The following is a 57,671-nucleotide window of genomic DNA, read 5'->3' as shown; positions in this document are numbered from 1 at the left end:
GATTGTCGTGGACACCTTCTTGAACACAACGCACCGGCCTTTGGCATTGTCTGATGGATGCAGCTGACGCAGTCGCCACTCACCGTTGACCTCGACTCACGATGATCCGACCCTGGAAGCAGGCCGTGCGATCACTCGTCCGCCGCCCCGGATTCGCCATCGCGGCCATCGTCGTCCTTGGCGCCGGGATCGCAGCGACGACCGGCGTATTCTCCATCGTCGACGCGACGGTCCTCAAGCCCCTTCCCTACCCCGAGCCCGACCGTCTCGTCCTCGTCATGGAGGCCAATTCCGCCAAGAGCGAGGCAACTGGCCTGCTCGCTCCGGGCCGCCTCGAGGATTGGAACCGCCGTAATCGAACCTTCGTGTCAATCTCCGGGAGCTACGCCGAGAACGTCACCGAGACGAGCGGCGACGTTCCGGAGCGACTCGCCTCGCGGCGGACGTCGGCCCGATTCTTCGCGGTGTACGGCGTGCGCCCTACAGTCGGCCGGACCTTCACGCCCAACGAGGAGGTCGCCGGCGGCCCGGCAGCTGCGGTCATCAGTGATCATCTCTGGGAGCGCCGGTATCAGCGTCGCCAGGACGTGCTCGGCCGACGTCTCCTCCTCGCGGGTCAGAGCTATCCGATCGTCGGCGTGATGCCTCGGGACTTCGCGCCTAACGGGATCGACCTCTGGATCCCGGCGCAGCCCTGGCCCCGCATGCTCGCCACGCGCGACGCGCGCTTTCTCACCGGCGTCGGACGCATGAAGCCCGGCGTCACCATCGCCGCTGCCCAGCGGGACCTCGCGCGTGTGCAGGCGGAGCTCGGGGAGGAGTTCCCCGCCACGGACAAGAATTGGTCCGCGCAGGTGACCGACCTCGCGAGCTCGCGCGTCGGCGACGTCCGCCAGCCGCTCCTCTTCGTCCTCGGCTCCGTGGCGATGCTGCTGCTGATCGCCGTCGCCAATACGGCCGGCCTGATGCTCGCCCAGCTCCAGCAGCGAGAGCACGAGCTGGCGATCCGGGGCTTCCTCGGCGCGACGCGCGGTCAGGTCGTCGCGGGGATCGTTCAGGAAGTTTTAATCATTGCCGCCATGGCGATCGTGCTCGCGGTCGCCGCGGACGTCGTGCTCCTGCGCGTGGGGTCGGCGCGGCTCGCATCGCTCCCACGGTCGACCGGCATCGGTGTCGACTGGCGAGCGCTCGCGATCGCGTCGCTGTGCGGAGTCGGGGCAGCGCTGGCCTGCGGTGCGCTCCCGGCGTGGCGTGCGACACGCGGCGCCATCGCGGCGGCGATTTCGCGAGCGGGCCGCGGAACATCGTCAGCGTGGCGCGGACAGGGTGTGCTCGTCGCCGGCCAGATTGCCATAGCGACGCTGCTCTTGTGCAGTACCGCGCTGATGCTTCGGAGCTACTACAACCTCACGCACGAGAATCCGGGGTTCGACGCGTCGCACAGCGTCACCTTCCACGTCGGCGCCGCATGGGACGAGGACCGTGCCGCGGTTGGACGAATGCAGCGTGATCTCCTCGGCGCGCTGGCGAATCTTCCGGGCGTCACCGGCGTCGGTTTCGCGAACTTCCTTCCTGCGTCGAACGCGACGATCCGCTACCGCGTCCACCTCCAGGACCTCACCACCACTGGGACCGGTGATGAGAGTTTGCTCACCATCGGCGAGCGGAGTGTCACCAGTGGCTACTTCTCCGCGCTCGCTGCGCCGCTCGTCGCCGGCACGACCTGCCCCGACCTCGCCGTCGTGCGCAACGGCGGCCCCAAGGTGCTGGTCAACCGGCGCTTCGTCACCACCTACGCCGATGGCCGCGGTGTCGTCGGTCGCTTTCTGCGCTGGGAGCAGGATCGCCCGGACGCGCCGAATACGGAGATCATCGGGGTCGTCGACGACATTCGCGAGGACAACCTGCGCGCGCCTGCGGTGCCGTACGTCTACATGTGTCTCGGGCCGGGCGACTGGCCGGATCCGGAGTACGTCGTTCGCAGCGGCGGCGATCCGCGCGCGCTCGTCGGCGCGATCCGCGCCACCGTTAGGCGACTGGAACCGACGCGCGCGCTGTTCGGGCTCATGACGCTCGACGACAATCTCGACGCGACGATCGACGAGACGCGGCTCCAGACCAGCCTCATCTCCGCGTTCGGCCTCGCGGCGGTGATACTGGCGGTGATCGGCCTGTACGGTCTCGTCGCCCTCGCGGTGACGACGCGCCGGCGCGAGATCGGGATCCGCATCGCGCTCGGCGCCGAGCCGAGTCGCGTCGTGTGGGAGTTGGCGACGCGCGTCGCCTGGTTGCTCGCCGGCGGCGCCGCCGGCGGACTGCTCATGGCGGTCATTGCGCAGCGCCAGCTGCGGGCGATGGTCTTCGGTGTCGCGCCGCTCGATCCGGCGACGCTGGCTGGTGCGGTCCTCGGCGTGGCAGTGGCGGCCGGCATCGCGACCTTCCTGCCGGCCTGGCGCGCGGCGCGAATCGATCCCGTTGGTGCGATGCGCGACGGCGGATAGCCGCGCTCGAGGTTTGCGCCTAACGCGCCCGAGTGACAGAACGGGGCACGAGCTCGACTTCAGGAGCCACGAAAGTCTTACGCCCGCTCGAAGACGAGGATGTTTGGTTTGCTTCGACCCACGGGAGACACCGTCATCGTTAGTGTCTTATGATCGGCAGAGAGCGTGATCCGCCGCGTGTCGCTGACCTTGCCTTGGATCTTCTCTGTAATTTCCAACGTTCGCTCGTCGAGCCGGCGTCCCGACGACACTGTACCTGCCATCAGATTTGGACCCGTGAGCGGATAATCGTTGCCATCGAATCTGAGTCTTTGCGTCCGGTGCGCGTCGCCAATGTTTACAAGTGCAAGCCCGTCACGCTTCCACGGTCCGATCTGGAGTTCGAAGACTCCTATTTTCAGGCTCGTTTCCCAGCTTCCCGTGAAGCCTGAAGTCCCCGCGGCCCGCTCATACACGTCGTCGGTGCTAGAGGGCGCACCAGCGGTGGAATATTGTGTGAAGTGATCGCGGAGAGTCTTGCCATCCGCGGAAAGCTTCCACATGCCGATGACGAGCAGGCGACCATTGAGCCTGCGAACGATCTTCCAGCTGTCTGGCGCGTCGATGGTGATGGAGACGGTTGTTCCATCGAGGCCCGGTTGATCCGTGCCGTCCGCGACGACGTTCTCCACGCCACCGCCGAAGTTGAGCGAGTACTTATTCGGCCCAGCCAGCTCGACTCGCATCTGATCGATGAGGGTGCTTTTGTCCGGACTGAACTTCCATTTGCCGACGAAAGGATCACCGGTCGCCGACAGCGTGCTCGCGATCAGAGACGACATGAGCAATAGCCGGCGCACACTTCACCTCACGGCGTGAAGGTCAGACGAACTCCGGCCACCGTGGCCGCTGACATCGTCGCCGTTCGGTGCGAAATGACTGTACCAGCTGTGTCGGCGCCAGCGTCCATCGTGAATGAGGCGCTCAGGCTCGCATCGCTGCACTGGACACCAGTCGCCTGGAAATGAGCGCATGCTCCACTCGTCCCCGCTGACGCTAACGTGGCGGAGCCAGCGGACGAATGCCACGTCGTTACCTGATTACCCGAAAGGTGAAAGGCGTACCCGGACAGTTCCTGGTTTACTGCAGCGGTGAAGTTCCCGCTCACTGACTCGGGCGGCACTGTCGTCGCCGACGGCGCGTAGCCATTAACAAAGATGAAATTGGTGGGATTGTCCGGACTATCGAAGGCAATGAATGTCAGGGTGGTGAAGCTGATACCCGATCCCACGAAGCGGCGCTCGAGGCCCACCGCGTAGAACGGATCGCTGGTGAGCGTCGTCTCGACACTCACGGAACTCGCCGCCGCGCCAGCACCAAGAATCACATTGACGGAGTCGGTGAGCCACCCGAGCTCCGGTGTGGCCGTGACCACCTGGCCGATCCGACTGACCAGGAGGTCGGCCTGCGCCGCCGTCAATCGAATCGTGTTGCCTCCCGGCGACGTTGGCTCGGATGAACAACTGGCGAGCATCGCGGCAAGTCCGAAGAGTGCCAAACGCGAGCGAGAGCGTTGCATTGTCACCGGTCCTCTCTGTCGATGGGATGTTTGAACGTCATTGCTGAACCGTCCGATTGCGCAAGCAGTCACCCTCGCATATCGGTTCGTCTAAAGGATCGGGTATGGAGAGCAGTCAACCCCGGCTCTCGCAGCTCGGCGATCGTCGGCCTGGTGAGAGCACGTGTCAACCTGGCACGGCGTTTTAACGTATACTCAACGCTCAGTCATAGTTCCGTCGGCGACGTCGAGTCCAGCAGTCTTGGGTGCATGAAGAAGATCGGCTTTCTATCCTTTGGTCATTGGACTGCGTCGCGCCAATCCGCCGCGCGCTCCGCGCGCGATGTTCTCCAGCAGTCGATCGAGCTGGCTGTGGCGGCCGAGGAGCTCGGTGCGGATGGCGCATACTTTCGCGTCCATCACTTTGCCCAGCAACTCGCGTCTCCCTTCCCGCTTCTTGCGGCCGTCGGCGCCAGGACCAGCCGCGTCGAGATCGGAACGGCCGTGATCGACATGCGCTACGAGAATCCGTTCTACATGGTCGAAGATGCGGGGGCGGCCGATGTGATCAGCAACGGCCGGCTCCAGCTTGGGATCAGCCGCGGCTCGCCGGAGCAGGTCATCGAAGGTTGGCGTCACTTCGGCTACGCGCCGCCAGAAGGCGGAACGGATGCGGACCTGGGCCGTCGTCATGCCGAGGTGTTTCTCGAACTGCTGAAAGGGAATGGGTTCGCCCGGCCCAACCCGAGACCGATGTTCCCGAACCCACCCGGGCTCCTTCGGCTCGAGCCGCATTCACCGGGACTGCGCGATCGCATCTGGTGGGGCTCAGCCTCCAATGCGACTGCGATTTGGGCGGCGCAGCATGGGATGAATCTGCAGAGCTCCACGCTCAAGGCGGACGAATCGGGCGAGCCCTTTCACGTCCAGCAGGCGCGTCAGATCCGCGTTTTCCGGAAAGCCTGGAGCGAGGCCGGGCATACACGCGAGCCGCGCGTCTCGGTGTCGCGATCGATCTTCGCGTTGACGAACGATCGCGACCGCGCCTACTTCGGTGGCGATGAACGCAGCGATCAGGTGGGCGTCATCGATAACATGCGGGCCGTGTTTGGTCGGTCCTATGCTGCCGAGCCAGACGTGTTGGTCGAAGAGCTGAGAGGGGATGAGGCTATCGCCGAAGCGGATACGCTCCTTCTGACGGTGCCGAACACGCTCGGCGTCGAATACAACGCGCACGTGCTCGAGTCGATCCTGACGCACGTCGCGCCCGCGCTCGGTTGGCGATAGCCGGGTGCGCGCTTCGAGGACTTCATCCGCCAATTCAGCTACACATCTTAACGTTTGTTATCCTTTGCGGATTATGTGCAGAATCATGTCTTCTGTTAGGCCATTCGTACTGCTGGGATGCGCCTGCGCGGTCGCAGTCCTCTTTGGTTCATGCACGCGGCATGCTGCCAAGCCCTCAGCCGCGCCGAAGCCGAACTACGGTCCGCCTGCGAATCTTGGCCGCACCGACTATCCCGCCTGGCCGTACCCTCGCGGGATTCCCGACACACGAAAGGAAGACGGAACGCTCTTCCACGTCCTTGGGAGCAAGCAGGCATTCACCCTCACACAAATCAATGGCAGCCCTGCCACGATCGACTGGTTTCCTGACCGGCATCCGGCGCCGCCGGCGCCGGTGATCGAGGGGAGAGCTGGCGCGTATAACGCGTGCGGCCAGTGCCACCTCATCGACGGAAGCGGCAAACCGGATACGGGCGATCTTCGTGACCTGCCTGTCGAGTACATCGTGCAACAGATCGTCGATATGAAGAACGACAAACGGCACGCGTCGATTCCGGCTGCGCCGCTTGCGCTGATGGTCGCGATCGCGAAAGGTGTGACGCTGGACGAAGCTCGTCAGGCCGCAGAGTACTTCCACTCCATCAAGCCGGTGAAGAAGCTGCGGATCGTGGAGACAGACATGGCACCGATCACTCATCCGGCTGCTCACGCCGTGCAGCAGGTCGATCCGAGCGGAGCCACGGAGCCAATTGGTATGCGCATCATCGAAGTTCCCGAAGACTTTGAACGCACCGAGCTGCGCGATCCGAGCTCCGGCTTCGTCGCATACGTGCCCACGGGCAGCATCAGGAAGGGCGAGGCGCTTGCGAAGACCGGCGGTAATGGCAAGACCACGCCATGCGCTTCATGTCACGGCGAAGGTCTGCAAGGCATGGGAGACGTGTTCCCGCGCATCGCCAGTCACTCGCCGACCGCAACAGCACGCCAGCTCTACGATTTCAAGAGCGGCACGCGCGACGGGAAGAACGCTATTGCGATGAAGGCGGTCGTGATGAAGTTGACTGATGAGGACATTGTGAACCTGGCCGCGTACGTCGCCTCGATGGAGCCATAGCAATTCTCACGTTGGAGACACTGACTTTGGCGCGCGGCGACCATAACATCGAATCATGATCCGACATGCCATCCGTCGCCTGCTGCGCGCGAAAACATTCACGCTCGCCGCCGTTGTCACGCTGATGCTCGGCATCGGCGGCACCGCGGCCGTGTTCACACTCGTTGACAGTGTGCTCCTGCGGCCGATGCCCTTTGACCACGCCGATCGTCTCGTCGATCTCTCGCACGTACTGGACGTCTCCGGCCCGCTTCACGTCGATCAGTCCGACGCGACGTACCTGTTGTATCGCCGCGAGAATCGGGTCTTCACCGATGTCGGCGCCTATCGGGCGACATCGGCGAACGTTTCGATGCCCTCGAGCGCGGAAGCCGGCAGAGCCGAGCGCGTGAATGGAGCCCTTGCGACGGCAAGTGTCTTTCGCGCGCTGCGCGCGGTTCCGGCGTTAGGCCGCGGAATGACGGAAGCGGACGTGGATCCGGGCGCGCCCAAGATCGTCGTGCTCAGCCATCGTCTTTGGAGGCGACAGTTTGGCGCCGATCCGCGCGCCATCGACGCGTCATTGCTCGTCGACGGCGTGATGCGGCAGATCGTTGGTGTGATGCCTCCCGATTTCGAGTTTCCAACCGCGGACGCGCTGTTGTGGATTCCGCTTCAGCTCGACGCCGCAAATACGAAGTCGGCTGCGTTCGATTACCGTGTCGTCGCGCGATTGCGCGACGGCGTCTCGCTCGCATCGGCGACGACGGATCTGCAGCGACTGCTGCCACGCGTGCCGGAGGTTTTCCCCGGCAGATTGACGGCGGGCGCGATCGAGGCGACGCACATGAAGGCGGTGGTGCGCCCGTTGCGCGACGTCGTCGTCGGCGACGTCGGACATGTGTTATGGATCGTGTTCGGCGCCGTCGGGCTGCTGCTCGTCATCGCGTGCGCGAACGTGTCGAATCTGTTTCTGGCGCGCGCCGAGTCGCGCGAGCGCGAGCTCGCGGTGCGCAGCGCACTGGGGGCGGCGCGTATACGATTGCTCGCGGAATTGTTGTCGGAGGCGATGGTCATCTCGGCGCTCGGGGGAATGCTCGGGCTCGGACTTGCCGTGATCGGAGTTCGCTCGCTCCAGTCGATCGACGCCGCGGCGGCGATTCCCCGATTGAGCGAAGTGCGCGTTGATGGATTCGTCATCGCGCTGACGGCCGCGGTCGCGGCGCTCGCGGCGCTCGTCGTCAGTGCATTGCCGCTGTTGCGCCTGAACGGGATGTCTCTCGCCTCGGTGCTCGCTTCGAGCGGCCGGTCCGCGACCAACGGTCGCTCCCGCAATCGGGCGCGTCGTGCGTTGGTGGTCGCGCAGGTCGCGCTGGCGATGGTGCTCGTCTTCGGTGCAGGCCTGTTCGCGCGGACCTTCGCGCGGCTCCGCGCGGTCGATTCGGGGTTCAAGGCGGAGCACGCGGTGGCGTTTCGCATCGCGCTTCCCGACGCGACCTATCCGGCGACGCGCGACGGCGCGGAGATGATCGTTCGTGCGCTCAATGCGATTGACGCGATTCCCGGGGTGAGTGCGACCGGCGTGATAACGAAACTGCCGCTCGACGCCGAGGCTGCACAGGACAGCGCGGTCTTCGTCGAGGACCACCCCCTGCGAACGGGAGAGATTCCGAGCCTGCATCAGATCAACTTCGCGACTCCCGGCTACTTCAAAGCGATGGGAATTTCCGTCGTCGCCGGCCGGCTGTTCGAGGCACCCGAGGCGAACGGTGCGCCGTCGAAAGGGCCGCCGGAGCTCGTCGTGAGCTCGGCGTTCGCCGTTCGTTTTTGGCGCAGCCCGACGACCGCGATCGGGAAGCGTATCAAGATGAACGCGCTCGATCCCTGGAAGACAATCGTCGGCGTGGTCGGCGACGTGCACGGAGCGGGACTCGATCAGCCGGCGACGGCCGAGGTGTACAGCCCACTCGTGACACTGAATGCGGCGGGAAAGCCATGGATGCCGCGCAACCTCGCCTTCGTCGTGCGATCGTCCGCTGATGCGTCGGCTATCGCGCGGCCGGTAAGAAGCGCCATCAACGCGATCGATCCCGCGCTGCCGTTGTATCGCGTGATGCCGCTGCGGGAGTTGCTAGCCGCGGCGACGGCGCGAACGTCATTCATCAGTCTGCTGCTCGCGATCGCGGCGCTCGTCGCTACGGTGATGGGCGGATTCGGAATCTACGGCGTGATCTCGTATCTCGTCGGGCTGCGTACGCGCGAGATCGGCGTGCGGCTGGCGCTCGGCGCGGATTCGCGCGACGTGCGGCTGCTCGTCACTCGGCAAGCACTGACGGACGCGTTGATCGGTGTCGTGCTCGGCGCGGCGTCGTCGTTTGTGCTCGCACGCGGTCTGCAGTCGTCGCTCGCCGATGTGAAACCGGCCGACGCCCCGGTGATGCTGGGCGCGGCGGCCGCGTTGTTTGTAGCTGCATTCGTGGCGAGCTGGGTTCCGGCGCGGCGCGCGTCGCGGCTCGACCCGTCGATCGCTCTGCGCGCCGACTAGTCAACGCGCCAAGACTTTGGCGTTTCGCGCCCTCGTATTTCCATAGGTCACCCATATAGATTGCCGATGGGACGGGCGATGTCCGTCCCACTACGTCGGGAGGACGCACGAGGATCGCGCGCGGGTTGCACACTCGGCGAACTCGATCGGAGAAACCCTTCCGAGACGCCACCGCGACTCCGCAGCCGGCCAGTTCCCGCCTCGGGGACTTCACGACCGATCTGCGGCTACTGCGTCTCACGCTCATGGCGCTCGTCGTCGGCGCTATCGGCGCTGGTGTCGCCTATACCCTCGTCTGGTTGATCGGCGCGATCACGAATCTCGTCTACTATCACCAATTCGCGGGGACGCTTGTCTCGCCTGCTCGCAACGCGCTCGGCGGCTGGGCAATCGTGGTGCCCATGGCCGGTGGCCTCGTCGTTGGACTCATGGCGCGATACGGCTCGGAGAAGATTCGCGTCCAACTGAAATCTTGTCGTTAGGCTGGCGGGCGGCACGGCGCACATGAAGAACGAAGCCTAACGAGCGGCGGAGATCATCCCGCCGCTCGTTGTTCTTTGGGCACGACGCAGGCAGGCACGCGCGTCACCGGGTGAGCAGGACGACCGCCATAAGGGCCGCGAGCAGTGCGCACAATGGAGCCCAGAGACGGCGCCCGACCCAATCCGACGTGCGGCCGTAGCTCACGGCGGCCGCGAGATCGATCACGCCGATGATCCACAGGGACGGCCCTGGCGCGAGGAGACGCGTCGGCCCCAGGAGCCCAGCGCGCGTCGCGACGAGGCCCATCACCAGCAGGCGGGCCACGGCCACCACCACCACCAGCGCGCGGCGACGCGGCGCGAGCGGTCCACCTGGCGCGCGACCACGCGCGAGCGTCGCCCACGAAACGCCGCTCGCGAGCGCCACGAGACAGGCGACGAACACGCCGCCGACGACGACGTAGAGCAGGCCCGCAATCCGCATCATCGCCCTGGCATCCGGCGCGCGGTCGGGCGGCACGCTCGCTGCCAGAGCCACGCGCTCACCTGCTCGGCTTGGGTGAATTGCGTGCGCGTCAACCGACGAAACGACGGGCGGTCGGCCCGATGCTGCCACGCGCCCGTTGAGTCTCTGGTAAAGTCGGCCGGGGTGTAGGACTGTCCGACCCCCCCGACCGCCCGCCCGCTGCTATCGAACCGCACCGCCGCTGATTCGATCATCGGCCTTTGGGCGCGCGTCGCGACGTCGAGGAGAGTTAAGGGGCGTCCCGTGCTATCAAAGGTGCCCGCTACCTTCCGTGCATCCCCCAAGGGACCAGCGTTCACGTCCAGGCTGACCGTGACCACGCCTCGGTCTACCGAGGTACTACACGTCGTCGCGCGGCCGAGGGACGGGAGCACGAGAATAATCGCACTGTCCGCTTGCGCGGCCACACGCCCGGTGCCGATGAGCAGTGCGAGGACGGCGACGATCCACGATCGGCGCCACGCGCGCGCGGCCCGCCACGCCGCGCGACTGGAACAACGAAGAGAAGCCATCATGGCATCGCCGCCGCAGTGTTTAGGTTTTGTTCAACCGTCATTCTTCAAATCGCATACTCACAATCGTACACGGTCACGGTGTAATCGGCCCCCGTGTTGTCATCGACGACCTCGTAGCTATCATTGCTGCAGGTGTAATTCCCGGCCGACGATATTTGCATCGGCCCCTGCGCGGGGGCATCCGGCCACGAGTTGTTCCAACAGCCGAAGGCCTTGTACTCCAAGGCCAGAAAGTTGAGATAAATCTGTGACCGCATCTTCGTCGCGCCGGCCTCACTGATCGCGCCGGCTGCCGCGGTCCCGCCAAGCTCCCAGCCAATCGTCACGTCGGCGGCGTCGTTCATCATTGCCACGGGTAGCGAGACGGTCGGCATGCCAAAGACGACATCGCGCAACGTATGAAAGTAGTCCGTCATGTCGCTTCGGGTCTGGTGGACCATGCGATAAAGCTCGTTTGCGATGTCTAAACAGCTTGGGTCGGGGCCTTGCATGCCATCGATAATGGACGTGATCTCGCGCGTCGGGAGCCCGGCAGGCCAGAGGCCGTCGCCCGGAGCCGGGTCGCCGAGCACGAGCGGGACAGGTTGCGCCGCAGAGAGGGCTCCCAACGTCGGGGCGCCATGCGCGAGGGACGGTGGCGACGTCCGAGAGACAGGATGATGCGCGACGCGCGTGAAGCGCCACGGCTTATGGAGGGGCGAGGGGCGGAAACCGGCCGGGCGCGCCCGCCCGGGCGGCCGGGACGTACCGAGTCCGACGCTGAAGGCGGGACGACCCGATGGGCGTGGCCCGGCTACTGGCGCGGCGAGCGCCCCAGGCGACCGCGCGAGCGACGGCGCCCCGACTGGGATGCGCGCGGTCCCGCCGCAGGATGACGGGTCCCTCCCCGCCCCGCACGTCGTGTCGGGGGGCGGATTGTTGTTGAGCATTGACTCAACGTAGGTAGCCCCATCTTCAACGACATCGTAAAAGACGTTTGCCGCATCGGCCCGCACTTGGTCGTCATCGAGCAGGATCGCGCGGAGCGTCCCGTCGCTCAGAGTCACCTTGATGCGATTATACTCTTCCTGCAAGGTGTACCACACTCCGTTCTCAGGATCGAACGCCATCGGCTCCCCATCCGGGCTCACGCTCGCGCGGATGCCCTCCCCGCTCGGGAGGAGAGTGGGACGCCGGGTAGGCCCCATCGGGCTTTCCGCCGTGCTGCACGCCATCACCGCCACGAGCACCGGCCCAGCAAGGCATGCATACCGCTTCCACATCTGCTGCATAACGAGTCCCTCCACCCCACAGTGAACCCCACCACAACCAACAACGCGCAGGCGCGGCGTCGCGCGAGACGTCGGAGGGGGTCCCGGTGTAAGTGTCATGCGCCGCTGGCGCCCGCTGCCGTTGGAAACGGGACATTTCGCAACTTCTGATCTACGAGCTTTTAGCCGAGGGCCGCGGGCCGTGTTTAATTCTTCGGAGACAAGTGTTTGAAGTGGAAATCGGGGCGACCCTGACGGTCGTGACGCGCCGAGGTGAGTTGGCACGACGGTCGATGAAGCGAGGTGAAACGTTGATGGAGTCCGGCGAGACGCATGCGTCCTGTTTTGTCGTCGTCCGCGGGCTTGTCGAGATCCTCCGTGTCGACCAGTCCGGAGAGACCCTCGTTCACGTCACGCGGTGGAGCTCCAGCCGCTCCCGGCGTTCAACAAGCTTCAGGATTCGCAGGTTCGTGGAGCGATTGTGCAGCGGAAGCTGGTTAAGACGGTCATGTGAAGAGCGTGTATCCGTTATGCAGGCGCAATCGCCAGCACGCGCAATGGACTACCGCTTCCGTCCACGATCTTGAGCGGCGCCGCGATCACCACGGCGCCGGTCGCCGGCAGCTGGTCGAGGTTGCACAGGCTGGCCAGCCCGAACTTTCCATTGCCGTGCATCGTCGCGTGGTTCGGGAACGGCGGGTCGAACCGGCCGGCCTGCCCGGCGTCGGTGCCCACCGTCTCCACGCCCACGCCGAGAATGTCGCGCTCCTTCGCCAGCAGCTCGGACGTGCTCCGGTGAAAGCCCGGGCTGTGCGGACCCTCCGGCGTCACATTGAGAAAACGCTCACGATCGGTGCGCTTGCTCCAGTCGGTACGGAGCAGCACCCACGCGTGAGGCGCGATGCGGCCGTTCTTGCGTTCCCAGGCGGTCACATGGTCCGGCATCAAGAGGAAGTCCTCGTTGCCCGCGACCTCGGCGGTCACGTCGATCACGCACGCCGGGCCGATGAACCGCCGCGGCGAGATCGTGTCACACCGGTTGTCGGGCAGGTCCTTTCCCGTGACCCAGTGCACGGGCGCGTCGAAGTGCGTGCCGGTGTGCTCGCCCATCGTTATGGTGTTCCAGTACCACGCCGGCCCCTGGTCGTCGTAGCGCGAGATGACGTCCATCGAGACGCCGGGCGATGGCGCGAACATCGGCGGCAGCCCGATCACGGGCGTGTCTGGGCCGAGCGGCTGGGTGAGATCCACGACCTTCAGCGTGCCGCGGTCGAGCGCGGCGATGAGCTCAGTGAGCACGGACATGTTGGAGAGGGGCTAGGGTCTAGGGACTAGGGGCTAGGACCAGGCGCAAAGATGGTCATCGCCGGCCCTAGCCCCTAGCCCCCTAGCCCCTACGCCCTAGGCCCTAGCCCCTAGCCCCTAGCCCCTAGCCCCTAAGCCCTTGCAGCCAGTACACGCCGACGCCCACGATGATGAGCGGTATCCCGAAGCGGATCCAGTAGAACATCCACATCGGTACCGGCGTCTCGCCGGCGCGGAACAGCTCCGCGAGCGCCGCGGCGCGGCTCAGGCACCAGCCGACGGTCACCACCGCGAGTAGCGAGCCGAGTGTCTGCATGCCGGAGCCGAACGTGAGGTCCCACGGCACGAAGATGGACATGTTGATGCTGGGCGGGATCGAGAGGATGAAGCACGCGGCCGACATCACCCACACCGCGTTCGCACGCGAGAGCCGCGTGTTGTCGGTGAGCCCGGCCACCAGCACCTCCAGCGCGCCGATGTCGGAGAGGTAGCCCGCTCCGACGAGGCTGAGGAAAAACAACGCGCCGAACAGCCAGCCTGCCGGCATCGCCGCGAACACCTTCGGCAGCGTGTCGAAGATCAACCCAGGCCCCGCGGCGGGCGAGAGCCCGAATGCGAACACGGCTGGTATAATGGCAAGGCCGGCGATGAGCGACGACCCGGTGTCGCCGATGACGGTCCACACCGCGGGACGCGCGAGCCGCTCGTCGGCGTGCAGGTACGACCCATATACGACCATGAACGTCCCGCCTAACGATAGCGCAAAGATCGCGTGCCCGATGGCCGCGGCCATCACGTTCGCCGAGAGATCATGGAAGCGGAACTCGAGCAGGTACCACTGTACGCCTCGCCACGCATTGGGCAGCGTGAGCGTTCGTACCATGACGGCGAGGGTGACGACGGTCATCGCCGGCAGCACGATAGTGCTCACGACCTCGATGCCCTTCCGCACGCCCTTCACGAGCACGGCCGCGCAAGCGAGGAGCACGACTGCGGTGCAGGAGAGCTGGAGCAGGAACGACCGGAGCACAAATCCATGGCTGGGCGGGAGAATCGCGGCGGCGTCAAAACGAACCTGTGCGAGCATCGCGATCTGACCCACCGTGTACCAGAGCACCCAGCCGATGACGGCCGAGTAGTAGCCGGTGGCCGCTGTCACCACGAAAAAGAGGAACCACCCGACATAACGTCCATATGGCAAGCCGCCGCGCTCGAACGCGCCCACGGGTCCGCGCCGCCCGCTCCGGCCGAGCGCGAATTCGGCCATCAGCGCAGGGACGCCGATGATCACCGACACGAGCACATAGAAGAGGACGAACGCGGCGCCGCCGAACTTCCCGACCATGTACGGAAAGCGCCACACGTGGCCGAGCCCTACGGACACGCCGACGATGGTCAGCAACCCACCGAGCCGGGAGGCGAACGTCTCGCGGCTCGTCGCCGCGGTGCGCTCAGCGGGCGCGGATGACGTCGGCGAGGGTGTCGAGCGCGCAGTCGACGTCATCGAGCGTGGTGTAGAAGTGGGGCGCGAGGCGAATCACCTGACCGCGCGCGGATGGCAGCACGCCGCGCGCGCGCATCGCCGCCTCGACGGCGTGCGAGTCGGGCACGACGAACGCGGTTGTCGCCGTCTTCCGACTGACGTCGTCCGTGCCATGCAGCACGAGCCCGCGAGCGCGGCCGCCATCGATCATGCGTCCGGCAAGCACTTCGTGCCACGCGCGAATGCTCGCCGGGTTCACCTCGTCGATGATCTCCATACCGGCCCGCGCAATGTACGCGTTGACCACCGCCGGCGTCCCGGCGTCGAAGCGGCTCGCGTTAGGCGACCAGTCGAGCGTTTGCGCGTCGAACGCGAACGGATCGACGCGGCCGAACCAGCCCGTTGCCGTCGGGTGTAATGACTCGACGATCTCCGGCCGCACGTAAAGAAATGCAATCCCCGATACACCCATCAGGAACTTGAGCGTGCCCGTCGCAAGGAAGTCGACGCCGAGGTCGCGGACGTTCACCGGCACTGCGCCGAGCGTCTGGTAGGCATCGACAAACGAAAGCGCGCCGGCGGCGCGGGCGCGGGCCGCGATGCGCGCCACATCCTGCACGAATCCGTTGACGTACCATCCATGGCACGCTGACACGAGCGCGGTGCGCTGGTCAATGAGTGAGTTGTAATCGTCCGGGTCGTTGTCATGCACCGGTACTCGACACAGCTGCGCGCCGCGGCGCCCCTGTGCCAGCCAGACATGAGCCACGCCTGGGAACTCCATCCCACTCACGACGATGCGTTGGCGGTCGCCGTCGAAATCGAGCGCGCTCGCGACCGCGCTTGCAGCCGCGGAGACGGAGCCGAACACCGCGACGTCTGACGGCGCGGCGCCAATGAGCTTCGCGAACGCATTCTTGGCGAGTGCCACCTCGGCCATCCATGCATCCCAGTCCATCCCGCTCCGGTTCCACGAATCGAGATAACGCTCGGCGGCGGCGCGCGTCGCGTCCGTCTGCGGCGCCTGTGAGCAGTTGTTCATCGGGATGCACGACGCGAGGAGCGGGATCCGGCGCCGCCACGCGTCAATGTCGTATGCCGGGCGTGATATCATCGTGCGCGGGTCTTCCGCGTCTGGATCCAGCGCCGGAAACGGAACGCGTTTTCAGGGAGCTCGAGGTCCATCCCGTAGTGCTCGGGGCCCACGGCGGCGACCTTCGCGACGATCACGCTCAAGTCCTCGCACTCCAGTGCGGCAAGAAACGCTTCGCCGAACTCGATCGTGGTGGACGCCGTCGCCACGTGCTCGATGCCGGCGCCACGTGCGATAGCCGCGATGTCGGTGACGCCCGTTGCGGTCTGCGATTCGAACCCGCCCGTCGAGAGCAGACTCCCGTTGTCGAAGACCACGTGGATCAGGTTCCGCGGGCGATAACGGGCCAGCGTAACGAACGTGCCGAGGTTCATCAGGACCGACCCGTCGCCGTCGAGCACGATCACGCGCTCGGCGGGGAGGTGCATCGCGAGCCCGAGGCCGATCGACGACGCCAGCCCCATTGCGTGCTGCAGATAGAAGAAGTTGTCGCGGTCGCCGAGGTTGTAGAGCTCCTGTGCGCAAGCGCCCATGATCGTGACGACGATCCTGTCGTCCAGCTCGGGATAAATCATGTGTAAGCAGCCGGCGCGCTCCATCAGTCTTCCATCAGGTCGCGCGTGAGAAGGAGCGCGACGGGAGAGAGGGAGCTCTGCGAGAACGTCCATGCCTCGCGGATCTGCTTCGCGACTTTCATCGGGTCGCGGGCGTGCTCGAACGGAACTCCGAGCGCGCGAAGCACGCCTTCGGTGACGATGCCGCCGCGCGTGTGCCACGGGTATGGCTCGCCCCAGTGGCCCCGGTACGCGATCAGCATGCAGAGCGGAATGTGATAGAGTTCCGCGAGCGAGACGATGCCGTTGACCGCGCCGAAGAAGCCGTGGTTCTGCATGAGGAGGATATGTGGTACGCCGGCGAAGTACGCTCCGGCTGCGACGCCGATCGCTTCTTCCTCCTTCGCCACCTGGACCAGCGTCATGTCCGGGTCCTCGTCGACGCGCTGGAGCAGGAGACCGAGCCACGTCTCGGGGAGTGCCGACACGGACCGAATGCCGGTGGACTTGATGCCCTCGAAGATGGTTTTGCTGTTCTCGTAGGAAACGGTCATTGCGGGATCGAACTTCGCTTGTCGCCGCTATCGACGCCAGGACGAGCCCCCTAGCTTTCGCCGATGTCATTTGGCGAATTCCAACTGCATTCGGATTTGTTGAAGGGCGTCAAGGAGCTCGGCTTCACGAGACCGACGCCGATTCAGTCCGACGCGATTCCCGCCGCGATGACAGGACGCGATGTGCTCGCCTGCGCCATGACGGGCAGCGGCAAGACTATGGCGTTCCTGTTGCCGATTTTGCATCGGCTGCTGGAGCAGCGGCGCCGTGGCACGCGCGGCCCGCGCGCGTTGATCATGACCCCCACGCGAGAGCTCGCGGCGCAGATTCTCGAGGAGCTGAACGCCGTCGCGGTTCACACGCCGATCACTGCAGCCGCGATTTTCGGCGGTGTGGGCATGGCACCGCAGGAACACGCCTTCCGGAGCGGCGTCGACATCCTCGTCGCGACGCCCGGCCGGCTGCTCGATCACCTCAAGCATCCTTACGCGAGCCTCGGCGGGATCAATGTGTTGGTGCTCGATGAAGCGGATCGCATGCTCGACATGGGCTTCCTGCCCGACATCAAGCGCGTGCTGAAGCATCTGCCGACCAAGCGGCAGACGCTCTTTTTCAGCGCGACCATGCCGCAGCCGATCCTCGAGCTGACACGCGAGATGCTGCACAATCCGGCGACGATCAATCTCGAGCGAAGGGCCGCGCCGGCGGTCGGGATCACCCAGGCCATCTATCTCGTGGGCCAGGAGCTCAAGTCCGCACTGTTGCTCGCGCTCCTCGAGCGCAATCTGATGCGTGAGGCGCTCGTGTTCACACGGACGAAGCATCGCGCGAATCGCCTCTGGACATTTCTCACGAAGCACGGCGTGGCGGCGGCGCGCATTCACGGCAACCGATCGCAGGCGCAACGTACGGACGCGCTCGCGGGCTTCAAGAGTGGCGCGTATCGCGTGCTCGTCGCGACCGACATCGCCGCGCGCGGGATCGATGTCGAGGAGCTGGGCCACGTCGTAAACTTCGATGTGCCGAGAGCACCCGAGGACTACATTCATCGGGTCGGGCGCACGGCACGCGCCGAGTCGACGGGTGAGGCGTACACCTTCGCCGCTCCCGATGAGACGGATGAGTTGCGCGCGATCGAGCGCGTCCTCGGAAAGCCGCTGCCGCGGGTGACGCTGCCGGACTTCGACTACAGCGCAAAACCGGCGGCGAAGCTCGAGAAACCAATTGTGGAGCGGTTGGCGGAACATCGCGCGCGGCAATCGACCGAACGTGCTCGGTCGGAGGAGAAGAGAATCAGAAGCACACCGGCGATGAGGCAGACGGCGCCGCAATCCGAGTCGGCGCGGAGGTCACCTCCGCTGCATCGGGACAGCGCCGCGCCATCCGGTGAAGTGCGAAAGCGCGGGCGTCGGCGACGCAGGCGATAGGATCGCCGCCCTGTCGTCGGACCTCCCTCGCTCGAAGCGGAGCACTCTGTGCACAGGCGCCATGCACCCAGCGAGCGTGCGGTTCTGTCGTGAAAAGCCGCGGTCGTGTGGAATGAAACCGCGGTCGTGTCATGAGTTGCCGCGGTCGTGTCATGCATAGCCACGACTCTCAGCGAAGGAGGAGTACGTCAGATGTTCACCGCACGTCGCGCATTGTCCCTCGCCTGTCTTCTCCTTGCCATGCCGACGGCATGGGTTGCCACTGTGCCACCGGCCAGCCTCACCAGTGCATTGCGCTGGCGCAGCGTCGGTCCTTTCACCGGCGGGCGTGCCACCGCGGTCGCCGGCATATCCGGTGAGCCCAACGTCTACTATATGGGCACCGCAGGCGGAGGCGTGTGGAAGAGCGATGATTACGGCGCGACTTGGCAGAGCATATCAGACAAGGATTTCAAGACGGCCAGCATCGGCGCCCTGGCCGTCGCGCCCTCTGACCACAATGTCATTTATGTCGGCACGGGCGACTCTGCTCCGCGAAACACCGTCCTCGCTGGCGAGGGTATGTACAAATCGACCGACGGCGGGAAGACCTGGAGCTTCGCCGGACTCGGTGACACGCACATCATCACGTGGATCCTCGTCGACCCGACCAATCCTGACGTCGTTTACGTCGCGGCGCTCGGCCACTTGTTCGCGCCCAATGCGGACCGGGGGATATTCAAGAGTTCTGATGGCGGCCGCACGTGGAAGAAGATCCTGTTCGTCGACGACGAAACGGGCGCCATCAGCATGACGATGGATCCGTCCAATCCGCAGGTGCTGTACGCGGGAATGTGGCAGATGTCCCGCAACCACTGGTCCTTCTCGAGCGGCGGACCAGGCAGCGGCATTTACAAGACAATCGATGGCGGCGCGAACTGGACCAACATCTCACATCACGCGGGACTCCCGACCGGCATCTTCGGCAGAATCGGCATCGCGGCGGCGCCGAGCGCTCCCAATACGGTGTACGCGCTGATTCAGTCGGATTACAAGGGACAGGCGGGTGGCCTGTTCCGGTCGAACGACGCGGGCCAGAGCTGGATGCTCGTCAACAATAGCATGGATATCACGCAGCGCGCCTTCTACTACGACAACGTGTACGTCGACCCGAAGGACGCGAACACGATTTACCTGCCGAACGTTGGGGTGTACGTCTCGCACGACGGCGGCAAGACGCTGCATCCCTTCCGTCCACCGCACGGCGACAATCACGTACTGTGGATCAACCCCGACAACACGCAGAATTTCATCGAAGGGAACGACGGGGGCGCGGCGGTGACGCTGAATGGCGGACGGGATTTCAGCTCCGAGGACAACCAGCCCACCGGGCAGTTCTATCACGCCAATCTCGACAACGAGTTCCCCTTCAACATCTACGGCGCGCAGCAGGATCGCAGCTCCGTGGTGGGGCCGAGCGCGACGCCGGCGCCAGTGTGGACGAACATCCGGGGCGGAGAGATGAGTTGGGTCGTACCGACCCCGGGACGTCCGTGGATCACGTACGCCAGCGGCTACTACAGCATGGAGTGGCGTCACGACCGGCGCACCGGGCTCGTGACCAACGTGGCGCCTTGGCCGGAGTACAAGTTCGGGCTTCAGGGCACCGAGATCAAATACAGATACGGCTGGAATCATCACCCAGTGGTGTTCGCCCCACACAATCGCAAGGAATTGCTGATGGGCGCTAACGTGCTCTTCGAAACCACAGATGAAGGGGTTCACTGGCACGTGATCAGCCCAGATCTCACCCGGAACGACACGACGAAGCAGCAGCGGCCGGGCGGTCCGATCAGCGCGGACGTGACCGGCGAGGAGATGTTCGGGAGGATCTCAGGGATCGCTGTTTCGCCGCTCACGGACGCCGTCATCTGGACGGGCTCCGACGACGGCCTGGTGCACGTGAGCACCGACGCGGGCGCGCACTGGAGCGAGGTGCGGCCGCCGGCGATGCCGACCTGGTCGACGATCACATGTGTCGAGCCGTCTCACACGGCGCCGGGCACAGCGTACGTCTCCGCGAGTCGGTTCGACTGGGACGACTTCCATCCTTACATATATGAGACTTCTGATTACGGCAAACACTGGACGGAGATCACGGCTGGCCTGCCCGGCGATCAATACGTCGAGAGCGTTCGCCAGGACCCGAACCGTCCCGACCTCCTGTTCGCGGGGACGAGCGCGACGGCGTACTTCAGTCTGAACGGCGGGCAGGAGTGGCAGCCGCTCGGCCTCAACCTTCCCGCGGTGCGAGTGAATGACATCGAGATTCAGCCCGCGCAGCATGCCGTCGTACTCGCCACCTTCGGCCGCGGCTTCTGGGTGCTGGACGACTTACAGTTTCTCGAGCAGTTGGGGACCGGCGAAGCCGCGCGGGTGACGACCAACTCACCATACCTCTTCAAGCCGCAGCAAGCGTGGTTGACGAGCGCTGCGGGGGGCGGGGGCTTCGGCCGGGGAGGGAGCGCGAACCTGGCCCCCGGCGTGACGGTGTTCTTCCACCTTCCCGACGACTACAACGGCAGCACGCCGGTGAAGCTCGATTTCGCGACCGCGAGCGGCGCGTTGATTCGCAGCTTCACTCTTCATCCGAGAACGAAGGCGCGAAGCGACTCAGGCGCGCAGAACCCCGAAGGCGCCCGAGGTCGACCGCAAGCACGCCAGGAGACAGCAGTTCCTGGAATGAATCGCTTCCAGTGGGATACGCGCTACGCGGAGGCGACCGAGGTGGTAGGGATCTTCCACTCCGCTTTCTCAGCCTCGACCCCGATCGGTCCGGAGGTGGTGCCGGGCACGTACAAAGTGACGCTGAGCTACGGTGCCACGAAACAGACGCAGCCAGTCGAGATCAAGCTCGATCCACGACTGCATACGATAGCAGCGGAGCTACGGGCGCGGTTCGCTCTGCTGATGCGGCTGCACGACGCAGTGAACCGCCTCGACATCAACCTGAATCAGGCCATCAGCGCGCGCGATTCGCTTCAGAAGGCGCTCGCGAACGGCGGGGCGGGCAATACGCAGTCGCGCGCGACGCTGGACAAGCTGAATCGCGACATCGACAACCTCGTGGATCTCAAGATCCAATCGAGTGAAGGCGCGCTGGTCTATCCGCCTCGACTCCGCGCTTGGCTGTCCGCCATCACAGGTCAGATCGAGATGGCACTCGTTCCGCCAACGCCGGCAATGGTGCAGGTGGCGAACGGGTACATCAGCGATGCGGCGACAGGGGTGGAGCGGCTGCAAGCTGATCTTGCGGGGGCACGGGCGGTGGTGCCGTAGCACGGCGGCAGCTATCAAAATGGCCCGGGGAGACCGCGGGCCATTTTGGTAACCGAGATATAAGAGCGTCGCCATCCGGCCCGCTCAGTCCGCGCGCAACGCGACGAGCGGGTCGGCCTTCGACGCGCGCCTCGCCGGCACATAGCACGACGCGACGGCGATCGCTCCCAGCAACACGGGGAGCGACACGAAAATCAACGGATCCGTCGGGCTCACGCCGTAGAGTAGCGTCGTCATGCCGCGTGTCGCGACGAGCGCGCCCAGGACGCCGATGCCGACGCCGAGCGCCGCGATAGCGGCGCCCTCTCGAAGTACGAGTCGCACGAGCGCCGCCGGAGCAGCGCCGACGGCCAGTCGCACGCCGAATTCGCGCTGGCGATTCGCCACCGAGAGCGACATCACGCCGTAGATACCGACGCCCGCCAACACGACGGCGATCGCGGCGAAGCTCGCGAGCAGTATTTCCGTGAGGCGCCTGGTGGCGAACGATTCACCGACGACCGACGTGAGCGCCCGCACCTGGTCGAGCGGAATCGACGGCTCTAGTGCTGCAATGACGGACCGCACCGACTTGATCGTGGGCGACGCGTTGCCACGCGCGCGGACGGCGAGCGACGGCTGTCCCGCTCCGAGCTGCGCCAGGCTCGCGTACATGTGTGGCGCAGGCAACTGCGTGGCGTCGTCGTCGTGGATGGCGCCAACGACGCCGACGATCGTCGACCACCCCGTGTCGCCCGCGACGCGAATTTGCTTGCCGAGCGCGTTCGGACCGGCCCAGAACTTCCTGGCTATCGATTCGTCGACGATCACCACGGGAGTACTGGTCGTATCATCCGCGGCGCCGAAATCGCGCCCATACAACAGTGGAATGCCTAACGTCGCGAAGTATCCAGGGGTCACCGCGATCTGATATGTCTGGCCTTCGTTGCCCGACGGCGGTTTCGGGCGGCCTTGGACCAGGTAGCCGTCCACGTTCGAGTTCCCTTCGAATGGAAGACCCCAGGCGAGCGCCGCCGACGTCACGCCCGGTGTCGCACGAACGCGCTCGAGCAACGTGGCAAAGAACGGGTTTGCCCTGCTCGCGCTGTTCTTGTACTGAGGCGGCAGCGGAAGCGAAATCGACGTCACGCCATCGGGCCGGAATCCGAGATCGAGTGTGGTCAGTCGTCGAAAGCTCTCGAGCACGAGGCCCGACGCGATCAGAAGCACGACCGACAGCGATAGCTGCGCGACGACCAATCCGTTGTTGACTCGACGCACCGAGCGGTGGGCGCTCTCCCGTGAACCCGACGTGAGATCCGACGCCAAGCGGCTACGGAGGCTGTGCATCGCCGGCAATAACCCGAATAGAACTCCACTCGTTAGGGTCACGGCGAGCGTCACCGCGAGCACGCGTGCGTCGACGCGGACCTCGTCGAGGCGCGGCAGCGCAATGAGGCTCGAATGCGTGAATGTGCGAACGGCGATGAATGCAAGCGCGACGCCAATTGCCGCTCCTCCCACGGCGAGCGCGACGCTCTCCGTCAGCAGCTGCCGAGTCACTCGCCTGCGGGTGGCGCCGAGTGCCGTGCGCAAGCCGATCTCTCGCTGTCTGACGGTCGCGCGACTCGAAAGCAGCGTCGCCACGTTCGCGATTGCGATGAGCAATATGAGTCCCACGGCCGCCAGCAGGATCTGGAGCGGGCGCTGGATGTCGCCGACCATCGCCTGCTGCAGCGGCCTAACGATCGTCGCCATCCGCGTACGTTCCGGCTGAATGGAAGCCAGGCCGATGAGCTCCGGCTCGCGACGCGCCCAATCCCACATGATTCCAGTGGTTTGTTTGTGCGCGTGTTCGATCGAAACGCCGGGTCGCAGCAGCGCGAGGCCGGCATTGAACCATGCATGTCGGTTGGTGGGATCGAGCCCCATGGGCAGCCATGCCTGAGTCTCGACACCGGGAAACTGGAAGCTTGGCGGCATGATGCCGACGATCTGCGTCGGCCGCCCATCGAGGTCCATGGTCGAGCCAATGACGTCCGTGCGTCCGCCGAAACGCGAACGCCACAGCCCGTCGCTCAGGATGATGACGTTGTTCCTGCCCTGGGTGTCTTCGTCGCGCGTGAACGCGCGGCCCCGGGCCGGCCCCACGCCGAGGACGCGAAAGAAGTCCGCGGTCACGAGAGCAACGGTTAGGCGAATGGCGCGGTCACCGCCGGTGAGCGTCACGCGCCCGCCTCGGTACGCCGCGAACACCTCGAAGTCCGACGCGCGGTCGCGGTACATCGCGATGTTCTCCTGCGAGATCCCCCAGTGGTCGAGCCCAATCTCGGGGTACGCGTGAATCAGTTGCACGATTCGGTCGGCGTGGGGATAGGGCAATGGTCGCAGCAGAATCCCGTTGACGAGCGTGAACATCGCCGTCGTCGCGCCGATCCCGACGGCCAGCGTCAGCATCGCGACGAGCGTGAATGCCGGTCTGCGCCTCAGCGTGCGAAAGGCGTAGCGCAGATCCGAGAAAACGGAGTCGAGCCATTCCATGAGACGCACCTCGCGTGCATAACGCTGGTCGATGGTGACGCACTCGTCCCGCACGAGCTCCGGGTCACCGAAGCGCGCACGGGCTGCGTCGCGGGCGGCGTTAGGCAGGACGCCCGAGCGCCGCAGCTTTTCCTCGCGCATCTCGAGATGAAATGCGATCTCGTCGTCGATGTCGCGGGCCACGCGTCGCGCGTTGTCGCGGGGCAACCGGAACAGGCGGCGCCAACCGGGACCGACGTTCACGACAGCTCGGGGGATGTGCGCGCCAGCGCAGCGACGATCGCTTTCGCGTGGCGGTGCCATACGGGCGATTCGGCGCGGAAACGCATCCGTCCGGCGTTGGTGAGTCGGTAGAATTTCGCGCGGCGGTTTTTGTCAGAGACGCCCCACTCGGCGGCGATCCATCCGCGCCGCTCGAGGCGATGCAGAGCCGGGTACAGGGTGCCTTCATCGAGCAACAGGACGGACTCGCTCGCGCCTTCGATCCATTCGCTGATCGCGTACCCGTGCATCGGGCCCCAGGTGAGGGTCTTCAGTAGGAGGAGATCGAGGCTGCTGCGGAGCAGATCCGATTGGGCGTCGGCCATGATAGCCTCCGGCTACTCTTGTGACACCAGGGAGGCTAGCGCCGTTGCCCTTGTGTCGCAAGGGGAACGATCGGTCGACGTCAGACGATATTGGCAGGCCAGTTCAGTAAACACCTATTTCGTGTAGCCATCGCCAATGCGGTGATCAGCGGCCATCGATCGCGATCAGCAGGGCCGCCCGGCCCGGTCCCAACGGCACGATGGTGGAATGAAGCGCCGGATCGACTTCGCGCAGACGCGACGCGACGACCGCGTTTGTCGTCGCACGGATCGTGTCCCCGATCTGCACGGGAAGATTCATTCGATCGCGAATCTCGCGCGAGACGTCGTGATGTGGCGCAGCGTACGGTGCGACGGCAACAGGGTGCTCGTCGTCTGCCGCTCGAGCCAGGGACGATGCCGTCGCGCGTGCGTGCGAGACCACAGGCACATTCCAGGAGGGCGCGAATGCACCCATCACTGGCAGCAGTGCCGCAGCGACAATGGCACCGATCCACACGAGATGGCGCGCGGCCGCGGCGCGTCGCGGCATGCTCAACGTGATCAGCAGCGCGCCGATGAACAACAGCGAGGACTTGGCCCCGACGACGAGCAGGTACTGGGCAATCATTCGCGCGGACATGGCTACCTTCCCTCCGTCTTCGCCTGAGCGATCACCTTGGCGAGCCGCGCCCGGTCCGACGCCGAGAGCTCGCCGTCGGCCATCTCGAGCAAGGCGGCGACGGCACTCGTGGGCGAGCCGTCGAAGAATGTCTGCACGAGGTGCCGTAGCGCGGAGCGACGCACCTGGGCGCGCGCCGCGGTGGGCTTGTAGATGTAGCGGAGCCCATCCTGCTCGTGCGTCAGGTGTCCCTTCTCTTCGAGGAGGTTCAACATGGCGCGCACCGCCGAATAGCTCGGGGGATCGGCGAGCAACTGGCGCACGTCGCTGACGGAAGCGCGGCCGAGGCGATAGACGACGTCCATGATCTGTCGCTCGCGGCGACCGAGGTCAGCTTTCGGTGTGGCGGCCATCCTGACTCCTCGCGGCGCGGTAGGTGCTAGTACGCTAGCAAGTGCTAGTACGTTAGCACAAACCCCCACTGGTTCTCTTTCCTCGAAGAGCACGCGAGGGACACCGCGCTAGGAGGAGCGCGCTAGGAACGGCGTGCTAGGAACGGCGCTCAACGCAAGCACACCGGTCGAGCCCGAACGGTAACCAACGGTAACCAGTGGGCACACGCCGACCCGGGAGCCTCGAGAGTATCGACAGAAAGGGAGTACTGGGTTGCTCTTGGGATCAAGAGTCAGCGCGCCTAACGACTTTGTACCTTCGGCTACACTTCCTAAGAGGCGGCATCCTGGTTTGCGAAGTGACGGTGCCGAGGAATTGCCGAACCCACACGGTGCATGTCGCCATGCTACGGGCCTGCCCGTAGAATATGCCAGACTCTGACATCTCAGACTGCATCGCCGCGCTATGATTGCCGCATCGACGGGCCGCGCGCGCTCCGATTGCACCCGTTCTAGCCGGCTTGTTCTTCTGCGTCGCGCCGATCGTTCGCGGGTTCGGTGTCATTCTGGGCCCTGATCGCCGCCCGTCGTCGGACCTCCTGCCTCGAACGAGGATATCGCTTTGCAGCCAATCGCCTGTTCCGCGCTCGTGAGACTCATGCTGCTCGCGGCGTCGAGTATGCTCGCAGCATCTCGTGCCGTTGCGCAGAATGCACGGCTTCACGGCGTGGTCTACGCCGATGCGAATATGAATGGAAAGCGCGACGCCTCGGAGCCTGGCGTACCGGGAGTGATCGTTTCAAACCAGCGGGATGTCGTCGTCACCGACTCGCTCGGACGCTTCGAGATTCTGACTGGCATGACCGGCATCGTGTTCGTCTCGGTGCCCGACGGGTTTCGCTCCAGCCACGCGTTCTGGCTCGCCACGACGGCGGCGCCCGCATCCGTTGATTTCGGTGTGGTGCGCCAAGCGCAGTTACGGACGTTCGCCTTCGTCCACGCTTCCGACTCGCACATCGCCCCGGAGAACGTCGATCGCTTCCGCCGCTTTCGTCGAATGACGGACTCGCTGGGCCCGGCGTTCGTCCTGATGGGCGGCGATCTCGTGCGCGACGCCATGAGCCAGTCCGAATCGAGTGCGCGGTCGTACTTCGATCTGTACGCGGATGAATCAAAGTCTTTTCGCACGCCCGTGTGGACGGTACCAGGCAATCACGATCACTACGGGATCATCCCCTCACGGTCGCATGCGGATCCCGCGAATCCGCTCTACAACCGCGGCATGTATCGCCAGTACTTCGGTCCCGACTACTACTCGTTCACCTACGGCGGCGTCCACTTCATAGGGCTGAATACCATCTCCCCCGACGACTCGGCGTACTACGGCGACGTCGACAGCGTGCAGATGGAATGGCTCAAGCGTGATCTCGCGCAGGTCCCGCCGGCGATGCCAATCGTCACGTTCAACCACATCCCGATGATTTCGAGTTGGACGACGCTGATCCCGTACGATGAGGATCCGCTCGTGGCGAGTCTCGCGAAAGTCAACGGCAAGAAACAGTACCGTCACACCGTCGGCAACGTGCTCGACGTGCTCGAGGCCATGCGCGGCCATCGCTACGTGCTCGCACTGGGTTCGCACATGCACTCGTCGGAGCACTCGTCATTCGTGAGCGACGGCGTGCAGCTCCGGTCCGAAGTGAGCGCCGCGATCGTCGGCCCGAATGAGCTTGGCCCGACGATCTTCCCGTCGGGGTTCACGCTGTACACGGTTCACGACGGGAATATCGACGCCGGGCAGTTCGTTCGGCTCGATCCACCGGGTATGCGGAAGTAGGCCAAAGCTGTGTGGCGCTTGCCGGAGTGGCCACGCGAAGCACTCTGTGCACAGGCGCGATGCACCCAGCGAGCGTGGCGGTTCTGTCGTGAAAAGCCGCGGTCGTGTGGTATGAAACCGCGGTCGTGTCGTGTGAAGCCACCGTCGTGTCGTGTGAAGCCACGGTTCCCTTGTGAAGGGCGGCGGTCGCCTGCCAACTAATTCAGGGTGACTGCCAACATTGTCGCGGTCGTGTCGTGCATGACCGCGGTCGTGTCATGAATAGCCGCGGTCGCGTGATGAGTAGCCGCGGTCGTGTCGTGTTTGGTCGCGGTCGCGTCATACATTGCCGCGGTCGCGTCGTGCATTGCGCCGGTCGTGTCCTGCATTGCCGCGGGCGTGTCCTGAATTGCCGCGGTCGTGTCATGCACGACCGCGGGTGTCGTCACACATAGCCGCGGTGCACTCGTGCGGAGCGCGGGTCGCCTCCGACATTGCGCGGGTCGCCTCGAAGAATGCTTGCGTCGCCTACCGATTTGTCGGGGGCGCCTCACGATTCGGTAGTGGCTCCTACCGATACGTCAGGGGCGCGTCCGTTTTTCTCGCGGGCGCCTCGAGAGTTGGACCGGTTCTCTTCGAAGTTGGAACGGTCGCCTCCAGAGTTGGATCGTTTCTCTTTCTTGCGGGACGCGCGGCGCCGCTGCCTGGCCGCGTGCCGCTTGTTCATCTCCTCGACGCGATCGTACCAGTCCGGGAGGATGTTGGCGGAAGAGTCGACTACCGCCCTCTTCGAGTCGCGCATTCTGCGGCATGCAGCCTTTCTATGATTGTCGTAGGTGCTCAGACTGATGCCGCGGCGTGCGCGATTTCATCCCGCGGCTGTCCTTCGAAGTACGTTGCGACAATTATCTCGCGCTGAGTTTCCGACAGGTCATCCATGTGACCGAGAAAGGCGTAGTCAAGCCCGTTGGGGTCGTCCCTGGCGGCGTCCGACGCAAGTTCGGCACGAACGACGTCATCACACGCGTCATCAATGGGCGCGTCGCCCTGGTCGCCCTCGTCGAGGGGATTCCACGCCGCGTCGTCTCGATTGACGTATCGAAGCAGCGCATTGCCGGGATCTACGTCGTGGCCAATCCGGAAAAGCTACGCCCGCTCTCGCGCTCACTCTACGCGAATTGATCGCGCTTTCATGCTGGGCATGCCAATCGAGGTTGCGCGACTGTTCGTAGCCGAAGGCATTCCAGACAATGTCGAAGGTCGACTTGAGCGTTCGCGCAACCATGCGCGCCATGCGCGACGACTCAAAATGTAGTCATCGCCGCCACGCGATTGTCGAGCTACTCGAGTGGCGCGATCGATAGCGGCGGCTCTCCGCGGCGCACGCGTTCCCAGTTCGCGCGCAGCTCGGCGCGGTGCAGCTCTCTCCATTCGAACAGGAGCGTCAGCCGATTGGGCGAGAAGCTCCCGCGAATGCCATCGCCATCGATCTCCAAGGCAATCGAATCGCCGCCGCAGCGCGCGTGGAAGTGCGCTCGAGCGTGATCATCGTAGAACATGCTGATGATGATTCCATAAAAGCGGCTGATCTCGGGCACCTTCCGAGCGTGCATGGCGATCACCGAGGAGCCGGCATCATCAGAGCGCGCGTGCCATGAATTCCGCGCGCGCAAACGCGCGTGCAGTGATTCCGGCGCCCAGTCGGCACCGTTCGGCCACTCGATCGTCTCAGCGCCCAGACGCACTCGAGCAAACTCGCTCGGCTCGCGCAGCGATTCGAAGACCGGACCAACGAGTCCGTCGGCGAGATCCAGCTCGCCGGCGAGACCGTCGCTGAACTCCAGCCAGAGCGTGTGATCTCGAATGTGCCGCACCGCGGTGACGCGAATGACGTCGAACGGAGATCTCGGAGCACTCATGACGCCGAGCATACGCTCGGCGAACGTTGCGGGTCAAGTGAGGCTACTCGACCTCCGCCACGCGCGCGCGAACATCATCGAAAGCTCGTTGCGCATCTTCGAGATTCGCCGCCGCCGACTCGGTGTGTCGCCGAGTGAGTTCGACATCGTCACGGCGGGCTTCCAGTTCGGATTGAGCGTGCCGGAGAGCGTGTTCGGCGGCATCGAATCTTGCTCTGGCGTCCCGAAGCAACTCCAGCGCGTGCGCCGACTGTTCACGCATTTCGGCGAGCAATTTCTCCGCCTGACGCAACTCGGCCTTCGCCGGCTCGATCGCGGGCGGCGGAGCGCTTGGCGACGGTGCTGTTCTTGTCGAAGATGGACTGGTCGCCAGCGCGATGAGCAGGTCCAGGCCGCCGCCCTGGGGCACATCCACGAGCCGTCCAGTACGAAGCTCCGCAAATGCACTCGCGTCGCCAATGATCGCATGGACGGCCGCGGCGAGTGCGTTCGGCTCGATGGGATATCCCGCGCGGATCGCGACGCGCGAAGCGGCAGCGGCCACGGCGCGCACGGATTCCTTCACCGTTTCGAGCGCGCCTCGCAGATCGGCGCCGGTTTGCGCCTCGCCGATTGCCGCCGCGAGATGTTCGATCGATACCGGGTCTTCGTGAACGACGGCGTCGAGCGCCCAGGCTATTCGGCTCGGTTTACGCAGCGCCTTCACGAGCGTCGCATCGTCACGTCGCTTTTCGGCGCGCAGCTGTTTGGCGAGCGCATCGCGCCGGCTGATGAAGCCCTCGAGTGGCGCCTGATACACCGCGAGTATTGCCGTCGCGAGATCGGTTACGATGGGAGGTTGCGTCACGACGGCATCTGTCGGGAGTCGCGCCGAATGTGTCAGGGATAATTATAGAAAGGGCGCCGGGATCGTGACGATTCGGCCATATGGCTGGAGCCATGCGGCCTTCAGCCTATTGAGAGGCGATGTGCTGCGTTGCCTCTCGATTCGACGTATTGGCAAAACATCCGTACGGGCCGTCGGCGCGAGAATTCGCAGCGTAGGGTCTGCCAGCGATTTGTTGCAAGAGGTTCCGCTCTCCACACGTGTACTCCAAACGCGTCGTGCGATTTTGGCAATATAATTGTGCTAACGTTGCATTTGACGCACCGCACCTCCCGACTTACACGTTCGTCCACGGGAGCTGGCAATCGCCGTTCCCCACCACGCCGTTGACGTCGCCGGATGGAGGACGAGTATGGACGGGCTGCTGCAGGACTTGCGCTACGTGCTGCGGACGCTGAAGAAAAGCCCCGCGTTCGTCACGATTAGCGTGCTGACACTGGCGCTCGGCATCGGAGCGAATCTCGCGATCTTTACCATCGTGAACGCCGTGCTGCTGCAGCCGCTGCCCTTCCGCGAACCTGATCGCATCGTGCGCGTGTTCGATGATCTGCGCGGTGCTGGAGCCAGGAACGTTGGCATGTCAGTGCCCGAACTATACGATTTGCAACGTTCCGGAGTATTCGAACAGATCAGCGTGATTTTTCCCGCGAGCCAGGCATTGGCGGGCGGCGACGGCGTGGAGCGGATCGAGTTTCTCGGTACGAGCCCGAGCTACTTCGAGCTCCTCGGCGCAACGCCGGCGCTCGGACGAGTTTACACACAGTCAGAGTGGGAGCCGGGCTGCCTCGATGGCGTCGTGATCAGCGACGGCCTCTGGAAACGCCAATTCGGATCGGATCCACGTGTCATCGGACGGCGGGTTCGCATCGATGAAGACCCGTACACCGTCATCGCCGTCATGCCGCGCGAGTTTCGGCACCCTGGCAATACGCTGGGCGGCGACGTCGACATTTGGTCGGCATGCGGATTCACCGTCGATCCTTACCCCTCGCCGCCGCTGCGCAATGTGCGGTTTGTCCCTGGAGCGTTGGGTCGCCTGAAACCGGGCATGACGCTCGAACAGGCGCAGGGGCGACTCGATGCGCTGGCGATTTCGTTGCAGCAGACCTACCCCAACGATTATCCCAAGCGGCTGCGTTGGTCGCTTCGCCTCGAGCGTGCCCAAACCAGCCTGACGGGTAATGTGCGGCCGACGCTCGTGATCCTGCTCGCCGCCGTGAGCTTCGTCCTCCTGATCGTTTGCGTGAACATTGCAAGTTTGCTGATCGCGCGGGCATCGGCACGAATGCGCGAGTTCGCGATTCGCCAGGCGCTGGGCGCGTCGCGCGGCCAGCTCGTTCGACAGGTGCTGATCGAGAGCGTGCTCGTATCGGTTGCCGGCGGCGCGGCGGCGCTTGCGGTGCTTCTGATCGCACAGAGATCGCTTCTTACGCTGATGCCCGCGGACGTGCCACGACTCGCCGAGGTACATGCGGATTGGCGAGTGGTCGCGTTCGCGCTTGTGCTGTCGCTCACGACCGGGGTGTTGGTTGGGTTGATGCCGGCGCTCCACGCCTCGGCGATCGATCCCAACCGCGACTTGAGGGACGGCGGACGCACGGGCGGCGGGCAGAGCGTGCGCCAGAATCGATCGCGCGCCGCATTGGTCGTGCTGGAGGTCGCGCTATCGGCGGTGTTGCTGATTGGCACCGGGTTGCTTGTTCGCAGTTTCTCGGCCGCGCTGGGTCAGAATCCCGGGCTCGATCCGGAGCGGCTTGTCGCGGGCCAAATCTGGGTTCCCGTTCCAGGCAATCCCGATGCGAATCAATACCGGACGACAACGCAGCGCGCCGAGCTTGCCAGGGAGCTGCTTGCTCGAATCGCCCTGCTCCCCGGCATCGAGGAATCCGCGGTCGGTACGTCGAGCGATATCCCACTCCTTGGCAATGTGAACAATCCCCTCCCGTTTTCATTACCCGACGAGGTTTCCACGCAGGGGAATGATCATGCAGCGGAGTTTGGAGCCGTGAGCGCAGGCTATTTCGCGGTGCTCGAGACGCCGCTGAAGCAGGGCCGTGTCTTCACCGATCACGACGCAGACTCCAGTTTGAGAGTCGTGGTGGTCAATGAAGCGTTCGTTCGCAGATTCTCACCGCAACGAGAGGTAGTTGGCCGGCGGTTGCGGTATGCCTGGCGGCATAGCGACGATGGCCTGGGAAAGGAAGCCATCATCATCGGCGTAGTCGGGGATGTGCGCAATGACGGATTGGACGTGGCGCCGCCGCCGCGCGTGTACGAATCCATTCTTCAACATCCCAGCATAACGCCCGCCGTATTTCTCCGCGCACGTTCCGACGTCGACGTGAAGGCGACGAAGGAGGCCCTGACGCAGACGGTACACAGCATCAATCCAGAACTTCCGGTGTTCAACGTCAGGACCATGGCGGACCTGATGTCCGCTTCGATGGCGCGGCGCAAGTTCTCACTCTCTTTGATGTCGGCCTTTGCGGTGTCGGCGCTCCTGCTCGCCGCGCTGGGGATTTATGGCGTGATGGGGTTCGTGGTCAGCCAACGCGCTCAGGAATTCGGCATTCGGCTGGCATTGGGTGCGAAACCGCGGGATATCCTCGGCCTCGCGTTCCGCCCCGGCCTCATTCTCACCGCCACGGGAACTATAGTGGGGTTGGGTGGCTCGATCGTCGTGACGCGGCTGATGTCGAGCCTCCTGTTCGGCGTGTCGGCGAGCGACCCGACGACGTTCGCGGTCGTGCCGGTGCTGCTGGGGATCGTCACGATGGCCGCCTGTTTCATTCCCGCGAGACGCGCCACGCGCGTCTCTCCGATGGAGGCGCTCAAGTAGGCAACGTCGGATGACGGTCTCGTCATTCCACCGCCACCCTCTCATCACACGATCATTAATATGCCGCCCGAGCCCATTACGTCCGACCGTGTGGCCAAACCCGTCGGTCCATTTTCACCTGCCGTTCGCGATGGCGACCGCGTGTATACGAGCGGTCAGGTCGCACAAGACCCGGCCACGGGAAGACTCATCGAGGACAGCGTCGCCGCCCAGACAGAGCAAATCTTCCACAACCTCAAAGTGATTTTGGAGGCAGCGGACAAAACGCTCGCCGACGTGGTGAAAGTGAATGTCTATCTCATAGACATAAAGCGATTCACCGAGATGAATGAAGTGTACGCCAGACATTTTGTCGCCCCGTATCCAGCTCGCACCACTGTCGGTGTCGCAGCTCTGCCGCTGAATGCCGAAGTCGAAATCGAGATGATCGCCAGTTAATGGCCCGTAGGGGCGAACACCGGTTCGTTGATATGTTCCCGCAACCGTGCGCGCGGATGCGCGCACGGCATTCACCTCGACGGAATCTGAGACTACCTTCCTCCGCGCCCCGGCCTCGGCAGCGCAGACGGCGGGAGGATGCCGTTCAGGCGCATGTAGTTCGCGATCTGGCTGTAGTGATCGGCGAGATCGAGCGCATGGAGAAGCAGCATGTTGACGCGCGTCGACTTCCTCTCGGTGCCGCCATAGGTAAACGAAATCGCGGCGGGGAGTGTCGCATCGGTGACCTGTTCGATCGCCTGGTCGCAGAATGCAAACGACGCCTTCAGCTTCGCCACGAGTTCTGCCTTTGGCCATGTTGCCTTGACCGAGTCGGGCGTCGACGTGTCCTTGGCGTCGATCGTCGGCTTCATCACACCGAAGTTGCTGCAGAAGAGGTAGCTGTCGCTCGCGACGTGCTGTGCGATGAAGCCGAAGGTCAGCTGCGCGGGCGTTGGCTTGTAGCCGAACTTCGACTCAGGAATTGAATCGAATGCCTGCGCGATATTGCGGTGACTCACCGCAATGCGGGCCTTGAACGCCGCCGTTATCGGGTTGGCCTGCGGCGTGGCGGGCTGCTGAGCGGCGAGTGCGACTGGAAGGGCTATGCCCGCCATGGCAACACGAATTGACTTCATACGGTCTCCGATCAGGGTGCAGGCTCCTGAATGCCGGTCATGAGCTGGAGACGTTATGCTTAAGGCTGGCTTGCAGTTGCGTCAAATGCAATCTTTTCACTATCATATTGCTCGACTAGCAACTGGGAGTTCCGTCATGCTCGATGAGATCCGGACGTTCGTCGTCCTGGCCGAGTCAGGGTCGTTGCAACGGGCAGCCGAACGGCTGTTCCTGACGCCGTCGGCGGTCACACGGCAGATCCAGCGCCTCGAGGCGACACTGAAGACGCCCCTGCTCGATCGAAGCGTGAAACCGGGGCGGATTACGCGCGAAGGCCGCGCGGTGCTCGACGGCGGACGACAGATGCTGCGCATCATGGACGAGCTCAAAGCGACGGGGTCGAAGGACGCCGAGCCAAGCGGAATGTTCCGCGTCGGATTGTCGCATGCGCTCGCGCAACCGAGCCTCGTCGGGTCGATCCAGCGCCTGACGAGTCGCTTCACCCAGCTTCAACCGGTGCTGAGCACCGGTCTCAGGCAACAGCTCATAGAGCAGGTGCGGACCGGCGAGCTCGATGTGGCACTGGCGTTCCTCTCGGCTGACGATACGCCGCCCGGCGATGTGGCCAGCAGTGTTTTGGCTACAGAACGTCTGGTATTGGTCAGGGCGAGAGGACCGCAACCTCGCGCGCGGCGCAGCAGCAAGTCGAAAGATCGCGATCTCGACGCACGCTGGGTGCTCAACCCGCCGGGGTGCTTTATTCGTCAGGCACTCCAGGCGAGGTTGCGCGAACTCGGCTCTCCGTTCGAAGTCGCCGCCGCGATCAACAGTATCGACATGCAAGTGTCTCTCGTGGCGAGCGGGATCGGGCTCGGGCTTATCCCCGCGCGGTTTCTGACCTCGCATCCCAAGCGCCGGCGGCTGGAGCGAATCACGCGGTCCGGCGTCAGCATTGAGGCTTCAATCGTGTTCATGCAAGGCGGCCATTTGGGCCGGCTCGAAACCGCGGCGACATTGGCGCAGCTCCATGAATACCGCGCTGGAGCGATACCTGTCCATCGTGCCGAGTGGCTGATACTTCGTCATGCTGTTGTCGGCATACGGAGTGATTTCAGCGAAACCAACCGACTTGTAGAGCGCGTGAGCTGCGGACAGGAATTTCAGACTCTCCAGCCGCACAGCTTTCGTAGCCGATGGCTCGCGCGTCTGACAGAAGCTGCTGCAGCAGGAGGCGACCGGCGCCGGCTCCTCGGACGTGCGGCTGCACATACATCCTCTGAATTTCGGCGACAGACCGCGTAATGCGTTTGAGACATCCGACTCCGACGTTCGCGTCCTCGCGGCGGATGACGTAGAACCGGCCGCTCGGAGGATAGAACTTCGCCCGATCCTCGATATCCGACGTGACCATCGCATCGATATCGAACGACAGACCGTAGCTCGCGGCAGCAACGCTCGCGACCCATCTCAGATACTCGGCAATGAGGTCCCGCGCGGCGTCTCGCGTTGCCGCATCATCGACGGCAACCAGCTCGATCGTCATTAAGTAAGTGGACAAAAGTCTTGCTGCAAATTGCTTCGCTGCATTGGGAGGCCGTGGGCCGCTGAAACCGCTGACATTGCCCTGAAACCGCTGACGGGCTTCGTGTCGAGAGACAGCTCCACTCCTCAGTGATGTTTTGAATGTGTGAATGTATCGGGAGTTTCCATGACCGTTGGAAGCTTCCCGAGGCATGTGAACAAGAAACCAGCTACTACTTGGTGCATGGAGCCGTCGTTGCCGAGGAGCAAGTCAGTGGTCTCAGCGCCGTGTCAGTGCTCTCAGCGGCCTCTCTCTCTTTCACCCGTGCGCACAGCCCGAATTTCCCGGATGATTGCGGATCTCGACTGAAGCGCGTGCTCACAGTGCTTTTGATCATCGAAACTCAGTCAGTTGTAGCAGAACTTTTGTCTACCTACTTAGATGAGACTCTGGCGCAGCGTCGCGCGTTGAGGAGTCTGAAGAAATCCAGACGGTGAATCCGCGGGCGTCACCTCGTCGTGTGAAGTCTCAACGGCACCCGTCGATCCTGAAGCCGCCGATTTTCGACGAGTAGCGCTGCTCGCCGGGCTTGTAGTAGTCGCCCACGTACCAGATCGTGCAATCGTCGTCAGGATCGACCGCAGTCTGCGAATAATCCTCCCAGCGGAGAGTGTTCGTTTGCGGCGCGCCACCTTGCGCCAGCACTGCCTCGCGCAGCGTCAGGACTCCCTTCGGATCGGTCGCCAAACGTGCCGCAAAGCGCTGGCCCGCGTAATCCTGCGGACCGCCAAACGAGTAGCCGATGCCGATGTTCCCTGCCCTATCCATCGCCGGACTTCCCATCCATCGGAACTCGACACCCGGCGCGTACGTGCCTTCCTGATAGAGCTTCGGGTCGCGGTGCTTATCCAGGCGGAGCTCGTACCATCGCACGCCACCGCCGCCGGCAGTGGTATTGACCGAATGCACGGCAACGATCGATTCCTGATTGCCGATGCGCCGGTAGACCACGCGCGCCATCAGCTTGTCGCCCTGCGCGTCGAGGTGCCGGTCGGCGCCCGGCTGCGGCACGCACTTCGTGAGCTGCCCGTCGCAGAGATAGTGGTAGGGCGCCACCGGAATTCGCTCGGGACCGGTGAGCTTCGTGTTCGCGGGATTCTTCCAATCCACATGGAACTTCCACGCGTAGATCGCGGAATCGTCCATGACTTTCTTCAACTGCGTCCCCCCGCCCGCAAGAACGATATTCGGTGCACCGGCGGGCGGGAGCTGCTTGCCGTCGAGGTCCGCGTTGTTGAGAAAGTTCACACCATCGACAACCACGCATTGCTCCGTCGCGTCGCCGCCCTTTAGCATCTTCTGACGATCGACCACGCACGCGTGCTTCTGGATCACCTCGTCGCCCGTGCTCGTCGGCACGTAGTAGCCGTCGGGCCATACGGCCGGCCGAGGATAGTCCGGGAAGAGCGGACGTGTGAACTCGTAGCGATAATACGGACCGAACGGATCGGGCCCGGTGCTCACCGCATAACACATCCCGTACGAGCCCTTCTCCTTGTTCGCCTCGCCGCGGAGCCGCTCGCGCTCTGTGGAATCGGGCGGCGTGATCGGCTTCGGCTCCACGTGCGGCGGCTCGTAGAGCGTCACCGCGGCCCCAGGCTGTCCCGGTTGTCGCGCCTCACTCACCACGGCACCGCCCCCGTCGACCGGCGCTGCCGGCTCGTGCTCACGCAGCGGAAGCCGGCGGAAGATCGGCATCACGATCAACCAGCGATTCGCGAGCTGATCGTAGCGCACCACCGCGTCGCCATTCGCACGGCCCGCGCATCCGCCATCGAAGCCGCGAAAGACATTGTTCGTCCCGACTGGACCGTACAACACTTTGCCGGTCGTATCGAATTGACGTCCCCTCTTCGTGTAGATCGCCATGCGCGAGTTGACGATCTGCACGATGTGATTCGGGCCCACCGCGAGCGAGTTATCGGAGGGATTGCTGAAGTACGCGTTCCCTTGCGGGCCGACGAAATCTGCGCCGAGGCCGTCGAAACTCGCGACGAGGGTGGCAGAGGCGCGCGTTCCGTCAGTCGTCTGCTCGACGGAGGCAGCACTTCCCGGGCTGTGTCTGCTCGATCGCGCCGAGACGACGTGTTCGTGGGCGATGCCGGCGGCGCTCAGCGCGAGAGCGAGCACGCTGCCGAGGGCGAGGTTATGTATCCCGAACATCGAGAGAGGGAGTAAAGGTGAGAGCGGCAGGTCGAGAATGGACTCCCCTATGTCTTACGTTGTGCGGGATACAATATACCAGTAGCGCTGCTCCGCCAGGAGGACCAATGGATCGTGCCGCCTGTTGCTCACGCACCGACGCTAAGCGAGCCGTTAGGCGTCGTCACGCTCGTGCTCCATGGAACTTCCCCGTTCGTAAATGTGGAGGATAGGTTATGGCCCACGGTAAGATCTGTTACCTCGAAATACCGGCGAACAAGGCCAAGGATGCCGCCGAGTTTTATTCCACCATTTTCGGTTGGAAGGTTCGCGAACGCGGCGATGGTAACCTCGCGTTCGATGACTCTGGTAGTGTAAGCGGGACGTGGGTCAAGGAAGATGATCGCACGCCAGATGAGCGTACTCGCGTGTACATCATGGTCGACAGTATTACGGAATCGTTGAACCAGATCCAAGCGGCAGGCGGCAAGGTACTGACGCCGCGAAGAGATATTGGTCCGAACATGGGCGCATTTGCCGCGTTTGCCGACCCTGTCGGCAACGAGTTCGGCCTATATGAGGAACCGCAGCGTTCGTGAACGCGTTGGCACCATTCACCTGACGCGCGTAGCAACTCAGGATGTGCCTGCCGACTCACTCTGGCTCTGCGAGGAGTGCGCGCGCCAGCTTCGCAACGATCTGGGCGATTCATAGCACTGGCCGAGCCGCGTGCTGCCCTTCGACGTCAGATCACAGGGAACGAAGCAGCGACGAAGCGGGTTTCCCTCAATGCCTTCGGCTAGGCGCTCGAGTATCCGCGCATGCCCACATCTTCACACACTCCAATGCGAAAGCACACTCACCTCCTGTACTCCGCGGCATTGTGCTGCATTAGCACCGGCGTAGTCGGAGCGCAGTCGGCCGACCGGGCGTCCTCCGCTCCAGCGGCAACCTCGCAAGAGCTACCGATGGAGAGAGTCACCGGCATCGGTGGCTTCTTCTTCAAAGCAAAGGACCCGAAAGCCCTCGCCGAGTGGTATGAGAAAAACCTGGGTGTCGCGCGCACACCGACCGCAAAGGGCATGGAGCCGTGGCACCAGGAATCCGGGACGACGGCGTTCCAGCCGTTCCCCGCGACCACGAAATATTTCGGATCCGAGACGCAACAGTGGATGATCAATTTCCGCGTTGCGCATCTCGACGCAATGGTCGCACAGCTCACCGCCGCCGGCATCAAGGTGGAGGTCGATCCGCAGAAATATCCGAATGGACGCTTCGCCTTGCTCCACGATCCGGAAGGAAATCCGATTCAGCTCTGGGAACCGGAACCACCGAAGTAAGTAGCAGGAGAGCCAGCTTCGCGCATGGCTGTCGGCGAAGGAGCGCCTTTGTCCCCCCCGGCTCGGCTACTCGGCTCGAATTGCGACGACGGGATCGACGCTCATCGCGCGGAAGAGCGGTCCCGCGCACGCCGCCAGTGACACGAGAAGCATCGACACCGCGGCAAGTACGAAGGTGATGTTATCGAAGCTCTGAATACCGTAGAACGACATCCGCGCCAGCCGCGTTATCACGACCGCGCCTGCCAAACCTATCGCCGTCCCGATCGCGACCTGACCCAGCGCGTCACGAAGAAACAAACTCGCGATGTTGCGGCGCGTTGCGCCAAGCGTGATGCGCACTCCGATCTCTCGCGTTCGCAAACGAAGACTGTAAGACACCACGCCGAGAAGGCCGATCGCCGCCAGCACCACGCCGCACCCGGCGAACAGCACGAGGACGGACATCGTGAATCGCGGCTCGGCGATCGATTGTTCGATGTATATGTTCACGTCACGGACGTCCCACTTGCGCGGATCGGGCTGCACTGACCTTGCAAAACGCCGAAGTAGATTCGCTGCATCCTGTCGGTCCAAGCGCACAATGAGCGTTGTCGAAACCGTGCCTCCTGGAAACGGCTGATACAGCATTGGTTGCGCAGTAGGGCCTAGTCGGTTGGTGAGAATATCGGGAACTACTCCGACGACCGTGTGCCATTGCTGGAACCGACCCTCCCGCCTGGTGTTCCGAAACTGCTGCCCGAGTGCCTTACCGTCGTCCCAGAGTTGTTGAGCGAGAGCGCGGCTCACGATAACCTCATTGCGCGAGAACGATCCCTCGTCGAAAGTCCGTCCGGCAATGAGCGGCATTCTCAGTGTCGTGAAATAATCCGGTGCAACGAATGCTACGCTCGTGAATCCCGAGGGCCTGACGACTCCTGGCTGCTCACGTGTTTCGAGAGCCGACGGCATATCCATCCCGCTGGGAATGTTGTTGGCTATCGTTAGGTCACGAGATCCTAACACGCGCTCGCCCACATTGCGGATCGTGGCGGCGAATGCAGCAACACTCTCGCTGGTCAGGTTTGCGTTCAGATCACGAAACGAGACCGCATAGAGTTCGTGCGGGTCGAACCCGAGTCGCTGTCGCTCGAGGTCGAACACGTCGCGAATCAGGAGTATTGCTCCGGAGAGGAGTATCGCCGAGAGCGCGATCTGTCCGACGACCAGCGTCCCGCGAAGCCGGCGGTGTGTGCGAGAGGCGCTCGACGCACCAGTCCGAAGGGACTGCGCCAATTGCCTATGCGCGATGTGAAGTGCACCGAGCACGCCGACGATCAAACCCACTGCGATTGCCAGACCCGCGGCGAAGGGTATCACTCCGCGTGTTGTCGATAGGTAAGACAACTCGGGAAAGCTCGTCGGCCGCAATCGCATCAACAGTCCGAGTACGCCCCAACCAACGAGCATTGCCAATGCACCACCGGCCACACCGAGCAAGGTGCTCTCCGTTACCAGTTGCATAACGAGGCGCGCGCGGTGAGCACCGAGTGCGTGGCGAATGGCGAGCTCGCGTTCACGCGTCAGCCCGCGTTGTAGCAACAAATGCGATACGTTGCTGCAAGCTATGAGAAGCAGAAGGACGACCGCGCCCGCGAGCAGCATCAGCGCCTGTCGAAATGGAAGGTCGTCCTGCGGACGGCTCACTCGAATGTGTGGCTTGAGGTCCGCGAAATCCGGATCAAAGCCCCCCGCATGATTGAAGATGGCAGCCAATTCCTGATTGGCCGCCGCTGCCGTTGCTCCCCGCGTTAGGCGCACAGCGACGGCACGGATTCTCATTTGCGCACCGTCAACAAGCGGCAGCCAGATATCGGGCTTCGGATACCGCAAGTCTGGAAGGACCAGTGACGCCGGCATCACACCCACGATCGTACTCGGCCGCAAATCGGGAACGCCGCCCAAATCCAGCCGCACAACTTTGCCAAGTACGTCGCGAGATCCGCCGAACTGTCGTCGCCAAAAACCTTCGGAGATGATGATTGCGCGCGGGCCGTTCGGCGAGATTTCATCGGCGGTGAAATTCCGTCCAAGCAGAGGTCGGGCTCCAGCGAAGACAAAGAAACCAGTGTCAACGATTACAGTCGTCACCGGCAGATCTTCGAGGTCTCCGTGAAGAAAGGCTCTGGGACCTCCGCCGTATGATGCCAGGCCCTCGATTGTACGCGCACTATTTCTCCATTCGCGGACGGCGGCAGGGGATATGGGAAGCGACTCCGTTTCGTCTCGAAGCCTGCCTTCAAGCGAGACGGTGTATACGCGCGAAGCAGCGGGATAGGCGAGCGGCCGGATGACGAACGTGTCTGCCACGCGAAAGACGGCAGTGCTTGCGCCGACCCCCAGCGCGATCGTGAGAAGCGTGACAGCGGTCCAACCGGGAGAGCGCATGAATGAACGAAGTGCGAAGATCGAGTCCGTCAGCACGTCGCTCGCAATTCGCGATGCTCTCATCGACTTGCCCGCGCGATTGGCACGGTGGACGCCCCGGCGCATACGAGAGCCATGAGGCCCGCGTCGCCTCTCACCTTTGCCCCGTTGGCGTTGGCTGCGATAACCCATCGACGAAGGCGCGGATGTCCCGCAGCACCTGCGCTTCGTTGGACTTGAAGACGTAGTGATTCGCGTTAGGCAGGACGACCACGCGCGCCGTCGGCGCGCCGCGCCGGAACGCAGCAATCTGCGGCATTATCCACGCGAGCTCCGCGGAATCGGCGTTCGCTCGCGCCGCCGAGTCCTTCGCCACGGCTGGCGACGCTTCATGCGGCGCGGCGAAGATCGCGAGCACGGGAGCGTGCACCGAGGTGTACTTCTCCTCTCCCCCGAGGAGTGCACGGAGGATGGGGTTGGGATGCTGTGCGGGCGGCGTTGCGCCCTGGTTAGGCAGCGCGGCGAGCTGCTTGGCCTTGCCGCGGAGGTCCCGCTCCATCTGCGGCAGGCTCGTCTCGAGCAATTCTCGTATGAGTGCCTCCTGGTCGCGCGGGCTCATGGAGAGGTACGGATCAGCGAGGCGAGCCAACTTGTGCCCGACGTCCGAGAGGCTCACCTCGGCATTCATCATGTCGACGTCACTCGAGGTGGAATCGTAGATGGCATAGGGGTAGCCGGCGTCCAGGTAGACGAGCCCGGCGACACGTTCGGGATGGCGTGAGCCGATCGAGCTGAGCTCCTCCCCGGCGATCGAGTGCCCGATGAGCACCGGGGCGCGGATACCTAACGAGTCGATGACGGCGAGGACGTCGTTGGCGAGCGTGTCGGCGAGGTAGCCCGACGCGGGATGACTGGAGTTCCCGAAGCCGCGCCTCGTTATGCCGTAGACGTGGTATTCGTGGGTGAGCTTGGGCGCGAACTCATCGAAGATGTGAGCGGAGTTCCCGGCGCCGGCGAGGAATACGACCGGTCGGCCACTGCCGCCCCAATCGAGCACCTCGAGCTGGACGTTCCGCTCAACGCTCACGAGCCGTTGACTGTGCGGCGATGTATCCCGCCAGGCAGCACTCGCCGAAGGCCGCACGAAGTCGAGTCGCCGTGGGGCATTCCCCTGGATCCACTCTCCTCGGATGTCGGAGCCGCGACCCTTCAGGGTGCCGCGGTAGGTGGCGTCGAGGTCAGACATGAAGAACGCGAACGTGGAGTCGCGCAGCACCACGGAGTCTGCCGAGAATGGGTTGTCCCATCCTCCCTGGTCAATACTCAGGAGCGAGGCGCTCAGCCCACCACCGTCGGCGCGGGCGATACGCAAGACGATGCGGAGCGCGTTAGGTGGAGCGCCGAGCGTGCCTTGCCAATTGCCGACGAGACTCTGCGCCGGCAGGACGCCGGCCGAGAGCAGGATCGCGGCAGTGAGGAAACTGAGCATTCGCTTCATTACATGCCCTCTGGGAGTGGGAGACATTTTGCATGTCCTGCCAACATGCGTCCTGCGGCAAGATCTGCAAGCGTCGCGAGAGAGGTGCGAGACAGCCACGGCCGAGCCTGACCTGTGGATACCGCGATCAAACGGCCACTCGAAGGGCATCATCGCACAGCCAGATTGCCTAACGATCCCTGAATCGGACGTGTCCCTGGCACGGTGCCTCGACCCGGAATCTGGAGTTCGGCTTCGATATAGAAGCTCAGACGCCGCTCGCCGAGCGGCTCCCCTCCGGTATCTCGGAGCGTGAAGTGTACGGTATCGCCAGGGCTCGATGAGAGCGCGCGAAGTCTTGATGCTGAGACTGCGGCGCTCTGTCGAGTGATGGACCAGTGTGCCGTGTCCCCACTCACGAGGATTGCCCGGATGCGAAGCATTCGAGAAGTCTGCGTGTCGCGCGACAGCTGCACCGAAGTTACGGCGACGTCGATGCGGTCTTGGCCCACGTAGGCGATGCCGCTGACCCATTCGGGGATGTATCCACTCAAATCCTCGGCGCGAAACGGAACTGCCCGCATGGGCGCACCAGTGTTGGTAGTGCCAGCGGAGCCAGCGCTCGAGCATGCACTCAGCGCCGAAAAGGTTGCAACTACGATTGGAGTCAGCCAAGACAATCGCACGTTCGCTCCATCTTCAGGGGAATCCCACTGCAGCGCAGGCTCTCGCCATTCGCTTCGTCGTCGGCATGCTCGTTCATCCATCTTTGCGTATTCACCTGCGCGTCGGTTTCCTTTCGACGGTGACCGACGAAGACTTTCATCCTCGCAGTAGTACCTTGCCGGTGCGCCCCGGCTGCTCGGCGTGTCTGAGCGCGGCGCGGAAGTCGGCGAGGTCGTACTCCGCTGCGACCGGCAACTGGAGCTCGTGGGTGGTGAACATCGAGATCACCTCGCCGAGCGCGCGAGCGATCGTCGCGGAAGGGCGCGTCGTCGTCCAGCGCGCCAACCAGAAGCCGCGAATCGATGCGCCCTTGAAGACAAGATCTCCGATGCCGATGGGGCCGAGTGTCGCGCCAGACAGCCCTCCCATCGTAATCATCGTGCCTCCGGGCGCGAGAGACGCAGCGATCTCCCCTGCCTCGGTGCCGCCGACAGCGTCAATCGCAGCGGGGACGCCCCGTCCGCCAGTAATCTCTCGTACGCGATCGACGAGGGCCTCGTCTTCCGTGACGACCACCGCGTCGGCGCCAAGGTCGAGTAGCTCCCGCGCGCGGCTTCGTCGCCTAACGACATTGATGGTGCGCAGTCCGCGCCGTCGCGCGAGCTGAACGATCAATCTGCCTAACGTCGAACCGGCCGCAGTCTGAAGCACCCAGTCGTTTGGGGAGAGCGTCAGCTCGTCGTTGAGGAGCGCCCATGCCGTGACTGGATTCACGAGCGTTTGCGCCGCGACCTGATTGCTCATCGCATCCGGAATGGGCACGGCGCGGTCTGCGGGCATCACGAGCTGTTCAGCCCAGGTGCCTGGCGTACCCGCCACAGAGATCACCCGTTGACCGACGGAGACTCCCTTGACGTTCGCGCCCACCGCATCGATGAGACCCACGCCTTCCAGTCCGGGAGATCCCGGCAGTGAAGGACGTATCGGATAGTACCCAAGAATGGTGAGTAGGTCGGCAGGGTTTATCGGTCGATGCGTCATGCGCACGCGCACGTCGCCCGGCCCAGGCTCGGGCGAAGGCACGTCGTCGAGATGGAGCACTTGCATCGGATCACCGACGTCGGAAAAGCGAAGAGCTCTCATGTCGGCACCTCCTGAAACATTTAGGATGGGCGCACCAAGGTACTCTCGCCAGGCGGTTCGCGAAGCACCCGAGCAGCAGCACTATCGGCGAAGCGCGCCAACTATTCGCTCCCGACTGCTGTCACACGACGCGACAGCCTCGAGGGGCCAGCATGTTGCTTCGTGACGTCCACTTCGCCGTGCGTACCTGGCGCCGGCGCCGGACCGTTGCCGCGATCGCGATCGCGACCACCGCTATCGGCATTGCCGCGGCCACGTCCATCTACAGTGTGGTCGATGGCGTGCTCCTGCGGCCGCTGGCGCTCCCTCAACCCGGCCGACTCATCGCCATCTGGCAGACCTTCCCGAGCTGGAAGGCGAACGGGATCCTTGCCTCGATGTGGGACCGCATTCCGCTGTCCCAGCCAGAGTTTCGCGATCTCTCCCGGATGCAGTCCTCGTTCACGAGCGTCGGCGTCTGGACGGGCGGACGGGTTTTGCTCTCGCTGGGCAATGGCGCCGAGCAGGTGCCCACGCTACGGGCAAGCGCGTCGCTTCTCGCCACGCTGGGCGTCGGCCCGTTCATGGGCCGCACGTTCACACCCGACGAGGATACACCGACCGGTCCGCGCGCCGCTCTCGTCTCTTACGAGCTCTGGCAGACGCGATTCGGCGCAGCGCAGGACATCGTCGGGCGAGTCGTTAGGCTCGACGATGTGCCGACGACGATCGTCGGAGTGCTCCCGCCGGGGCTCACCATGGGCCGCACGACGCCGCCGACCGCGGGTGCGGCGACGTCCGCTGGGTTCTGGACTCCCGTCGGACACGACTCGTTGGATTACTTCCAGCCCACGAATCGCAGCTACATGGCGATCGGACGTCTCCGGCCGGGTGTCACACTCGCTGGCGCCAGCGCGGAGGTGTCGCGCATCCTCGTACCGACGGAGCAGGACGCCAGAGACAAAGGGGTGCGACTCACGGAGTGGCAGATCGATCAGACACGCGACGTGCGGGGGCCGCTCCACGTTCTGCTGGCCGCGGCCGGGCTTCTGCTGCTCATCGGCTGCGTCAATGTAGCGACACTCCTCCTCGGCGAAGCCACGACGCGCGAACAAGAGATGGCCGCGCGCGCGGCGCTCGGCGCATCCACCGGCATACTCGTCAGGCAGCTGCTCATCGAGAGCCTCACACTGGCGCTCGCGGGACTCGCGCTCGGTGTCGCGCTCTCGTGGTGGGGAACTCGTGTCCTCGTTGCCCTTGCGCCACCGAAAATACCGGGTCTCGACGACGTCCACATGGACTTGCGGGTGCTCACCGTCTCGCTGGTCGTGGGACTCGCCACGGGAGTGTTGTTCGGGCTCGCTCCGGCACTCATATTATCGCGACCACGCCCCGGAATGCTCCTGCGCGGCGGTGGACAGAGCGCGCGCGGCGGTGTGACACTTCAGAGAACGCTCATCGCCATCGAGATCGCCCTCTCGATGGTGCTCCTCGTTGGCGCTGGTCTTCTCACGCGAACCCTGCAGCGGATCACCCACGTCGACCCCGGTTTTCGCGTCGAGCACCTCATCGTCGACTTCCCTTCCTTCCCGCGCGTGGTGGTGCGCGACAGCAACCTCACCCGTGCGTTTCAGACGGCGGTGATCGCGCGCCTGACTGGCCTGCCTGGCGTGACGGCGGTGACAGCCGGTGACTCACCGCCGTTCAGCGGAGGGTCGTCGAGCAGCGGGGTCGAGCCCGAGGGAGGAGACCGACAGCGCCCAGGGGGAGGGTTGCTGGACGCCGGGCGACGACACGAAGCCCAGCAGCGCGTGACGATCCCCGGCTACTTCGCGGCGATGGGCATTCCGCTACGATTTGGCCGCGACTTCACCGACGACGATCGCGCGGGCGCGCCGCTCGTAGCGATCGTCAGCAGCTCCCTGGCACGCCGCGAATATCCTAACGAGTCGGCCCTCGGCAAGCGCGTGAAGTATCAGGGCGAGTGGCGCACGATAGTCGGTGTGGTCGAGGACGTACACTTCCAACGGCTGTCGAAGGACATCGAGCCGACGATCTACACTCCTGTGACTCAGCGGCGATTCAGCTGGGTACTCTCGCTGCTGGTGCGTACGACGGGCGACCCGAGCGCCATCGCGACCCAGGTCCGCCGGATCGTCGCCGAGCTCGCACCGCCGGCCACCTCGCAGAATCTGCAGACGATGTCGACGATGGTGAGCCGTTCCTTCGCCGAGGAGCGATACCGGGCACTGCTGGTGTCTCTCTTCGGAATCGTCGCTGCGATTCTGGCGGCGGTCGGCATCTACGGTGTCACGGCGCGCGCCGTCTCGCGACGCATGCGTGAGCTCGCGATCCGTTCCGCGCTCGGCGCCAGCGCGCGGTCGATCGTTATGACGGGGATGGGGAGCACGGCCATTGGCGCGGCGATCGGAGTGGGCGCCGGTCTCCTCGCGGCTCGGCTGAGCACACATTTGCTGACCCCATTCTTGTTCGGCATCAGCGCGACGGATGGTGCGACCTACGCAGCAATACTTGCCTTGCTCGGCGGTGTCACGCTTGGCGCGAGCTACTTACCGACGCTGCGCGCGGTGCGAGCGGATATTGCCGAAGTTTTGCGTGGGGATTGAGCATGCTAATACCAGGGGCGCAAGGTGCCAAACAATCCAGACGCTGAATCCAGACGCCTAACGAGTGCGCCGCTGGAGACAAAAACAACTCCGCAGGGCTCAAGGCAGTGCGGGCAGTTAGAACGGACGGGGTGGGATTCGAACCCACGGTACGCTCTGAACGTAGACAAGCTTACCAGGCGTTCTCGTTAGGCTCTCACGTGCGGCTCCTCCCCGGGGCCTGACACGTTCTGACGTATCAGGAAGTTGTCACTCCAACAGCGCATCCACAAACGCCGCGACGTCCTCGAAGACAAAGTCCGCGTGTGCCCGACGGCTCTCGATCACCTCGGGCCACCACTGACGCAGCAGGCGCGTCACGAACACTGCTCGCATCCCCACGGCGCGTGCGCCACGGTGCTCGTCGCTGCCTCCATCGCCCACGAAGAGGGCGTCGCGAGCGTCGACGCCGACCTGCTCGAGCGCACAGCGATAGATCGATGGGTCCGGCTTGCGAACCCCCACCTCGCAGGAGAAGACCGTGACGTCGAGACGCGAGGCGAGCGGTGACTGATGCCAGGCCTCGATGTCGTCGAAGCCGGCGTCGGAGACCAGCGCCGTCGCGATCCCCGCGGCGTGCACACGATCGAGCGCCGACAGAAACGCGGGCTCCACGCCAATCAAGCCGTGCTCGACGCGCCGCCGCCGATGCTCGACGGCGAGCGCGATCGCGCTCTCGGCAACGCCGGGATCCAACCCACGCGCGACGGCGCGCATCATTTCGTGCGGGTCGCGGACGCGGCCGCGACACCGATCGAGCACATCGTCCTCGTAGTAGCGGCGCGCCACCTCCGCACGTCGCTCGGGCATCCCCAGCGCCTCGGCGATGGACAGGCCCATGTCGCCCCCTGGCGGCGGAACGGCGACAAGGGTGTGGAACAGATCGAAGAGAATTGCGCGGGGGCGCGGCGTGATCATGACGCAAGCTACGAGCGGCAGCCAGTGCGGTCGCGCCTGGCGGCATGCACGATGCTGCAAACTCGCGCAACGAGCGATGTCCCAAGAAAAGGCGCGAGCCCGTCAATGGAGATGATACTCAACATGCCGATATCCATCTCGCCGAGCGGCCGCACCCGTCGATGCCGAGCGGCTTCGTGTTTCCGTGCGATACTCGCGATGGTCAGCTGCGTAGCTATAGCCTGTAAAGACAGCACAGCCCCGCGCGTACCGACAGATGCGATAGTCTTCAACAGCAACGCAAGCGGCGTCTGGGACATCTATTTGATCGGTTCTGACGGCACGGGTGTCCGCAATCTGACGACATCGCCGGAGGACGACCTGTATCCCAGCTGGTCGCCAGACCACCGGCTCATCGCGTACTTCTCCCAGCACGCGCCCTCTGGTCTCTGGGTAATGAACGCCGACGGCTCGGGCAAGCGCTCCGTCCTGCCAGGCTGGGACATTGAGCACACAGGTTGGTCGCCGGACGGCAAGCGCATTCTGTTCGCCGGAATAAGCACCGCGGGAGCCGGGCTCGAATTTCACAGTGTGAGTCTCGACGGCTCCGGGCTTCAGTGGCTGGGCTACAACCCGAATGGTGGCTTCTCTCGCGACGGCAGACGTGTGACGTACGCGTCGGGACTCGACATTTGGGTGATGGACACGACGACGAAGGTCGCGACCAATCTCACCAAGTCGACCAACTCTGACGACAACGATCCGCAGTTCTCGCCGGACGGAGAGCAGATCGTGTACGCCGGCAATTCGACCGGTCCGACCGGCATTTGGCTGATGAACGCCGATGGTACGGGGCAGCATGCACTGACCGTGGAGCTTGGCGACTACGATCGAGACCCACGATGGTCTCCTGACGGTACCCGGATCGTCTTTCAGCGCACCGATGAGACGGGGCTGCTGGCGGTTACGAACATTTACATCATGAATGCAGATGGCTTGAACCCGCATGCCCTAACGAGCATGATCGGCAGTCAACCAGCCTGGTAGACAATTCGATGCAGCTCGGTCTTACTCCAGCTTCCGGAGACCCACCGGCTTTGGTACCGTCCGCTTACAGTGTATAGCGTGAGCAAGACATCGAAAATCGCCGCGCTCCTCCTTTGCTGCTCAGCCCTCGGCGGCAGTACCAACAAGCCGGCATTTCGCGTCATCGCCTTCTTCACCGGCAGAGAGGACCAGGCGCACATCAGCTTCCTGCGTGAAGCCGAGCGCTGGTTCCCGGAGATGGCGGCACAATACAATTTCCGGTTCGACACGACGTCGGATTGGCATAATCTCAACACCGCCTTTCTCTCGCGATACGAGGTGGTGGTCTTTCTGGACACGCGGCCGGAAGACCCCGTGCAACGCGCCGCGTTCCAGAGATACATGGAAGAGGGCGGTGCGTGGATGGGCTTTCACTTTGCCGGCTTCGCGCTGACGCCATCGGCGGTGCCGGCAAACCGGCCCTGGTATCACGACACCTTCCTTGGCGCGGGATCCTATGTCAGCAACACCTGGCGGCCGACGGCGGCGATTCTCCGCGTCGACGATCGCGCGCATCCGGCGACGCGCCATCTCCCGGCGACGTTCACGTCGGCACCTAACGAGTGGTATCGGTGGGAAAAGGATCTCCGGCAGAATCCCGACATCGACATCCTCCTGTCGATCGACTCGAGCAGCTTCCCCCTCGGCACCGGGCCGAAACCGCAGGAGATCTGGCACAGCGGGTTCTACCCGGTCGTCTGGACGAACAGGAAGTACCGGATGATCTATCTCAACATGGGTCACAACGACATCGACTACGAGCACCGATACGATACGAACAACAAGACGCTGTCGTATACTTTGAATAACCCGGTTGAGGATCGACTCATCATCGATGCCTTACTGTGGCTGGGCACAAGCAGACGGTTGCAGGCGACGGGCGACGGGCGACGGGCGATGGGCGGCGGGCGACGGGCGACGGGCGATGGGCGATGGGCGATGGGCGGCGGGCGACGGGCGACGGGCGGTCAACCGCCGAGGCTCCGATAGAGGCTGAACAACATCTTGCTGATCCGATCGAGCTTTGCCGAAAGTGGCGCGATCTCCTTGGCATCGGTGAAACCCAGAGCCACCGCGACGGCGATCTGTGTCTCGACTTCGGCAGCCGAGCCGCGCGCGATCGATACGAATCGTCGAAACTCCCCTGCGCCTAGCCGACCACGTCCTTCGGCGATATTCGACGGAATCGACACAGCGGCTCGCCGCAGTTGCGCGACGAGTCCGAATTTCTCCTCGGCGGGAAACACTCGCGTGGCTCGGTAGATATCGACCACGATTTCCATACCGAGCTGCCACGTATCTAAATCTCGGTAAGACTCAATCCGGGCACCGTGCGATTTTCGCATTCCGTCAGCGTATGCGGGCCCGTCATGCGAGCGTCAATGCCGCCCGCCGCCCGTCGCCCGTCGCCCGTCGCCCGTCGCCCGTCGCCCATCTTCCCCAACGCGTTGCAACGGGCGTAAACTTGATTTCCAACCTCAGCCGATCATGACATTGACTCGCTCGATCTCGTATCTGTTGCTCGGCGCCTTCGTCACCCCCCTCCTGACGGCGCAGGCGCAGCTCACCGCTCCCTCCTCACCGGTCGACAGCTTCGCCGTGCGCGCAATGCACTGGCGACTGATCGGTCCATTCCGCTCCGGCCGCTCGGTCGCTGCGGCCGGATCCGCCGCGCGCCCGCTCGAGTACTACGCGGGCACCACCGGCGGCGGCGTCATGAAGACCACCGACGGCGGCTACAACTGGCAGCCGGTCACCGACAAATACTTCGGCGGCACGATCGGCGCGATCGCTGTCTATCCGCCCAACCCGGACATCGTCTACGTCGGCACCGGCGAATACACGCTGCGCGGTAATGCCTCGCACGGCGACGGCGTCTTCAAAAGCACGGATGCCGGCAAGACGTGGGACACACTCGGCCTTGCGGAGACGCGCCAGATCTCCCGCGTCGTCGTGCACCCCTGGAATCCGGACATCGTATACGTCGCGGCGCTGGGCCACGAGAGCGGCCCGAACCCGGACCGCGGCGTCTTCAAAAGCACGGATGGCGGCAAGACCTGGAAGAAAACGCTGTTCGTCAACGACTCCGTCGGTGCCACCGATCTCGCGATGGATCCGGCCGACCCGAAGGTGCTCTACGCCGCCATGTATCGCGTGCAACGCAAGCCGTGGGACATCATCAGCGGTGGCGCCGGCGGCGGCATCTATAAGAGTACGGATGGCGGCGACAAATGGAGCGAGATCACGCACAACCCGGGCTTGCCCAAGGGCATCATCGGCAACATAGGTCTCGCCGTCTCCCCCGCCGAACACCAGCTGGTCTGGGCGATGATCCAGTCCGACTCCGGCGGCTTGTTCCGCTCCAACGACGCGGGCGCCACGTGGACGCGCGTCAACGATGCCAACAACAAGTCGCTCGACGGCATGGGTCCGCACTGGCGGCCCTTTTATTTCTCCAGGGTCATCGCCGATCCGGCGGACGTCAACACGGTCTACCTGCCTAACGGTGTTCTGTTCCGCAGCACGGACGGCGGGAAGCACTTCAAGGAGGTCCAGCCGTACGACAACCTGTGGGACACGCATTTCCTCTGGATCGCGCCTAACGATCCCAACCGGATGATGGTCGCGGCCGACCAGGGAGCGCGCATCAGCTTCAACAAGGGCGAGACCTGGAGCACCACCGGCTACGCCACGGGCCAGTTCTACCACGTCATCGCGACGAACCACTTCCCATATCGCGTTTGCGGCGCACAGCAGGACAACTCGGGCGCCTGCGGTCCGAGCCGCACAGATGGAATGTTCGACATCTCCGCGTGGTACTATCCCGGCGGCGGTGAGTCGGGGATCATCGCGGTGGATCCGCAGCACCCCGACGTCACGTACGCGGCCAATGAGCGCGTAGATCATGGAGCGGGCATCTCGAGCTTCATGGCGACCGCGTGGGAAAGGACGGCGCCGCCGATGACGGCGAAGTACCGCTTCAACTGGACGACGCCGATCATCGCCTCTCCGCACGACCACAGCACGCTGTACGAGGGCGGCAACGTGCTGCTCAAGAGCACCGACGGCGGCAAAAACTGGCAGCCGATCTCGCCCGATCTCACTCGACACGACCCGCGCACGCTGCTCATCGCCGGCGGTCCGATCACGGTCGAGAACAGCGGCGCCGAGAACTACGCGACGATCTTCACGATCGCGGAATCGCCGGTGACGAAGGGCGTCATCTGGGTCGGCTCCGACGACGGGATGATCCACGTGACTCGCGATGGCGGCGCGCATTGGCAGGACGTCACGCCGAAGGGCATACCGCCGTTCACCCGGATGTCGATGATCGACGCGTCGACAGTCGCGGCGGGCACCGCGTATCTCGCCGCCAACCGGCAGCTGATGGACGACTACAAGCCGTACCTGTTCAAGACCACCGACTACGGCGCTACCTGGACGGAGATCGATGGTGGAATTCCGAAGAACGAGTTCACGCACGTCGTACGCGAGGACCCGGTGCGGCGCGGGCTGCTGTACGCGGGTACGGAGCGCGGCGTGTGGTTCAGCTTCGACGATGGCGGCCACTGGCAACCGCTCCGGCGCAACCTGCCACAGGTGCCGGTCCACGACTTGATCATCAAGGACAATGATCTCGCGATCGCCACACATGGGCGCGCGCTGTGGATCATGGACGACATCTCACCGCTGCGGCAGCTCGCGGCCAATACGCTGGCCGAGAAGGGGGGGGCGCACCTGTTCAACCCCACGGACTCGTACCGCGTCTTCTGGCGCGGCCAGCAACTCATCCAGAATCTGCAGAAGGGTGAAGACCCGGGCAACGGCGCGGCCGTCTACTACTGGCTGGCGGACTCGAATAAAGTCGTGACGCTCGACGTGCGCGACTCGAGCGGCGCGGTGGTCAACCATTTCACCAACGAGCAGGACTCGATCCAACGGGTCGACAGCCTGCGACTCGATCGCTTCAAACAGACGCGCAACGATTCGTTGAAAAAAGCAGGCGTCACCGACACGGCCGCGCTCAACAAGCCGTTCGTCGAGCCGCCTAACGACGACCCGAAGAACCGGCTCTCGAGTCCACCGCGGCTCTCGGCGAAGAAGGGCCTGAACGTGTTCTACTGGAATTTCCGCTACGCCGACGGCGCGACACTCTGGGATAGTGTGTACCAGCTTCGTCGCGTGCGCGGACCGATGGCAGTGCCGGGTCGCTACAGCGTGGCGCTCACCTTTGGCGGGAGTACCCAGCAAGCGTCGTTCACGCTCAAGCCCGACCCTCGGATCCAGGCCTCCGGCGCCGAGCTGGCTGCGCGCATGGCCTTCACGCGCAAGTTGAACGACGCGTCAACGGAGCTTATCGACGCCGTCAACCGGGCGTTCGCGCTCAGGCAGGAAATCGACCGGCGGTTGGCGGCCGTTTCCGCACCCGGCGTAACTCAGGCGTCGAGCGAGGCGGCACCCCTCAAGGCGCTCAAGGACACGTTGCTCACCTGGGGCAAGCGGATGCTGCCACTGTTCTACGGGCGCAACCAGTCCGCCGAGCCCTACACGGCGACCATCCTCGACGAGGTCGAACGGCTCGGCTATGGCGACAGCAACTCCGCGCCTAACGCCGTCGAGCTGAGCGCCGCGGAGAGCATGATCACGCAGGCGCACGAGGAAGTCACCCGGTTCAATGCCGCGCTGCGAGCGCAGGCTGCCACTGTGAACGAACAGCTCAAGACGAGGGGGCAGGCACCGCTGACTTATTAGCTGATGGAATTGGGATCCTCCCGGAATCTTGGGATTCAGGCGCCTCATCGACACCTCTGCTCGTCAACCGGGAGAGGCCGCTGAAACCACTGACACGCCCTGATACCACTGACGGACTCCGCGCTCAGGAAAACTCCTCGCTCCGGAACCAATGTGCTTTTGCGAAGTGCCTCGGGAAGCCTCCTGCACAGAGAGTGGCCTCCCGAGGCACTTCAACAAACACAAACACGTTTATCGGCCACGAGGAGCGTTCAATGCTGAGGAGATCGTCAGTGGTTTCAGGGCGTGTCAGTGTCGTCAGCGGCCTGCCGCCTCGACGATGAATTGCTGCTGACTCGGGGCATTCACCCGCGCGCTGCGGCCGCCTCTATACCATGAACGAAGCGCCCATCTCGGTTCGTCAGGTAAAGCTGAAGGAGCTCGCCGCGATGCGCGAAGCGTATCGCGCGGAGCAGAACTGTCAGATCGTCCACGATTCGATTCATCCTCGTCGTGGCTGGACGCGGGAGTTCGCCATCGCCGAAGGTGATCGCGTTGTGGCGTACGCTTCGCTTGCCGTCGACGGGCCATGGCGCGACAAGCCGACTCTCTATGAGGTCTACATCGTGCCTGACCGGCGCTCTCGTGCCTTCGCCCTCTTCGAGGCCTTCCTCGAAGCGACGAGGCCGCCGGCGTTCGAGGTGCAGTCGAGCGACCTCCTCCTGACCGCGCTTACCATCACCTTCGCGCACGAGATTTCCACCGAGAAGGTGGTTTTTCGTGACGACTTGACGACGGCGCAAGCGCTCCCCGGCGCTACGTTGCGGAGCCTCACGTCGGCGGGCGAGATCCGGCAGGCGATCACCGAGCGCGCTGGCGGCGGTGAATGGGCGCTCGAAGTGAATGGAACCGTGGTGGGCAAGGGCGGGATTCTCTTTCATTACAACCCGCCCTACGGCGACATCTATATGGAGATCAGCGAACCGCATCAGCGACGTGGCTACGGGAGCTTTCTCGTACAGGAGTTGAAACGCCTCTGCCGCGAACTCGGGGGAGTTCCCGGTGCTCGTTGTGATCCCACGAACGCCGCGTCACGGCGAACGCTCCAGCGGGCGGGCTTTGTCCCCTACGCTCACATACTCATCGGATCGTTTCGCCAGCCGCACCCCTAGTCACTCGTTTCTGCTTTGGGTGTATCACAGCCCGGGTCGCCCTTGGAGTCCTCGGCGCCTGGTAGCGAGGCAACGTGGCCGAGCAGGTCGTCGAGATGAATGCCGCATACGGAGTCGGCGACGTTCTCCCGCCTTCGCTTCAGTCGGGGTCGGAGTCGGAGTTGCCGTCGGAGGCAGAATCGTCGCCTCGACATGGCAAAGTTCGTCTCGGCCCAGTTCCGGCGCGGCCCGCGCGGCGGCAATCGCATTCTGAGTACGGCATCGCTGCGCGAAATGCACCGTGTGCGGTCCGTCGAAGAGAACTGGATGTCCGGGACGGGACTCGGGTTCGACGTCAATCGCATCGACGGGCGAACCTACGTGGGGCACGGCGGCGGCTACCCTGGCAACACGACGCAGACGCTCATTCAGCTCGACGACAAGGTCGGCGTCATCGTGTTGACGAACACGAACGACTCGAATCCGTTCGACATCGCGCGCGAGCTGATGTTGACCGTGGGCAAGGCGGTCGCGAAGTCCGCGGCGCCGGTGACCCTCGCGGCGACGTGGAATCCGAGCTGGGCGCGCTTTGCGGGACTCTCGCGGGCGGGGCGGGGACTCGCAGGTGGTGCTGCTCAACAATCGCCTCGTGCTCATCACGCCGAACGCGGCGAACGTCGACAATCCGATCACTCTCGAGCCGCTGGGTGACGGCCGATTCCGCTTTGTCGCGCCGACGGGCGGTGGCGTCGTGGGCGAAGTGGTGCGGTTCGTCGAGCAACCCGGGAAGCCGATGCGAATGTATACGGGCGACAGCTGGGTCGACCAGGTGTCGGATCGTTAGGCGATGGAGAGCGAGCCTTACCGGCAGTGCGTGCTAATAGCGATTCGGATCCTTGGCGAGGAGGGAATCCGGCCATGTGCGAAAGCGCTTGGTGTTGAACCAGGCGAGGAGCTCCTCCTTCTTCACGCCACCGTCGGGATCATTCAGATAAACTGTCCCGTCATCGACGCCAGTCACTACGATGCAATGACCGACGCCATACCAGTTTCCGGCAGCCCACAGCGGGCCGTGTTTTATCAATAGTTCCTTGATGTCCGCGCTCGTGTGCTCCTGATCTCGTCCCACGTCGGCGAGGCCCACCACCTTCGCGAGGGCGGGCCAGTCGCTGATCGGGCGATTCGCCTTGAAGTCCCACCGGAGCGTATTCATCGGCCCCGACTTGCCGCTCAGCTGCTGCGAGTAGTACCAGACCATCAGCGCGGCGGAGTGCCAGCATGTGTCCGAGCTGGTCTGCGCAACAGCCGGTACGTTCAGACGATAGTATGGCACGACAGAGCTCCTCGATGGAAACGTCGGAATCGTCGTGGATCTGCGCGAGGCGATGTCGCCAAGCTAGTGCGACAGTCGTGCGTCCGCGAGACTTCGTCGACGGCTTTTCAGGAGCGAGTGAAAGGCGGGCTTCATCTCTCGGCACAACGCAACAAGAAGCCCCGGGTTCATCACCCGGGGCTTCCTTTGCTTCTACGCCGCCTTCGCTTCAGTCGGCGTCGGAGCCGGCGATGTCGACGAAGGCGGAATCGTCGCCTCGATCGGCACCACCTTCCCCTTCCCGATCCGCTTGGCCGAGTTCCACGCTGCCAAGACTTTCGGGTTATCCGCGGCCGCACTCTTCACCTGAGCATCCAGGAATCGCAAGACCGAGTGCGCTCGCGTTGCGGTGGCCTTGAGTCCGTCCCGTGCTGCCGCTTTCGTCGCGATGCTCTTGCCGCGTGCATCGATCGACGCTCGCACAGCCGTCGCCGCCGCCACCATGTCGTCGACGAACGTCTCGGGACGGCCGTTCCCCACGAACACCTGCTGATACGGCTTCGCTGCCTCGGCCATGGCGTTCGCGTCCTGCACAAGCACCGCGGCCTTGACACGGACCTTCGGCACCTGCAGCGCCTTGAACTCCGGCACATCCCGCAGATGCGCGGCCGCGATCAACGCCACCGGCCGCATGTGGTCCTTCACGAGCTTGTCGCGCAACGCCGCCTGGGCCGCCGTCTGGCTCTTGGCGTTCAGCGTGTTGCTCGCCTGCTCTGCCTCGTTCACCCGCATGTCATCCACGAGTTGATCGAGGGCCTGCCGAGCTGCCGCCGCGGTCGCGGCGAACAGCTTCGCCGCAAACTCGTCCAGGAACTGCTGGACGCGCCGCAGCATGTCGAACTTCCGAATCTGTTGCACTTTCATAATGTCCCCCCTCCGGGGGGGTGAACCAAGTATGACGCCTGTC

Annotated in this window: 47 protein-coding genes; 20 read left to right on the top strand and 27 right to left on the bottom strand. The window is 64.0% G+C overall.

Annotation, left to right across the window (positions count from 1 at the left end; genetic code table 11):
• The first annotated feature begins 101 nt into the window (after nt 1-101).
• A complete protein-coding gene (locus tag VGH98_05855; protein ID HEY2375481.1) occupies nt 102-2,501 on the top strand; it encodes an ABC transporter permease in 2,400 nt (799 codons plus the stop codon).
• 77 nt (nt 2,502-2,578) lie between these two features.
• Here VGH98_05855 and VGH98_05850 read toward each other — a convergent pair whose 3' ends face one another.
• Nucleotides 2,579-3,322 carry a hypothetical protein gene (locus VGH98_05850; protein HEY2375480.1) on the bottom strand — a complete coding sequence of 248 codons (744 nt, stop codon included), beginning with the start codon at nt 3,320-3,322 and terminating at the stop codon, nt 2,579-2,581.
• A gap of 26 nt (nt 3,323-3,348) precedes the next feature.
• Complete coding sequence (locus VGH98_05845; protein HEY2375479.1) at nt 3,349-4,065, bottom strand: hypothetical protein; 717 nt, start codon at nt 4,063-4,065, stop codon at nt 3,349-3,351.
• Between the two features lie 243 nt (nt 4,066-4,308).
• Between VGH98_05845 and VGH98_05840 the strand changes: the two genes are divergently transcribed.
• From VGH98_05840 to VGH98_05825, 4 genes are all read left to right on the top strand, one after another.
• The gene (locus tag VGH98_05840; GenBank protein HEY2375478.1) at nt 4,309-5,325 is read left to right on the top strand and encodes an LLM class flavin-dependent oxidoreductase; all 1,017 of its coding nucleotides are present in this window, start codon (nt 4,309-4,311) and stop codon (nt 5,323-5,325) included.
• 85 nt (nt 5,326-5,410) lie between these two features.
• On the top strand, nt 5,411-6,439 hold the full coding sequence (locus tag VGH98_05835; protein HEY2375477.1) for a c-type cytochrome: 1,029 nt from the start codon (nt 5,411-5,413) through the stop codon (nt 6,437-6,439).
• Nucleotides 6,440-6,494: 55 nt separating this feature from the next.
• Nucleotides 6,495-8,963, top strand: a complete 2,469-nt coding sequence (locus VGH98_05830; protein HEY2375476.1) for an ABC transporter permease — start codon at nt 6,495-6,497, stop codon at nt 8,961-8,963.
• Between the two features lie 125 nt (nt 8,964-9,088).
• Nucleotides 9,089-9,445: a hypothetical protein gene (locus tag VGH98_05825; GenBank protein HEY2375475.1), complete on the top strand. Its 357-nt coding sequence runs from the start codon at nt 9,089-9,091 to the stop codon at nt 9,443-9,445.
• Between the two features lie 103 nt (nt 9,446-9,548).
• On the opposite strand, the gene VGH98_05820 is transcribed toward VGH98_05825, so the two are convergent.
• The 7 genes from VGH98_05820 to VGH98_05790 all read right to left on the bottom strand — a co-directional run bounded on the left by VGH98_05820 (nt 9,549) and on the right by VGH98_05790 (nt 16,725).
• The gene (locus VGH98_05820; protein ID HEY2375474.1) at nt 9,549-9,983 is read right to left on the bottom strand and encodes a hypothetical protein; all 435 of its coding nucleotides are present in this window, start codon (nt 9,981-9,983) and stop codon (nt 9,549-9,551) included.
• 547 nt (nt 9,984-10,530) lie between these two features.
• A complete protein-coding gene (locus tag VGH98_05815; protein HEY2375473.1) occupies nt 10,531-11,757 on the bottom strand; it encodes a hypothetical protein in 1,227 nt (408 codons plus the stop codon).
• 507 nt (nt 11,758-12,264) lie between these two features.
• Complete coding sequence (locus VGH98_05810; GenBank protein HEY2375472.1) at nt 12,265-13,041, bottom strand: cyclase family protein; 777 nt, start codon at nt 13,039-13,041, stop codon at nt 12,265-12,267.
• Nucleotides 13,042-13,165: 124 nt separating this feature from the next.
• Nucleotides 13,166-14,545 carry a sodium-dependent transporter gene (locus tag VGH98_05805; protein HEY2375471.1) on the bottom strand — a complete coding sequence of 460 codons (1,380 nt, stop codon included), beginning with the start codon at nt 14,543-14,545 and terminating at the stop codon, nt 13,166-13,168.
• Complete coding sequence (locus VGH98_05800) at nt 14,493-15,638, bottom strand: aminotransferase class V-fold PLP-dependent enzyme (GenBank protein ID HEY2375470.1); 1,146 nt, start codon at nt 15,636-15,638, stop codon at nt 14,493-14,495. Before VGH98_05800 ends, VGH98_05805 begins: the two co-directional genes overlap by 53 nt.
• Nucleotides 15,635-16,192, bottom strand: coding sequence for a thiamine pyrophosphate-dependent enzyme (locus VGH98_05795; GenBank protein HEY2375469.1), 558 nt, complete (start codon nt 16,190-16,192; stop codon nt 15,635-15,637). Before VGH98_05795 ends, VGH98_05800 begins: the two co-directional genes overlap by 4 nt.
• Before the next feature lie 23 nt (nt 16,193-16,215).
• On the bottom strand, nt 16,216-16,725 hold the full coding sequence (locus VGH98_05790; GenBank protein ID HEY2375468.1) for a hypothetical protein: 510 nt from the start codon (nt 16,723-16,725) through the stop codon (nt 16,216-16,218).
• Nucleotides 16,726-16,788: 63 nt separating this feature from the next.
• Here VGH98_05790 and VGH98_05785 point away from each other — a divergent pair, with 63 nt between their 5' ends.
• Entirely contained in the window at nt 16,789-18,153 is a 1,365-nt protein-coding gene (locus VGH98_05785; GenBank protein HEY2375467.1) for a DEAD/DEAH box helicase, read from the top strand.
• A gap of 192 nt (nt 18,154-18,345) precedes the next feature.
• Complete coding sequence (locus VGH98_05780) at nt 18,346-21,471, top strand: hypothetical protein (protein ID HEY2375466.1); 3,126 nt, start codon at nt 18,346-18,348, stop codon at nt 21,469-21,471.
• An 84-nt stretch (nt 21,472-21,555) separates the two neighbouring features.
• On the opposite strand, the gene VGH98_05775 is transcribed toward VGH98_05780, so the two are convergent.
• The 4 genes from VGH98_05775 to VGH98_05760 form a co-directional block, all read right to left on the bottom strand.
• Nucleotides 21,556-24,234, bottom strand: a complete 2,679-nt coding sequence (locus VGH98_05775) for an ABC transporter permease (protein ID HEY2375465.1) — start codon at nt 24,232-24,234, stop codon at nt 21,556-21,558.
• Nucleotides 24,231-24,578: a PadR family transcriptional regulator gene (locus tag VGH98_05770; GenBank protein HEY2375464.1), complete on the bottom strand. Its 348-nt coding sequence runs from the start codon at nt 24,576-24,578 to the stop codon at nt 24,231-24,233. The genes VGH98_05775 and VGH98_05770 overlap by 4 nt, the downstream gene beginning before the upstream one ends.
• A gap of 145 nt (nt 24,579-24,723) precedes the next feature.
• Complete coding sequence (locus VGH98_05765) at nt 24,724-25,200, bottom strand: hypothetical protein (GenBank protein ID HEY2375463.1); 477 nt, start codon at nt 25,198-25,200, stop codon at nt 24,724-24,726.
• Between the two features lie 2 nt (nt 25,201-25,202).
• Nucleotides 25,203-25,592, bottom strand: a complete 390-nt coding sequence (locus VGH98_05760) for a BlaI/MecI/CopY family transcriptional regulator (GenBank protein ID HEY2375462.1) — start codon at nt 25,590-25,592, stop codon at nt 25,203-25,205.
• A 637-nt stretch (nt 25,593-26,229) separates the two neighbouring features.
• Between VGH98_05760 and VGH98_05755 the strand changes: the two genes are divergently transcribed.
• The gene (locus VGH98_05755; GenBank protein ID HEY2375461.1) at nt 26,230-27,408 is read left to right on the top strand and encodes a metallophosphoesterase; all 1,179 of its coding nucleotides are present in this window, start codon (nt 26,230-26,232) and stop codon (nt 27,406-27,408) included.
• 197 nt (nt 27,409-27,605) lie between these two features.
• Here VGH98_05755 and VGH98_05750 read toward each other — a convergent pair whose 3' ends face one another.
• Complete coding sequence (locus VGH98_05750) at nt 27,606-27,836, bottom strand: hypothetical protein (GenBank protein ID HEY2375460.1); 231 nt, start codon at nt 27,834-27,836, stop codon at nt 27,606-27,608.
• Between the two features lie 409 nt (nt 27,837-28,245).
• Between VGH98_05750 and VGH98_05745 the strand changes: the two genes are divergently transcribed.
• The gene (locus tag VGH98_05745; GenBank protein ID HEY2375459.1) at nt 28,246-28,569 is read left to right on the top strand and encodes a hypothetical protein; all 324 of its coding nucleotides are present in this window, start codon (nt 28,246-28,248) and stop codon (nt 28,567-28,569) included.
• A gap of 158 nt (nt 28,570-28,727) precedes the next feature.
• Here VGH98_05745 and VGH98_05740 read toward each other — a convergent pair whose 3' ends face one another.
• Together VGH98_05740 and VGH98_05735 are read right to left on the bottom strand one after the other, a co-directional pair.
• Complete coding sequence (locus tag VGH98_05740) at nt 28,728-29,306, bottom strand: DUF4160 domain-containing protein (protein ID HEY2375458.1); 579 nt, start codon at nt 29,304-29,306, stop codon at nt 28,728-28,730.
• A 43-nt stretch (nt 29,307-29,349) separates the two neighbouring features.
• Nucleotides 29,350-30,153: a hypothetical protein gene (locus tag VGH98_05735; protein ID HEY2375457.1), complete on the bottom strand. Its 804-nt coding sequence runs from the start codon at nt 30,151-30,153 to the stop codon at nt 29,350-29,352.
• A gap of 391 nt (nt 30,154-30,544) precedes the next feature.
• Here VGH98_05735 and VGH98_05730 point away from each other — a divergent pair, with 391 nt between their 5' ends.
• Together VGH98_05730 and VGH98_05725 are read left to right on the top strand one after the other, a co-directional pair.
• Nucleotides 30,545-33,031 (top strand): ABC transporter permease, encoded by a 2,487-nt coding sequence (locus tag VGH98_05730; protein HEY2375456.1) that lies wholly within the window; start codon nt 30,545-30,547, stop codon nt 33,029-33,031.
• 60 nt (nt 33,032-33,091) lie between these two features.
• Complete coding sequence (locus tag VGH98_05725; GenBank protein ID HEY2375455.1) at nt 33,092-33,469, top strand: Rid family detoxifying hydrolase; 378 nt, start codon at nt 33,092-33,094, stop codon at nt 33,467-33,469.
• A gap of 92 nt (nt 33,470-33,561) precedes the next feature.
• On the opposite strand, the gene VGH98_05720 is transcribed toward VGH98_05725, so the two are convergent.
• Nucleotides 33,562-34,146: a DinB family protein gene (locus VGH98_05720; protein ID HEY2375454.1), complete on the bottom strand. Its 585-nt coding sequence runs from the start codon at nt 34,144-34,146 to the stop codon at nt 33,562-33,564.
• Nucleotides 34,147-34,282: 136 nt separating this feature from the next.
• Between VGH98_05720 and VGH98_05715 the strand changes: the two genes are divergently transcribed.
• Nucleotides 34,283-35,428, top strand: a complete 1,146-nt coding sequence (locus VGH98_05715; protein HEY2375453.1) for a LysR family transcriptional regulator — start codon at nt 34,283-34,285, stop codon at nt 35,426-35,428.
• A gap of 748 nt (nt 35,429-36,176) precedes the next feature.
• Here the strand turns inward: VGH98_05715 and VGH98_05710 are convergent.
• Nucleotides 36,177-37,871, bottom strand: a complete 1,695-nt coding sequence (locus tag VGH98_05710; protein HEY2375452.1) for a hypothetical protein — start codon at nt 37,869-37,871, stop codon at nt 36,177-36,179.
• Nucleotides 37,872-38,086: 215 nt separating this feature from the next.
• On the opposite strand from VGH98_05710, the gene VGH98_05705 reads away from it, so the two are divergent.
• Nucleotides 38,087-38,449 carry a VOC family protein gene (locus VGH98_05705; GenBank protein ID HEY2375451.1) on the top strand — a complete coding sequence of 121 codons (363 nt, stop codon included), beginning with the start codon at nt 38,087-38,089 and terminating at the stop codon, nt 38,447-38,449.
• A gap of 369 nt (nt 38,450-38,818) precedes the next feature.
• Nucleotides 38,819-39,190 carry a VOC family protein gene (locus tag VGH98_05700; protein ID HEY2375450.1) on the top strand — a complete coding sequence of 124 codons (372 nt, stop codon included), beginning with the start codon at nt 38,819-38,821 and terminating at the stop codon, nt 39,188-39,190.
• A gap of 66 nt (nt 39,191-39,256) precedes the next feature.
• Here the strand turns inward: VGH98_05700 and VGH98_05695 are convergent, their stop codons facing one another.
• The 5 genes from VGH98_05695 to VGH98_05675 form a co-directional block, all read right to left on the bottom strand.
• Nucleotides 39,257-41,680: an ADOP family duplicated permease gene (locus tag VGH98_05695; protein ID HEY2375449.1), complete on the bottom strand. Its 2,424-nt coding sequence runs from the start codon at nt 41,678-41,680 to the stop codon at nt 39,257-39,259.
• Nucleotides 41,681-41,750: 70 nt separating this feature from the next.
• Nucleotides 41,751-43,094, bottom strand: coding sequence for an alpha/beta hydrolase (locus VGH98_05690; protein HEY2375448.1), 1,344 nt, complete (start codon nt 43,092-43,094; stop codon nt 41,751-41,753).
• Between the two features lie 149 nt (nt 43,095-43,243).
• The gene (locus tag VGH98_05685) at nt 43,244-43,657 is read right to left on the bottom strand and encodes a hypothetical protein (protein HEY2375447.1); all 414 of its coding nucleotides are present in this window, start codon (nt 43,655-43,657) and stop codon (nt 43,244-43,246) included.
• Nucleotides 43,658-43,740: 83 nt separating this feature from the next.
• A complete protein-coding gene (locus VGH98_05680; protein ID HEY2375446.1) occupies nt 43,741-43,899 on the bottom strand; it encodes a hypothetical protein in 159 nt (52 codons plus the stop codon).
• Nucleotides 43,896-44,882, bottom strand: a complete 987-nt coding sequence (locus tag VGH98_05675; protein HEY2375445.1) for a zinc-dependent alcohol dehydrogenase family protein — start codon at nt 44,880-44,882, stop codon at nt 43,896-43,898. Before VGH98_05675 ends, VGH98_05680 begins: the two co-directional genes overlap by 4 nt.
• Nucleotides 44,883-45,034: 152 nt before the next feature.
• Between VGH98_05675 and VGH98_05670 the strand changes: the two genes are divergently transcribed.
• Nucleotides 45,035-47,488, top strand: a complete 2,454-nt coding sequence (locus tag VGH98_05670; protein ID HEY2375444.1) for an ABC transporter permease — start codon at nt 45,035-45,037, stop codon at nt 47,486-47,488.
• Between the two features lie 249 nt (nt 47,489-47,737).
• On the opposite strand, the gene VGH98_05665 is transcribed toward VGH98_05670, so the two are convergent.
• The gene (locus VGH98_05665; protein ID HEY2375443.1) at nt 47,738-48,445 is read right to left on the bottom strand and encodes an HAD-IA family hydrolase; all 708 of its coding nucleotides are present in this window, start codon (nt 48,443-48,445) and stop codon (nt 47,738-47,740) included.
• 303 nt (nt 48,446-48,748) lie between these two features.
• Here VGH98_05665 and VGH98_05660 point away from each other — a divergent pair, with 303 nt between their 5' ends.
• Nucleotides 48,749-49,471 (top strand): hypothetical protein, encoded by a 723-nt coding sequence (locus VGH98_05660; GenBank protein HEY2375442.1) that lies wholly within the window; start codon nt 48,749-48,751, stop codon nt 49,469-49,471.
• A gap of 78 nt (nt 49,472-49,549) precedes the next feature.
• Entirely contained in the window at nt 49,550-50,500 is a 951-nt protein-coding gene (locus VGH98_05655; protein ID HEY2375441.1) for a ThuA domain-containing protein, read from the top strand.
• On the opposite strand, the gene VGH98_05650 is transcribed toward VGH98_05655, so the two are convergent.
• Nucleotides 50,479-50,856 carry a four helix bundle protein gene (locus tag VGH98_05650; GenBank protein ID HEY2375440.1) on the bottom strand — a complete coding sequence of 126 codons (378 nt, stop codon included), beginning with the start codon at nt 50,854-50,856 and terminating at the stop codon, nt 50,479-50,481. The two genes, VGH98_05655 and VGH98_05650, sit on opposite strands and share 22 nt — an antisense overlap.
• A 142-nt stretch (nt 50,857-50,998) precedes the next feature.
• On the opposite strand from VGH98_05650, the gene VGH98_05645 reads away from it, so the two are divergent.
• The 3 genes from VGH98_05645 (at nt 50,999) to VGH98_05635 (ending at nt 56,103) form a co-directional block, all read left to right on the top strand.
• Nucleotides 50,999-54,262: a glycosyl hydrolase gene (locus VGH98_05645; protein ID HEY2375439.1), complete on the top strand. Its 3,264-nt coding sequence runs from the start codon at nt 50,999-51,001 to the stop codon at nt 54,260-54,262.
• Between the two features lie 374 nt (nt 54,263-54,636).
• A complete protein-coding gene (locus tag VGH98_05640; protein HEY2375438.1) occupies nt 54,637-55,413 on the top strand; it encodes a GNAT family N-acetyltransferase in 777 nt (258 codons plus the stop codon).
• A 192-nt stretch (nt 55,414-55,605) separates the two neighbouring features.
• On the top strand, nt 55,606-56,103 hold the full coding sequence (locus VGH98_05635) for a serine hydrolase (GenBank protein ID HEY2375437.1): 498 nt from the start codon (nt 55,606-55,608) through the stop codon (nt 56,101-56,103).
• A gap of 166 nt (nt 56,104-56,269) precedes the next feature.
• Here the strand turns inward: VGH98_05635 and VGH98_05630 are convergent, their stop codons facing one another.
• A complete protein-coding gene (locus tag VGH98_05630) occupies nt 56,270-56,725 on the bottom strand; it encodes a papain-like cysteine protease family protein (protein HEY2375436.1) in 456 nt (151 codons plus the stop codon).
• A 192-nt stretch (nt 56,726-56,917) separates the two neighbouring features.
• Nucleotides 56,918-57,628, bottom strand: coding sequence for a hypothetical protein (locus VGH98_05625; GenBank protein HEY2375435.1), 711 nt, complete (start codon nt 57,626-57,628; stop codon nt 56,918-56,920).
• Nucleotides 57,629-57,671: the final 43 nt, after the last annotated feature.

This window comes from Gemmatimonadaceae bacterium, assembly GCA_036496605.1.
Lineage (GTDB): Bacteria > Gemmatimonadota > Gemmatimonadetes > Gemmatimonadales > Gemmatimonadaceae > AG2.
The sequence above is the reverse complement of the archived record's forward strand: the minus strand, read 5'-3'. Positions and strand labels throughout refer to the sequence as shown.

Bases quoted from the DNA above. Each gene is read 5' to 3' on its own strand.
- VGH98_05680 (HEY2375446.1), bottom strand. From the start codon at position 43,899: ATGAAAGTCTTCGTCGGTCACCGTCGAAAGGAAACCGACGCGCAGGTG.
- VGH98_05740 (HEY2375458.1), bottom strand. From the start codon at position 29,306: ATGAGTGCTCCGAGATCTCCGTTCGACGTCATTCGCGTCACCGCGGTG.
- VGH98_05785 (HEY2375467.1), top strand. From the start codon at position 16,789: ATGTCATTTGGCGAATTCCAACTGCATTCGGATTTGTTGAAGGGCGTC.
- VGH98_05710 (HEY2375452.1), bottom strand. From the start codon at position 37,871: ATGTTCGGGATACATAACCTCGCCCTCGGCAGCGTGCTCGCTCTCGCG.
- VGH98_05625 (HEY2375435.1), bottom strand. From the start codon at position 57,628: ATGAAAGTGCAACAGATTCGGAAGTTCGACATGCTGCGGCGCGTCCAG.
- VGH98_05675 (HEY2375445.1), bottom strand. From the start codon at position 44,882: ATGAGAGCTCTTCGCTTTTCCGACGTCGGTGATCCGATGCAAGTGCTC.
- VGH98_05695 (HEY2375449.1), bottom strand. From the start codon at position 41,680: ATGAGAGCATCGCGAATTGCGAGCGACGTGCTGACGGACTCGATCTTC.
- VGH98_05790 (HEY2375468.1), bottom strand. From the start codon at position 16,725: ATGACCGTTTCCTACGAGAACAGCAAAACCATCTTCGAGGGCATCAAG.
- VGH98_05760 (HEY2375462.1), bottom strand. From the start codon at position 25,592: ATGGCCGCCACACCGAAAGCTGACCTCGGTCGCCGCGAGCGACAGATC.
- VGH98_05730 (HEY2375456.1), top strand. From the start codon at position 30,545: ATGGACGGGCTGCTGCAGGACTTGCGCTACGTGCTGCGGACGCTGAAG.
- VGH98_05840 (HEY2375478.1), top strand. From the start codon at position 4,309: ATGAAGAAGATCGGCTTTCTATCCTTTGGTCATTGGACTGCGTCGCGC.
- VGH98_05800 (HEY2375470.1), bottom strand. From the start codon at position 15,638: ATGATATCACGCCCGGCATACGACATTGACGCGTGGCGGCGCCGGATC.
- VGH98_05650 (HEY2375440.1), bottom strand. From the start codon at position 50,856: ATGCGAAAATCGCACGGTGCCCGGATTGAGTCTTACCGAGATTTAGAT.
- VGH98_05855 (HEY2375481.1), top strand. From the start codon at position 102: ATGATCCGACCCTGGAAGCAGGCCGTGCGATCACTCGTCCGCCGCCCC.
- VGH98_05685 (HEY2375447.1), bottom strand. From the start codon at position 43,657: ATGCGGGCAGTTCCGTTTCGCGCCGAGGATTTGAGTGGATACATCCCC.
- VGH98_05805 (HEY2375471.1), bottom strand. From the start codon at position 14,545: ATGACGTCGACTGCGCGCTCGACACCCTCGCCGACGTCATCCGCGCCC.
- VGH98_05690 (HEY2375448.1), bottom strand. From the start codon at position 43,094: ATGAAGCGAATGCTCAGTTTCCTCACTGCCGCGATCCTGCTCTCGGCC.
- VGH98_05770 (HEY2375464.1), bottom strand. From the start codon at position 24,578: ATGGCCGACGCCCAATCGGATCTGCTCCGCAGCAGCCTCGATCTCCTC.
- VGH98_05720 (HEY2375454.1), bottom strand. From the start codon at position 34,146: ATGAAGTCAATTCGTGTTGCCATGGCGGGCATAGCCCTTCCAGTCGCA.
- VGH98_05815 (HEY2375473.1), bottom strand. From the start codon at position 11,757: ATGCAGCAGATGTGGAAGCGGTATGCATGCCTTGCTGGGCCGGTGCTC.
- VGH98_05645 (HEY2375439.1), top strand. From the start codon at position 50,999: ATGACATTGACTCGCTCGATCTCGTATCTGTTGCTCGGCGCCTTCGTC.
- VGH98_05725 (HEY2375455.1), top strand. From the start codon at position 33,092: ATGCCGCCCGAGCCCATTACGTCCGACCGTGTGGCCAAACCCGTCGGT.
- VGH98_05700 (HEY2375450.1), top strand. From the start codon at position 38,819: ATGGAGAGAGTCACCGGCATCGGTGGCTTCTTCTTCAAAGCAAAGGAC.
- VGH98_05665 (HEY2375443.1), bottom strand. From the start codon at position 48,445: ATGATCACGCCGCGCCCCCGCGCAATTCTCTTCGATCTGTTCCACACC.
- VGH98_05835 (HEY2375477.1), top strand. From the start codon at position 5,411: ATGTCTTCTGTTAGGCCATTCGTACTGCTGGGATGCGCCTGCGCGGTC.
- VGH98_05850 (HEY2375480.1), bottom strand. From the start codon at position 3,322: ATGTCGTCTCTGATCGCGAGCACGCTGTCGGCGACCGGTGATCCTTTC.
- VGH98_05640 (HEY2375438.1), top strand. From the start codon at position 54,637: ATGAACGAAGCGCCCATCTCGGTTCGTCAGGTAAAGCTGAAGGAGCTC.
- VGH98_05705 (HEY2375451.1), top strand. From the start codon at position 38,087: ATGGCCCACGGTAAGATCTGTTACCTCGAAATACCGGCGAACAAGGCC.
- VGH98_05670 (HEY2375444.1), top strand. From the start codon at position 45,035: ATGTTGCTTCGTGACGTCCACTTCGCCGTGCGTACCTGGCGCCGGCGC.
- VGH98_05755 (HEY2375461.1), top strand. From the start codon at position 26,230: ATGCTGCTCGCGGCGTCGAGTATGCTCGCAGCATCTCGTGCCGTTGCG.
- VGH98_05810 (HEY2375472.1), bottom strand. From the start codon at position 13,041: ATGTCCGTGCTCACTGAGCTCATCGCCGCGCTCGACCGCGGCACGCTG.
- VGH98_05780 (HEY2375466.1), top strand. From the start codon at position 18,346: ATGTTCACCGCACGTCGCGCATTGTCCCTCGCCTGTCTTCTCCTTGCC.
- VGH98_05635 (HEY2375437.1), top strand. From the start codon at position 55,606: ATGGCAAAGTTCGTCTCGGCCCAGTTCCGGCGCGGCCCGCGCGGCGGC.
- VGH98_05830 (HEY2375476.1), top strand. From the start codon at position 6,495: ATGATCCGACATGCCATCCGTCGCCTGCTGCGCGCGAAAACATTCACG.
- VGH98_05765 (HEY2375463.1), bottom strand. From the start codon at position 25,200: ATGTCCGCGCGAATGATTGCCCAGTACCTGCTCGTCGTCGGGGCCAAG.
- VGH98_05715 (HEY2375453.1), top strand. From the start codon at position 34,283: ATGCTCGATGAGATCCGGACGTTCGTCGTCCTGGCCGAGTCAGGGTCG.
- VGH98_05795 (HEY2375469.1), bottom strand. From the start codon at position 16,192: ATGATTTATCCCGAGCTGGACGACAGGATCGTCGTCACGATCATGGGC.